The sequence below is a fragment of the Paraburkholderia phytofirmans PsJN genome (assembly GCF_000020125.1).
GTDB lineage: Bacteria > Pseudomonadota > Gammaproteobacteria > Burkholderiales > Burkholderiaceae > Paraburkholderia > Paraburkholderia phytofirmans.
The window spans coordinates 1-57,671 of record NC_010676.1 but is presented as its reverse complement, the minus strand read 5'-3'; the positions used below and the strand labels follow the sequence as shown (position 1 = coordinate 57,671).

General features: G+C 62.1%; 52 protein-coding genes and 1 pseudogene (1 of these 53 running past the window's edge). 26 read left to right on the top strand and 27 right to left on the bottom strand.

The window, feature by feature from the left end; genetic code table 11:
• From BPHYT_RS20120 to BPHYT_RS20095, 6 genes are all read right to left on the bottom strand, one after another.
• Positions 1-897, bottom strand: the 5' portion of a protein-coding gene (locus tag BPHYT_RS20120; protein WP_012425943.1) for a porin. It extends 228 nt beyond the left edge of the window; only the first 897 of its 1,125 coding nucleotides appear in the window; its start codon is at positions 895-897; the stop codon falls past the left edge of the window.
• Positions 898-1,079: 182 nt separating this feature from the next.
• Entirely contained in the window at positions 1,080-1,778 is a 699-nt protein-coding gene (locus BPHYT_RS20115; RefSeq protein ID WP_012425942.1) for a response regulator transcription factor, read from the bottom strand.
• A gap of 25 nt (positions 1,779-1,803) precedes the next feature.
• Positions 1,804-3,186, bottom strand: a complete 1,383-nt coding sequence (locus BPHYT_RS20110) for a sensor histidine kinase (RefSeq protein WP_012425941.1) — start codon at positions 3,184-3,186, stop codon at positions 1,804-1,806.
• A 66-nt stretch (positions 3,187-3,252) separates the two neighbouring features.
• Positions 3,253-4,293 (bottom strand): ABC transporter substrate-binding protein, encoded by a 1,041-nt coding sequence (locus BPHYT_RS20105; protein ID WP_041759424.1) that lies wholly within the window; start codon positions 4,291-4,293, stop codon positions 3,253-3,255.
• A gap of 155 nt (positions 4,294-4,448) precedes the next feature.
• Entirely contained in the window at positions 4,449-5,843 is a 1,395-nt protein-coding gene (locus tag BPHYT_RS20100; RefSeq protein WP_012425939.1) for a sensor histidine kinase, read from the bottom strand.
• Positions 5,833-6,510 carry a response regulator gene (locus BPHYT_RS20095; RefSeq protein WP_012425938.1) on the bottom strand — a complete coding sequence of 226 codons (678 nt, stop codon included), beginning with the start codon at positions 6,508-6,510 and terminating at the stop codon, positions 5,833-5,835. Before BPHYT_RS20095 ends, BPHYT_RS20100 begins: the two co-directional genes overlap by 11 nt.
• Positions 6,511-6,759: 249 nt before the next feature.
• Here BPHYT_RS20095 and BPHYT_RS20090 point away from each other — a divergent pair, with 249 nt between their 5' ends.
• The 8 genes from BPHYT_RS20090 (at position 6,760) to BPHYT_RS20055 (ending at position 13,787) form a co-directional block, all read left to right on the top strand.
• Entirely contained in the window at positions 6,760-7,779 is a 1,020-nt protein-coding gene (locus BPHYT_RS20090) for an ABC transporter substrate-binding protein (protein WP_012425937.1), read from the top strand.
• Positions 7,780-7,819: 40 nt separating this feature from the next.
• Complete coding sequence (locus BPHYT_RS20085) at positions 7,820-8,614, top strand: ABC transporter ATP-binding protein (RefSeq protein WP_012425936.1); 795 nt, start codon at positions 7,820-7,822, stop codon at positions 8,612-8,614.
• 16 nt (positions 8,615-8,630) lie between these two features.
• A complete protein-coding gene (locus tag BPHYT_RS20080; RefSeq protein ID WP_012425935.1) occupies positions 8,631-9,494 on the top strand; it encodes an ABC transporter permease in 864 nt (287 codons plus the stop codon).
• Between the two features lie 456 nt (positions 9,495-9,950).
• Positions 9,951-10,217, top strand: coding sequence for a hypothetical protein (locus tag BPHYT_RS20075; protein ID WP_012425934.1), 267 nt, complete (start codon positions 9,951-9,953; stop codon positions 10,215-10,217).
• 335 nt (positions 10,218-10,552) lie between these two features.
• A complete protein-coding gene (locus BPHYT_RS20070) occupies positions 10,553-11,986 on the top strand; it encodes a tetratricopeptide repeat protein (protein ID WP_012425933.1) in 1,434 nt (477 codons plus the stop codon).
• A gap of 81 nt (positions 11,987-12,067) precedes the next feature.
• Positions 12,068-12,550 (top strand): glycoside hydrolase family 108 protein, encoded by a 483-nt coding sequence (locus tag BPHYT_RS20065; protein WP_012425932.1) that lies wholly within the window; start codon positions 12,068-12,070, stop codon positions 12,548-12,550.
• The gene (locus BPHYT_RS20060) at positions 12,550-13,242 is read left to right on the top strand and encodes a hypothetical protein (RefSeq protein ID WP_012425931.1); all 693 of its coding nucleotides are present in this window, start codon (positions 12,550-12,552) and stop codon (positions 13,240-13,242) included. The genes BPHYT_RS20065 and BPHYT_RS20060 overlap by 1 nt, the downstream gene beginning before the upstream one ends.
• Positions 13,243-13,469: 227 nt before the next feature.
• Complete coding sequence (locus tag BPHYT_RS20055) at positions 13,470-13,787, top strand: DUF4148 domain-containing protein (RefSeq protein WP_012425930.1); 318 nt, start codon at positions 13,470-13,472, stop codon at positions 13,785-13,787.
• Positions 13,788-14,129: 342 nt separating this feature from the next.
• On the opposite strand, the gene BPHYT_RS20050 is transcribed toward BPHYT_RS20055, so the two are convergent.
• From BPHYT_RS20050 to BPHYT_RS20025, 6 genes are all read right to left on the bottom strand, one after another.
• Positions 14,130-14,378 (bottom strand): hypothetical protein, encoded by a 249-nt coding sequence (locus BPHYT_RS20050; protein WP_012425929.1) that lies wholly within the window; start codon positions 14,376-14,378, stop codon positions 14,130-14,132.
• Between the two features lie 117 nt (positions 14,379-14,495).
• Positions 14,496-15,542 (bottom strand): phytoene/squalene synthase family protein, encoded by a 1,047-nt coding sequence (locus tag BPHYT_RS20045; protein WP_041759073.1) that lies wholly within the window; start codon positions 15,540-15,542, stop codon positions 14,496-14,498.
• Between the two features lie 146 nt (positions 15,543-15,688).
• Positions 15,689-16,573, bottom strand: a complete 885-nt coding sequence (locus BPHYT_RS20040; protein WP_012425927.1) for a 4-hydroxyphenyl-beta-ketoacyl-CoA hydrolase — start codon at positions 16,571-16,573, stop codon at positions 15,689-15,691.
• Positions 16,574-16,612: 39 nt separating this feature from the next.
• The gene (locus BPHYT_RS20035) at positions 16,613-18,472 is read right to left on the bottom strand and encodes a feruloyl-CoA synthase (RefSeq protein WP_049869189.1); all 1,860 of its coding nucleotides are present in this window, start codon (positions 18,470-18,472) and stop codon (positions 16,613-16,615) included.
• A 78-nt stretch (positions 18,473-18,550) separates the two neighbouring features.
• Positions 18,551-20,002 (bottom strand): aldehyde dehydrogenase, encoded by a 1,452-nt coding sequence (locus BPHYT_RS20030; protein ID WP_012425925.1) that lies wholly within the window; start codon positions 20,000-20,002, stop codon positions 18,551-18,553.
• Positions 20,003-20,083: 81 nt separating this feature from the next.
• Entirely contained in the window at positions 20,084-20,911 is an 828-nt protein-coding gene (locus BPHYT_RS20025) for a p-hydroxycinnamoyl CoA hydratase/lyase (RefSeq protein WP_012425924.1), read from the bottom strand.
• A gap of 137 nt (positions 20,912-21,048) precedes the next feature.
• Between BPHYT_RS20025 and BPHYT_RS20020 the strand changes: the two genes are divergently transcribed.
• From BPHYT_RS20020 to BPHYT_RS19980, 9 genes are all read left to right on the top strand, one after another.
• Complete coding sequence (locus BPHYT_RS20020; RefSeq protein ID WP_012425923.1) at positions 21,049-21,549, top strand: MarR family winged helix-turn-helix transcriptional regulator; 501 nt, start codon at positions 21,049-21,051, stop codon at positions 21,547-21,549.
• A gap of 349 nt (positions 21,550-21,898) precedes the next feature.
• Positions 21,899-23,128, top strand: coding sequence for a 3-(3-hydroxy-phenyl)propionate transporter MhpT (gene mhpT / locus BPHYT_RS20015; RefSeq protein WP_049869432.1), 1,230 nt, complete (start codon positions 21,899-21,901; stop codon positions 23,126-23,128).
• A gap of 61 nt (positions 23,129-23,189) precedes the next feature.
• Complete coding sequence (locus tag BPHYT_RS20010) at positions 23,190-24,329, top strand: porin (RefSeq protein ID WP_012425921.1); 1,140 nt, start codon at positions 23,190-23,192, stop codon at positions 24,327-24,329.
• Between the two features lie 10 nt (positions 24,330-24,339).
• The gene (locus BPHYT_RS20005) at positions 24,340-26,073 is read left to right on the top strand and encodes a tannase/feruloyl esterase family alpha/beta hydrolase (protein WP_012425920.1); all 1,734 of its coding nucleotides are present in this window, start codon (positions 24,340-24,342) and stop codon (positions 26,071-26,073) included.
• Between the two features lie 353 nt (positions 26,074-26,426).
• Positions 26,427-27,902, top strand: coding sequence for an ATPase domain-containing protein (locus tag BPHYT_RS20000; RefSeq protein WP_012425919.1), 1,476 nt, complete (start codon positions 26,427-26,429; stop codon positions 27,900-27,902).
• A gap of 6 nt (positions 27,903-27,908) precedes the next feature.
• Positions 27,909-28,259, top strand: coding sequence for a response regulator (locus BPHYT_RS19995; RefSeq protein WP_012425918.1), 351 nt, complete (start codon positions 27,909-27,911; stop codon positions 28,257-28,259).
• Between the two features lie 205 nt (positions 28,260-28,464).
• On the top strand, positions 28,465-29,898 hold the full coding sequence (locus tag BPHYT_RS19990) for an MFS transporter (RefSeq protein WP_012425917.1): 1,434 nt from the start codon (positions 28,465-28,467) through the stop codon (positions 29,896-29,898).
• A gap of 41 nt (positions 29,899-29,939) precedes the next feature.
• Complete coding sequence (locus BPHYT_RS19985; RefSeq protein WP_012425916.1) at positions 29,940-31,139, top strand: CaiB/BaiF CoA transferase family protein; 1,200 nt, start codon at positions 29,940-29,942, stop codon at positions 31,137-31,139.
• A 2-nt stretch (positions 31,140-31,141) separates the two neighbouring features.
• Positions 31,142-31,966 carry a citryl-CoA lyase gene (locus BPHYT_RS19980; RefSeq protein ID WP_012425915.1) on the top strand — a complete coding sequence of 275 codons (825 nt, stop codon included), beginning with the start codon at positions 31,142-31,144 and terminating at the stop codon, positions 31,964-31,966.
• A gap of 29 nt (positions 31,967-31,995) precedes the next feature.
• Here the strand turns inward: BPHYT_RS19980 and BPHYT_RS19975 are convergent, their stop codons facing one another.
• Positions 31,996-32,760 carry an IclR family transcriptional regulator gene (locus BPHYT_RS19975; RefSeq protein ID WP_012425914.1) on the bottom strand — a complete coding sequence of 255 codons (765 nt, stop codon included), beginning with the start codon at positions 32,758-32,760 and terminating at the stop codon, positions 31,996-31,998.
• A gap of 280 nt (positions 32,761-33,040) precedes the next feature.
• Here BPHYT_RS19975 and tehA point away from each other — a divergent pair, with 280 nt between their 5' ends.
• Positions 33,041-34,057, top strand: coding sequence for a dicarboxylate transporter/tellurite-resistance protein TehA (gene tehA, locus BPHYT_RS19970; protein ID WP_012425913.1), 1,017 nt, complete (start codon positions 33,041-33,043; stop codon positions 34,055-34,057).
• A gap of 58 nt (positions 34,058-34,115) precedes the next feature.
• Here tehA and BPHYT_RS39140 read toward each other — a convergent pair whose 3' ends face one another.
• Positions 34,116-34,361, bottom strand: a complete 246-nt coding sequence (locus BPHYT_RS39140) for a hypothetical protein (RefSeq protein WP_012425912.1) — start codon at positions 34,359-34,361, stop codon at positions 34,116-34,118.
• Positions 34,362-34,406: 45 nt separating this feature from the next.
• Entirely contained in the window at positions 34,407-35,354 is a 948-nt protein-coding gene (gene bla, locus BPHYT_RS19960; RefSeq protein ID WP_012425911.1) for a class A beta-lactamase, read from the bottom strand.
• A gap of 100 nt (positions 35,355-35,454) precedes the next feature.
• Here bla and BPHYT_RS19955 point away from each other — a divergent pair, with 100 nt between their 5' ends.
• Positions 35,455-36,333, top strand: coding sequence for a LysR substrate-binding domain-containing protein (locus BPHYT_RS19955; RefSeq protein ID WP_012425910.1), 879 nt, complete (start codon positions 35,455-35,457; stop codon positions 36,331-36,333).
• Here the strand turns inward: BPHYT_RS19955 and BPHYT_RS19950 are convergent.
• Together BPHYT_RS19950 and BPHYT_RS19945 are read right to left on the bottom strand one after the other, a co-directional pair.
• Entirely contained in the window at positions 36,330-36,587 is a 258-nt protein-coding gene (locus tag BPHYT_RS19950) for a hypothetical protein (protein WP_012425909.1), read from the bottom strand. The two genes, BPHYT_RS19955 and BPHYT_RS19950, sit on opposite strands and share 4 nt — an antisense overlap.
• Positions 36,588-36,654: 67 nt before the next feature.
• Entirely contained in the window at positions 36,655-37,152 is a 498-nt protein-coding gene (locus BPHYT_RS19945; RefSeq protein WP_012425908.1) for a lecithin retinol acyltransferase family protein, read from the bottom strand.
• Between the two features lie 470 nt (positions 37,153-37,622).
• Between BPHYT_RS19945 and BPHYT_RS19940 the strand changes: the two genes are divergently transcribed.
• Positions 37,623-37,910 (top strand): hypothetical protein, encoded by a 288-nt coding sequence (locus tag BPHYT_RS19940; RefSeq protein ID WP_012425907.1) that lies wholly within the window; start codon positions 37,623-37,625, stop codon positions 37,908-37,910.
• A gap of 5 nt (positions 37,911-37,915) precedes the next feature.
• Entirely contained in the window at positions 37,916-38,686 is a 771-nt protein-coding gene (locus BPHYT_RS19935) for a PP2C family protein-serine/threonine phosphatase (RefSeq protein WP_012425906.1), read from the top strand.
• A 24-nt stretch (positions 38,687-38,710) separates the two neighbouring features.
• On the opposite strand, the gene BPHYT_RS19930 is transcribed toward BPHYT_RS19935, so the two are convergent.
• From BPHYT_RS19930 to BPHYT_RS19890, 9 genes are all read right to left on the bottom strand, one after another.
• Positions 38,711-40,066, bottom strand: a complete 1,356-nt coding sequence (locus BPHYT_RS19930; protein WP_012425905.1) for a sigma-54 interaction domain-containing protein — start codon at positions 40,064-40,066, stop codon at positions 38,711-38,713.
• Positions 40,066-43,122, bottom strand: a complete 3,057-nt coding sequence (locus BPHYT_RS19925; protein ID WP_012425904.1) for a peptidase domain-containing ABC transporter — start codon at positions 43,120-43,122, stop codon at positions 40,066-40,068. The genes BPHYT_RS19930 and BPHYT_RS19925 overlap by 1 nt, the downstream gene beginning before the upstream one ends.
• 66 nt (positions 43,123-43,188) lie before the next feature.
• Positions 43,189-43,941, bottom strand: a complete 753-nt coding sequence (locus BPHYT_RS19920) for a peptidylprolyl isomerase (RefSeq protein ID WP_012425903.1) — start codon at positions 43,939-43,941, stop codon at positions 43,189-43,191.
• Positions 43,942-43,978: 37 nt separating this feature from the next.
• Positions 43,979-45,352: an HlyD family efflux transporter periplasmic adaptor subunit gene (locus tag BPHYT_RS19915; protein WP_012425902.1), complete on the bottom strand. Its 1,374-nt coding sequence runs from the start codon at positions 45,350-45,352 to the stop codon at positions 43,979-43,981.
• Entirely contained in the window at positions 45,330-47,912 is a 2,583-nt protein-coding gene (locus BPHYT_RS19910; RefSeq protein WP_012425901.1) for an FHA domain-containing protein, read from the bottom strand. The genes BPHYT_RS19915 and BPHYT_RS19910 overlap by 23 nt, the downstream gene beginning before the upstream one ends.
• A gap of 229 nt (positions 47,913-48,141) precedes the next feature.
• Positions 48,142-49,596, bottom strand: a complete 1,455-nt coding sequence (locus BPHYT_RS19905; protein WP_012425900.1) for an efflux transporter outer membrane subunit — start codon at positions 49,594-49,596, stop codon at positions 48,142-48,144.
• 225 nt (positions 49,597-49,821) lie between these two features.
• Positions 49,822-50,103: a hypothetical protein gene (locus BPHYT_RS19900; RefSeq protein WP_012425899.1), complete on the bottom strand. Its 282-nt coding sequence runs from the start codon at positions 50,101-50,103 to the stop codon at positions 49,822-49,824.
• A gap of 303 nt (positions 50,104-50,406) precedes the next feature.
• Positions 50,407-50,841: a DUF4399 domain-containing protein gene (locus BPHYT_RS19895; RefSeq protein ID WP_012425898.1), complete on the bottom strand. Its 435-nt coding sequence runs from the start codon at positions 50,839-50,841 to the stop codon at positions 50,407-50,409.
• Between the two features lie 47 nt (positions 50,842-50,888).
• Positions 50,889-51,392: a DUF4399 domain-containing protein gene (locus tag BPHYT_RS19890; RefSeq protein ID WP_012425897.1), complete on the bottom strand. Its 504-nt coding sequence runs from the start codon at positions 51,390-51,392 to the stop codon at positions 50,889-50,891.
• A gap of 368 nt (positions 51,393-51,760) precedes the next feature.
• Between BPHYT_RS19890 and BPHYT_RS39670 the strand changes: the two are divergent.
• Positions 51,761-52,594, top strand: a pseudogene (locus BPHYT_RS39670) (caspase family protein); the annotation flags it as partial.
• 459 nt (positions 52,595-53,053) lie between these two features.
• Complete coding sequence (locus BPHYT_RS39665; RefSeq protein ID WP_407669306.1) at positions 53,054-53,734, top strand: formylglycine-generating enzyme family protein; 681 nt, start codon at positions 53,054-53,056, stop codon at positions 53,732-53,734.
• A 72-nt stretch (positions 53,735-53,806) separates the two neighbouring features.
• Here the strand turns inward: BPHYT_RS39665 and BPHYT_RS19880 are convergent, their stop codons facing one another.
• Positions 53,807-55,942: a serine/threonine protein kinase gene (locus BPHYT_RS19880; RefSeq protein ID WP_012425895.1), complete on the bottom strand. Its 2,136-nt coding sequence runs from the start codon at positions 55,940-55,942 to the stop codon at positions 53,807-53,809.
• Positions 55,943-56,357: 415 nt separating this feature from the next.
• Between BPHYT_RS19880 and BPHYT_RS19875 the strand changes: the two genes are divergently transcribed.
• The 3 genes from BPHYT_RS19875 to BPHYT_RS19865 all read left to right on the top strand — a co-directional run bounded on the left by BPHYT_RS19875 (position 56,358) and on the right by BPHYT_RS19865 (position 57,402).
• The gene (locus tag BPHYT_RS19875; RefSeq protein ID WP_012425894.1) at positions 56,358-56,636 is read left to right on the top strand and encodes a hypothetical protein; all 279 of its coding nucleotides are present in this window, start codon (positions 56,358-56,360) and stop codon (positions 56,634-56,636) included.
• A gap of 88 nt (positions 56,637-56,724) precedes the next feature.
• Entirely contained in the window at positions 56,725-57,009 is a 285-nt protein-coding gene (locus tag BPHYT_RS19870; protein WP_012425893.1) for a hypothetical protein, read from the top strand.
• A 183-nt stretch (positions 57,010-57,192) separates the two neighbouring features.
• Positions 57,193-57,402: a hypothetical protein gene (locus BPHYT_RS19865; protein WP_012425892.1), complete on the top strand. Its 210-nt coding sequence runs from the start codon at positions 57,193-57,195 to the stop codon at positions 57,400-57,402.
• The last annotated feature ends 269 nt before the right edge of the window (positions 57,403-57,671 follow it).

Genomic DNA, 57,671 nt, shown 5'->3' with positions numbered 1-57,671 from the left:
GTCGAATGCGGCGTTCGAGGCATGCATCTGCTGATAGCCGATTTCGTAGTCGAGCGGCCCCTTCGGCGCCAGCCTGAAAGAGACCGTCCACGCATTGTCACGGCGTTCGCCCAGCGCACCTTGATCGCCGGAGTAATGGAAATAGCCGGCGTTCACGCGAAAGATGCTGTACGTGTAGTTGCCGCCAATCGAGTACGCCTTGTTGGTGAAGCCGTTGTTGTTCACGTGGTTGTAGAACGCGGACACGTTGAACGGACCGCCGTTATAGCCCAGCGCGCCGGTGTAGGTCGCGTTGTTGCCAAAGCTCGTCTTGTTGCCGAACGCGTATCCGGCCGCTGCAAAAAGCCCGTTGTAGAAGAGCTTCTTCCAGACGAGGCCGTTTTCGTAACGCGTGCCGGTCGCACTGCCCGCGTAGAAAATCATTTGTTTGAAGTTGTTGGTATTGGTCCAACCGCCTTCTTCCGTGTTCAGCGAAGCGCTGGTGTACGGGTCACCGTAAATCGCCGCGGCGTCGCGCGCCACCGTGTTCTGGAACCCGGCCGTGAACTTGCCGAACGTGTCGCTCTCCACGCCCACCCAGGCATCGCGGTCGAAGAGCTGACCGGGATCTTCCATCGCGCCGTCGCTCACGCGATATTCCGCTTCGAGCTTGAAGATCGCCCGGAGGCCGCCGCCCAGATCTTCCGCGCCTTTCATACCGAACCGGCTCCCGCTGAACCACGGCTCGCCGTTGATACCCATAGAAACTACATGCTTGCCGTCTGCATTAGCATTGGTCTGATAGGACACCGCGCTCAGATCCATCAAGCCGTAAAGCTGAACGTTCGATTGCGCATGAGCGCTCCCCATTGCCAATGCGCCAGCGCTTGCCACCAGCAACAACCTGGACTTTTTCATCGATGTCTCCTCCGAACCTGCTGCGTTGAATTGATCTGATTTCCACTTGAGTAGCAGAACCGAGGATAGTCAGACCAACCCTTCACGCCTCTTTCGCGGGCACGCGGCAAACGTCGGTGAAAACACTAAACGCAATGGGATTGACAACGTACGGTCAGGCGATTCGATTCGCCCTTGAGCCACTACAATGCGGCAGCAAACGCTTCGCGAGGCTCTGCTTCACGCAGGATGTAGCCGAGTCCGCGCAACGTCATGATCTTCGCGCTCGACGCCGCGAGATGTTTGCGCAGACGGTGGATATAGATATCGATTGCGTCCGCGCTGGGTTCGTCGTCGAGCGTGAAGACTTTGTCCATCAGCGTCGACTTGGAGACTGTCTTGCCCTGTTTCAGCATCAGCGTCTCGAGAATGGCATGTTCGCGGCGGCGCAATGGCAAAGGCTCGCTTTGCAGCATGAATTCACGCGAGTCGAACAGATAACGCAAGTCGCCGCACTCGATCGACTGGCCTTTGTCGCCGGCTGCCTGTCGGCGGATCAACGCTTTGATGCGCGCTACGAGTTCGCGTGCGTCGAAGGGCTTGACGACGTAGTCGTCGGCGCCGGCGGAGAAGCAGGCCACCTTGTCGTCGGTCGAGCCATTCGCGGTGAGCATCAGCACCGGCACATTGTCGCGTTTGCGGCGCAATCGCGCGAGCACGTCCTTGCCGCCGATGCCGGGCAAGCGCAAATCGAGCAACACTGCGTCGTAGCATTGCAGGCCAAGCAGCGTCTCGGCCTGTTCGCCGTTCTGTGCCCAGTCGATCACAAAGTGCTCCACCTGCATCAGGTTCATCACCCACCGCGCAAGGTCCGCATCGTCTTCTACGAGCAGCAGTTTCATCGCTCTTCCTTTGTTTAGTCGCGCATCATGTCGCGGCGGTCCAGATTCGCATTCCCACCGTGGCGACGAACCCAATACCATCCTCGCCGGATTCGAGCGTGACGGTACCGCCCTGCCGATGAGCAATCTCGCGCACAATCGGCAGGCCGAGGCCAGTGCCGTCTGCATGACTCGACGCGCGATAGAAGCGTTCGAACACTCGCGCCCGCGCATCGGGCTTGATACCCGGTCCATTGTCGATCACACGCACGATGGCGATGTCATTAAGACGGGTGGTCTGCACGGTGACGCGACCGCCAGCCTGGGTATAACGCAGCGCGTTGTCGACAAGATTGGTGACGAGCGCCGCGGTCAACGCCTCGTCGCCGGTCACGACCATTCCGTCTTCCAGTTCGGCACCCAGATCGATTTCACGAGACTGCGCGAATGCGATCAACTCCTCCAGCACACCCGCGATCAATGCACTGAGATCGACGCGTTCGCAGGCACTGACGGGCGCGGCGGACTCCGCCTGCGCGAGCAGCAGAAGTTTGTCGGTCAAGGTGGTCAACTTGCGGCTGCTCTTGTGCATGCCTGCCAACGCTTCGGCGAGCGGTGCGTCGCGGTTTTCCCGTTGCCTCGCAAACTGGATTTGCGCGACCAGCAGCGTGAGCGGCGTGCGCATCTGATGCGCGGCATCGGAAATGAATTGCCGCTGAGTCGCTGCCTGCTGACCCATCCGCGCGATGCACTGGTTGATTGCATCGACGATCGGTCTCAGTTCGACATGCAAGCGCGCCACACGTATTGGCTGTAGCTGCGACGGATTACGATCGGCGACGTCGTCTTTCACTTTCATCAGGGGACGCAGCTCGAATGTCAATCCGAGGTACACGAACACCATCGCGAGCACGAGCGTGAGAACCTCGCCGAATAGTTGCGGACGCAGCAGGCGCCACACCATCGCATCTCGCGAGCCCTCGGTTTTCGCAACCGCGACGATGACTTCTTCCGTGCGTCCGGTGTCGTAAAGCTGCCGGACGTAGGCGACTGCGCGCACGGCGCGGCCGTCCTCAAGACGGGTCATGTAGAGCGTTGGTTTGTCACCGGTTTGCGGCGGCAATGGCAACTCCAGACTGCCCTCCACAAGGCGGTGGCCGCTTGCCTCAACGCGATAGAACACGCTGTCCTGTTCCGGCGATTCGAACAGTTCAAGCGCAGCCGGCGGAATCTGGATCGAGACATTGCCGTTATCCCAATCGATATCCTCGCCGATGATGCGCATCGACGAGAGCAACGCATTGTCCTGCACGAGGTCCGCCGTGGTCTGCGCGTTGCGATACGAAATCACGCCGGAAATGGAAACGAACGCCGCCAGTGGCAGCAGTAGCCACCACAGCAAGCGTCCGCGCAAGCTGCCTGAGAACACGATGCGTCGTCCCTCTCTAAAAGATGCCGGCGTGCCTCGTCGAAAGAGAAGCGGCCGGCTTCCGTACTACGGTTTCACTTCATTGACGAACTGATTGGTGAAGGTTCTCGACAGATCGATATGACGACCCTTCACCGAAGGGTTGAAACCCGCCAGCACCTTGAGCACCGTTTCCGGCCCGTCGGCGGGCATCTTGCCGTCGGCGGTGAACATCGGCAGCGAGGCCTTCAACGCGCTCACATAAAGCGCCTCGTCATTGCCGATGTAGTCTTTCGGCATCTGCGCGGCGATCTCTTCGGCGCTATGTGTATTCAGATATCGCAACGTCTTCACCAATGCGCGCGCCAGTTTGGCCGCCTCTTGCGGGTGCGTGTCGAGCCACGCGCTCTGCACATACAGGCTTGAGGCCGGATAAGTTCCACCGAGCGCGGCGCGTGTACCTTCGACATTACGCATGTCCACCAGTACCCTGGCGTCGCCGGATTTCAGCAGTTGCGAGACAGTCGGCTCGGTAGTCATGCCCGCATCGATACGCCCTTGCCGGATCGCCGCGATAAAGCTGTTGTCCGCGCCCACCGGCAGCACCGTGTACTGTGAACGCGGCACGCCTTTGAGGCTGGCGAGGTACTGCGTGAGAAAGTTGGTCGAAGAACCGAGCCCCGTCACGCCGAGCGTTTTACCCTTCACGTCGGCCATGCTTCTGATCGAACCGGCCGCCCTGGCCGCGACCATCTCCACTTCGCCGGGCACCTGGCCAAACACGACGATCGCCTTGATTTCCTTACCCTTGGCTTGCAGATCGATCGCGTGATCGTAGAAGCCGACTACGGCCTGCACGCCGCCCGCGAGCAGTTCGTTTTCCGCATCGACGCCCGCCGGCTGCGATTGCAGTTCGACGTCGAGTCCTTCCGCCTTGAAGTACCCAAGCTGTTCGGTCAGGCGTGCGGGCAGATAGATGAGCTTGGTAATACCGCCCACCATGATGACGATTTTTTCGGGCGAGTCGGCCCGCGCGGGGGCAGCCGGCTGCGCGAGCAGGAAGATCGTGAGCGACGCCGCGACGGCGGCATGGAGGGCGCGCGCAACGCGCGTCACAGCATGAGGCATGGTGACGATGTCTCCGTTGTTTTTCCGCATTCGCGGTCGGCGCCTGAAGGATCGCCTGCAAAAATTCTAGGCGCGCGAATCCTTCTCAAAGCTTTCGCCAACGCCTTTGCGGTCCTGATCGCGGGTTTGTCCTGAGTCGCGATGAAACAGCGGCTTCAACCGGCCTTAAAACGCTCTGCCGCGGCTCGCGGAAACACCACGCTGATGTGGACGCCCTTGCCGCCATCGCCCGGCTTGAGCGCGATCTCGCCGTGATGGGCGTCCGCGATTTCACGCACGATGGCGAGGCCCAAGCCGGTGCCCTCCGTATCCGCCGACGCCCGGAAGAACGGCTCGAACACGCGGCCGCGCGACTCGGCCGGGATGCCGGGACCATCGTCCAGCACGCTCACGGTGACCGTATCGGCGTCGGCGCTCACGCCCACGGTGACGTGACCGCCGCTGCCCGTATAGCGGATCGCGTTCTCAGCGAGATTGGCAATCAACGCCTGCAATAGCCCGCGGTGCCCCGCCACCGGCGCGGCACCGTTCAGCTCGGCGCCGAGATCGATGTCTCTGGCCTGCGCGAGCAACGCGAGGTCCTCCACGACTTCCAATGCGAGCGGCACCAGGTCCACCGTTTCCACGGCGAGTTGTTTGTTGTCGGCGGCCTCGGCTTGCGCGAGCAGAAGCAGCTTGTTCGTGAGACCCACCATAGAGCGATTACTGCGATGCATGGCGGCCAGTGCTTCGTCGAGCGCCGGGTTCAAGCCGTCCTGTTGCCGCGCGAACTGCAATTGCGTGCCGAGCAAAGTGAGCGGCGTGCGCAACTGATGCGCGGCGTCGGCGATAAAGCGGCGTTGCGCTGCCACCTGCACGCCGAGCCGTGCGATGCATTGATTGATGGCTTCCACGATCGGCCGCAACTCGGTATGCAGACGCTCGACACGAATCGGCTCCAATTGCATCGGGTCGCGATCCGCGACCTCCTCTTTCACTTTCATCAGCGGCCGTAACTCGAACGTGAGGCCGATACACACCAACGCGACCGCCAACACGATCATCTCGATCTGCCGCACGAGTTGCGGTTGCCACAACTGCTGCGCCATGGCGTCACGCGAACGCACGGTTTTGCCGACCGTCACGCGCACGCGGCGCGTCGCACCGTTGTCGTACATGAGACGCACGAGGCCGACCGCCCGCACATCGTGGCCTTGCAAACGGGTGTCGTAGTGATCCGGCGTATCGGGTGTCTGCACCGGACGCGCCGGGAAATCGGGTATTCCGGCGAGCAGGCGTCCGTCGTCGACCTGCACGCTATAGAACACCTGATCGCGATAAGGCGACACGAATACTTCGAGCGCGGCGGGCGGCACATCCACGCGCAGGAAGCCGTCCACCCATTCCACTTCGCCCGCGATCATGCGCGCCGACGAAATCAACTGATTGTCCTGCACCAGATCCGCCGTGCGCCGCGCATTGTCGTATTCGGCCTTGCCGGTCACGAATACGTACAACGCGAGCGGCACCAGCAGCCACCACAACAGGCGCATGCGCAGACTATTGGTCATCTTCTTTCTTGCGCAGCAGATAACCGAGCCCGCGCAGCGTCACGATCGCCGCCGAACTGCCGTCGAGTTTCTTGCGCAGACGCGAAATGTAGATTTCGACGGCGTCTTCACTCGGCTCGTCGGCGAGCGTGAAGATCGCGTCGACCAGCGCCGGCTTCGTCACGGTTTTGCCCAGACGCAGGATCAACGTTTCGAGTACCGAGCGCTCGCGCGGCGTGACGTTCAGCGGCGCGCCCTTCAGCGTGAACTGCCGCGTGTCGATGTCGAACGTGAGATCGCCGCATACCACTTCACTCGCCTTGGAGGGCGACTGCCTGCGGATCGCCACCTTGATCCGCGCGATCAACTCGCGCACTTCGAACGGCTTGACCAGGTAATCGTCCGCGCCGGCGCCGAGCAACTCCACTTTTTCGTCGATCGAACCGCTCGCCGTCAGAATCAGCACCGGCGTCGCGTCGCCACGCTGACGCAGTCGCCGCAGCACGTTCTTGCCCGACAGCTTGGGCAGATTCAGGTCGAGCAGGATCACGTCGTAGTGATTGGTGCGCAGCAGCTGGTCGGCGGCGTCGCCGTCCTGCACGGTGTCGAGCGCGAACGCCTCCTGCTCCAGCATCTTCGCGAGCCAGTGCGCCAGCGTGGGGTTGTCTTCGATGAGCAGCAGCTTCATGGCGGGAACGGCAAAAGTCAGGCCGTCGATTGTGCCGTAAAACAAGGGCTTTGCGCGCGTGCCGTGTGGTGTGCGGGATACGTCGTGACGTTTTCGGCGGGGTCGCGGGAGCGTTGCGGGTTAACACCCATGATTTGGCCATCCCCCCGAAAGCTGCCAGAAGGTTTCCGATTTCTATAATCGCCGTCATTCACCCAGAAAGCGCCGCATGAAACACCCAGCGGCGACCAAACCTAAGGAGACTGCTTCATGCGTACCTTGCGCCAGATTGCCGCTGTGTCAGGTGTTGCGTTTACCCTTGCCGCCGCTTCGGCCGCCGCTCACGCGGAAAAGCTCACGATCATGGTGGGCGGCGCCACCAAGATCATCTATTTGCCCGCCAAGCTGACGGAGCAACTCGGCTACTTCAAGGACGAAGGCCTCGACGTCGAAATCCTCTCGCAGCCGGCCGGCGTCGATGCGGAAAACGAACTGCTCGCGGGAGCGGTGCAAGGCGTGGTGGGCTTCTACGACCACACCATCGACCTGCAAAGCAAGGGCAAGGAAGTCCAGGCGCTGGTGATCTTCGGCCAGGTGCCGGGTGAGGTCGAAATGGTCTCCACCAAGGCCGCGGATAGCTTCAAGAGCATGGCCGACTCGAAGGGCAAAACGCTCGGCGTGACCGGGCTCGGTTCGTCGACCAGCTTCCTCACGCAGTACCTCGCGCAACGTGCGGGCGTGCCGTCCACGCAATACACGCTGCTGCCGGTTGGCGCGGACAACAGCTTTATCGCGGCCATCAAGCAGAGCCGTATCGACGCGGGCATGACCACCGAGCCGACCGTCTCGCAGTTGCTGAAGACCGGCGACGCCAAGGTGCTGGTCGACATGCGCACGCTGGAAGGCACGCGCGCCGCGCTCGGCGGCACCTATCCGGCTTCGAGCTTCTACGTTCAGCGCGCGTGGGCGGAATCGCACAAGGACGACGCCGCGAAGCTCTCGCACGCTTTCGCAAAGACGCTGAACTTCATCGCGACGCATAGCGCCGAAGAGATCGCCGCGAAGATGCCGAAGGACTACTACGGCAACAACAAAGACCTGTACGTCGGCGCGCTGAAGGCGTCGCTGCCCATGTTCACGAAGGACGGCAAGATGCCCGCCGACGGCCCGGATACCGTGCTGAAAGTGCTGTCGGCGTTCAATCCTTCGGTGAAGGGTAAGCATATCGACCTCGCCAAGACGTACACCAACGACTACGTGTCGGCACCGGTCAAAACGGCCGCGAAGTAACGCCCTTATCACTATCACGAGAACAGCGAGGCCCCAGCCGATGAATCAACCTTTGTCACGCGATACGCCAGCGATCGAAATGCGCAACGTCTCGTGCCGTTTCATTTCTCCTGATGGCAAGGCGACCATTGCGTTACGCGACTTCAGCATGTCGGTGGCGCGCGGCGAATTCGTCGCAGTGGTCGGGCCCACGGGTTGCGGCAAATCCACCACGCTCAGCATGATTACCGGCTTGCTGAAGCCCACCACGGGCGAAGTGCGCGTGATGGGCGCGCCGGTAGACGGCATCGATCCGCGTATCGGTTTCGTATTTCAGGCCGACGCCGTGTTCCCGTGGCGTTCGGTGCTCGACAACGTGGCGGCGGGTCCGCTGTATCGCGGACGTTCCAAATCCGCCGCGTACGACGAGGCCAACGAATGGCTGCGCCGTGTGGGCCTCGACAAATTCGGCAAGCACTATCCGCATCAACTGTCCGGCGGCATGAGAAAGCGCGTGGCGCTCGCGCAGACCTTCATCAACAAGCCGGAAATCCTGCTGATGGACGAGCCGTTCTCGGCGCTCGACATGCAAACCCGCACGCTGATGCAGGACGAACTGCTGCAACTGTGGGGCGGCGCGGGCTCGGTGGTATTCGTCACGCACGATCTCGAAGAAGCGATTGCGCTCGCCGACCGTGTATTCGTGCTGACCGCACGCCCGGCGACGCTGAAGAAAGTGTACGAAATCGATCTGCCGCGTCCGCGGGTCACCTCGGAGATTCGCTACGAGCCGCGTTTCATCGAAATTTCGCGCGACATCTGGCACGACCTGCGCGAAGAAGTGCAGATCGGTTAATCAAGGAACGGCAAATATGTCTACTACCCCTCAACAGATGATGCCCTCGGGCATCGACGCCGCATCGCTCGCCCATGTCGAACGTGTAGCGCAAAAACGCATCCGGCAGCGTCACGCGCTAGTGATCTCGCTGCGTATCGTCGTGCTGGTGGTCGTACTCGGCGGGTGGGAACTGTCCGCGCGCCTGAAGTGGATCGACCCGTTCTTCTTCTCGATGCCGAGCGCGATTTTCGACCAGATCATCGACTGGTTCGTGAACGGCACCTCGCAAGGTCCGCTGCTGACGCAAGTGTGGGTCACGCTCGAAGAAACCGGGCTCGGCTTCATTATCGGTTCGGTCGCCGGTGTGTTCTGCGGCATCGTGCTCGGGCGCAACAAGCTGCTCTCCGACGTCTTCAGTCTCTACATCAAAATCGCCAACTCGATTCCGCGTGTGGTGCTCGGTTCGGTGTTCGTGATTGCGCTGGGTTTGGGCATGGCGTCGAAGGTGGCGCTGGCGGTGGTGATGGTGTTCTTCGTCGTGTTCGCTAACGCTTTCCAGGGCGTGCGTGAAGCCGATCGCTTCATGATCGCGAATGCGCAGATTCTCGGCGCGTCGCGCCGTCAGGTGACAACCTCGGTGGTGATCCCGTCGGCATTGAGCTGGATTCTCGCGAGCTTGCACGTGAGCTTCGGATTCGCGCTGGTCGGTGCGGTGGTGGGCGAGTTCCTCGGCTCAAAGCAAGGTATCGGACTGTTGATCTCGACTGCGCAAGGCGCGTTTAACGCAAGCGGGGTGTTCGCCGCGATGATTGTGTTGGCCGTCGTCGCACTGGCAGCGGACTATCTGTTGACCGCGGTCGAACAGCGGCTGTTGAAGTGGCGGCCGACTGCGGTTTGAGCAAGCTCCATTAGCCGCGTAGCAGGTCACGTTGAAAAGAATGCCGTTCAGTCACAGACTGAACGGCATTTTCTTTTTCGGCCAAATGAAAGACACCAGTAAGGCCAAATTAACCCGGTTGGATTTTTTTAAACAACGAGCCCTCCGCGCATTCAGGATGGCTGATTAACACTTGAATTTGAATGCGACCCGTCCGTCTCCTTGACATGGTGGAGGCAAGTCCGACTCTCTGAATCGTCGCCGAACAATAAAGCCTCAGCGCGCACCTTTCCTTGCAATACGAAGTATTTCGATAACGCACCTCTCTGGTGCGCTGCGCGGAATTCGACAAGGAAGCCGGTGATTGTCTCCGCCCTGTGTCCCGCCTGATTGTCCGCATTTCTCGCGTGCAATCCTGGCGGAACTTCCGCAATGTGGTGCCGCGAGGGCGGCGCCAGGAGTTTGAAGGAGAGGGACATGAAGAAGGCTCTGATCATCGCAGGCGGATTGCTTTGCGCGTTCACATGGCAAGCGCACGCTCAGGACGCTGCCACGGAGAGTACGGCGCAAGCTCAGCCGGCAGCGGCCGACGCGGTGGGCGGCCAACCCTCCACAACATCGATGTCCGGCGGCCCGTTAAAAGCACAAGGACTCACGCGCGCGGACGTCTACCAGCAGCTCGTCCAATCGCAGAAAAGCGGCGAATCAGCGCGCTTGCAAGAGCTATTCAAGGGAGGCAACTGAACTGCGCCGTGGCACGGAAGCCGGCGCGTAGTCGAATAATTCTCTGCCGGTTTTTGTTGCATGCATGACGCCGTATTTGTCCCGTCGCCCGACAGGACAGATACGGTGTCCGATCGAAACACCTCATTTCCCGCCTTCTCCCCGCCGCCTGTCTCCCGCCGGCAAACTCACGCGCAACATTCGTTGGCCTCCACGCAACACAATTGCGCACTTGCCTGTACCGCAGTTCCCTACACGCCCGTCGTATAAGGCACTGTGCGCAATGGCACGGTCGATGCGTAATAGACGTCACCCAGTCGTGCTCTTACCAACATCCGTTGAAATCGAGGTGCGTCATGTCGAGTGTGCAGAGCCAACGTCGGCCAGTGAATTGGCAAAGCCGGCCTTTTTGCGCGGATGCCCGTTCAAAGCGTCGTATGGCAAAGCGCGACTTCCCGGCGGGATTCGTGCCGTTCGGGTTGCAGACCGCCGGCTTCATCGTACGAGGCCCGAAACAATTGTGGCCGTATGTTTTGCCGTGGGTGTTCGCGGTGCTCACCATAGGTTTTTTCTGCCTCGTCGTGCGCGGCGTACTCACGCGGCAATTGCTGGTGCCGCCCGTCGAAACGCCGCAGTCGCTGGTGGAACGCGGTTATACATCGAATTTTCTCGCGGAACGCATCATGTCTTCTATGCGAGCGATCGGTCAGGACGCCGAGTCGATTCCGCACGACACCCTGACGGACAACGACGCACAACCGGACATTCAGATCCCCGGTCAGGAGATGTCGTATGCAACCACCGTGCGCTTCATTAAAGGCGTCATCAAACGCACGGACGTGGCCGTTCATGTCGGCATCACGAAGGTTAACGACAGCGCGGACTCCTATGTGGCGCATGTGCAGATTGAAGGCGGTCCGTTTAATTCCCGCGAAAGCACGGTGTCGTTCGAAGGACGCGATCTGGAAAAGTTCGTGCACGACATTGCAGTCAAAGCCATGCGTCTTGCGGAGCCGAATATTCTCGCCAGTCATCTCTACTCGCAAGTGCAGAAAACCAAGTGTTCCCTCGCGCACTGCGACTACGGCGAGATCGTCGCGATCTACGACGAAGTGCTCGCACTGCCCGCCTCTGAGCAAGGCGAATGGGCGCTCGCCGGCAAAGCGTGGCTGCTTGCCAATCAGGGGCTGTCCAAAGAGGCCGAGCAGCAGACTCGCGAAGCGTTGACCGTGTACCAGCATTCAGCGGTGCTGCACGCAAGCCTTGGCATTGCACTCGAACAGCAGCATCGCATCGACGACGCACTCGATGCCTTGCGAGCCGGCGCACGCGAGAAATCGAAGACGGCGGAAAATCTGCGTCTTCTCGGCGACGTGCTATTGCATGCGAATCGCTATTCCGAAGCGCTCGATGCATTCAAGCAGGCCGACAAGATGAAGCCCGACTCGGTCGACAACCTGCACGATTGGGGCGAAGCGCTCGTCACCGTCGGCCGCTATGACGAAGCAATCGAAAAGCTCTCGCGCGCCGTCGCGCTACGCCCGGATCTCGCGCCCTCTTACGCGGAATGGGGCCGGGCACTGGATCGCAAAGGCGATCGGTCCGGCGCCTCGCGCAAATTCGCTCAGGCGTTGCAACTCGATGCGGGGACTTTGTCGGTGCGCGAGAGTCATCTGGCGCGGCTTGCCAGAGCGGCGCAGGGAGGCAACCGCCCAGACGCGTCGAAGCCCGATGACGGAGTCAGGCCCGTTTCGAATCCACCCGCCCCGCTTGCGTTGCAAACCGCGTAACGAATACCGGCCGTGCAGATAGCTTAGTCCCGCAGCACTTACCCGTTGCAGTAATACACCTGGTTGAAGAGGAGATGTTCGATGGACAATTTCGAAGATGCGTTCAGAGCTCTGATTGGCAGTGAAGGCGGTTACTCCTTCAATCCGCACGACCCTGGCGGTGAAACCATGTGGGGAGTCACGGCGCGCGTGGCACGCAGCGCGGGCTATGCCGGCGCCATGAAAGACCTGCCGCTGGATACCGCCAGACAGATCGCCAAACAGAAGTACTGGGACCCGCTGCATCTGGACGAACTCGACCCGCGCGTTGCCTTCCAGATCTTTGACGCCAATTACAACGGCGGCCTGGTGGTGTTGTGGATGCAAAAAGCTTCCGGTGCGAAAGAAGACGGCAAGTTCGGCCCGGACACACTCGATGCGGTGAAAAATGCGGACGCGCTGAAGTTTGTCATGCGCTTCGCCGCCTATCGCTTGCGTTACCTGCGCAACCTGCACGCATGGCCCAATTTCAGCCGTGGATGGACCGAAAGAATGGCCGCTAATCTTCTCCTGGGAGCAGCATGATGGACTGGTCTAAAGTAGCCTCGAACATCGGCAGCAGCGCACCGCTTCTCGCCGGCCTCGTGGGTGGTCCGATCGGCGTGGGCGTGACCGCCGCCGCCGCGATCATTTCGCATGCGCTCGGCACGCCGAGCGATCCGGGCGTCGTGGAACTTGCGTTGAACGATCCCAGCGCACTCGAGAAGGTGCGGCAAGCCGAGAGTGCGAACTCGTTGCAGTTGCAACAGTTGATGGTCACGGCCGCCCAGGCGAGCCTCGCGCATGAAAGCGATATGGCGCGCATCCAGGCCGCCGATCGGGCCGACGCGCGCGCAATGGGAATCAGCAATAAGGACTGGGTGCCCAAAGTCCTTGCGATGGCGGTCACCGCCGGCTTCTTCGGCATTCTGCTGCTCATGGCCTTCCAGCCGCTGCCGGGCACGAACAAGGATCTCGTCAACGTGATCGTCGGTGCTTTGGGTACGGCGTGGATCAGCATCATCGGCTATTACTTCGGCACGTCGGTGGGATCGATGCGAAAGACCGAACTGCTCGCCAAGCCCAGCGTGCCCATCACCCCGGACAGCGCGCTCACGCTACGCGAGCCAGCCACCGCTTCAGCGGCGCGGCCACAAGCGGCGCAGGCTCCGTCGCACAGCGAGGCATTCCAGCAATTTACACCGGGTGGACAAGGTCCGATTTTCTCGGGCAGTTGATGACGATTCGTTCACTGACGAGACGCAACACGCGACGAGACAACGGCTCGACGCGTGCTGCGCCGCGCGTATCTCGCCTCCGGAATCCGTTGTTTGTCTCAAATTCGGCAACAAACATTACCTTAAACGGTGGTTACTCTCTCCAGGTCGCAAAACTACAATGCAATCACTGAATACGAACAACAACGTTCGTAGCAAGATAAAAACCGAATTGGAGGTAGTTCATCATGAAATCGCTCATTCAAGCTGTTGTTATCGCTGCTGTGCTGGCCGCTCCTGTTGCTTCGTTTGCGCAGTCCAACCAGCCCGTGACCCGCGCCCAAGTGCGCGCCGAACTGATTCAACTCGAAAAAGCAGGCTATCAACCCGGCCTCGCCGATCCGTACTACCCAGCTGACATTCAGGCCGCACAAGCTCGCGTCGCTCGTGAAAACGGCACCGCACAGGCAGCGGAAAGTGGTTACGGTGGCACGGTGAGCGGCGCTTCTCAAGCAGGCCGCCCGGTTCCTGCGAATGGTCCGCAGTCGGTTTATTTCGGTCACTAAGCACTAGCCGCGCGGTAATCAGCGCGTAACCGGACCGTAACTAGTTGTCCGGCGAGTTGAGCAAGCACGAATTCTTCTTGTGCGACGATCAACCGCCTGCGCATCAGTAACCGGTGCGCGATGATTCAAAGCAAACTGGCCCGCGACCGGTATCTCTCCGATCGCGGGCCAGTTGTCCATTGGTTACCTCCGTCATCGGGCTCCCGATGGCTTCGCCTGGACCCTCAACGGTCCGGGCGCTTTTTATTGGCGCCGCCGTTCTGCAACGCCTTTGTCAGCATCGGAACGGGGCCCGCATTGGCAGACCAAGGCCGATTTCAGATAATGGGCCGGCGACGCGCGTCAGTCTCGCGCGATGAGATCGCCCACTTGACCGCGCCCGGTGACGAGACAGCTCGATAGAAAATTCTCGCCTTGGCTGCTTGCCCCGATGTCTCCGAAGCCTTTTTTCAGCGCGTTCGATTTGACCATCTCCGCGCCCTGGTGACACGTTATTGTCCCCATCTCGCCCGCTTGCGCGCGCATCAGCGCTCTATCTGCCATCAGATAGCCGAGCAACAGCACTACGGCAATATTGAACGCTTGTCTCATGGTTCGCCTCCTCTTTGGAAGAGACTAACGCGAACCAGGAATACACGGTCCTAGGGGTTTCCCGATCGATGGCTATTCCATGATGCAGATTAAATCAGCTCTGCTTGCTCGTGACGCTCAAAGGCGGGCTTCGATTTGCCTGATTCGCTGTTCAATGGCGTTGCGCACCAGTCCATTCGAAGGCACCAGCAACAGCGACGACGCGATGATCTGATACACCCTATTACGCCGCACTTTCGACACTTTCTGCGGATCGAGCCAGGCAGCGTTGTCCACGAGCAGGAGCAGCGTCTCCAGACCAATCAGAATCGGCCACAAACAGGCGAGCCGCAAACGCACGGAGAACGCAGGAATCGCCAACGTGTAATCGAGGGCGTCACGGAAATGATCGAGGGTCGTGCGCAAAAGCTCGAGCATCAGCGGCCGGGCACGCACCGAATTAGCCGGCACCAACAAATCCTGCACGCTTAGACCATATCGGTCGAGCAAGGTCTGCGGCAGATAACAGCGGCCGATCCGCAGATCCTTGCCGCAATCGCGCAGCACGTTGGTCATCTGCAGCGCCTTGCCGAAGCGCACGCCGCGCCGTGCCATCGTCTCGGGCCGCTCCTTCAGCGTGCCGGGCATGTGCGCGTAGGTCATCGTGGTCCAGAATTCGCCGACGCAGCCCGCCACGAGGTACGTGTAGCGGTCGAGTTCGTCGTATTCGCGTAGCGCCGCGATCTGACCGGAACGTTCGTCGGGGAAGGTGCGAAGATCGAACTCCATGCCTTCGGTCAGCGTCGAAACGATCTCGCGGACAGCCTTACGATCCGATTCGCTCAGTTGCGACAACACATCGAGCGCGGGGCCGAGCGATTCGAGCAGCACTTTCTCGTCCGACTGGTCCTGCTGCCCCGCCACTTCCGCGGCCATGCGCTGGAATAGCGCCACGTCGTCTGTTGCGCCGTTCACCTGAGCGCGCAGTGACAGCAGCAAGGCAAGGCGTTGTTCCGGCGAGATCAGCGAGGTGTCGGCGATCGTGTCGGCCGCGCGCGCCAGCAGGTAAGCGAGTCCGATCGGATCGCGCATCCCGACGGGCAGCACGCGCAGGGTGAGATAGAAGGAGCGTGAAACGCCTTTCAGGAGCGGGCCGAGAAGGAAGGCCCGGGTCGGATTCGGCATGGATGGGATCAGGTCGGAGTTGTGCAGGAAGCGGGCAAAAAACGGGCAAAAAATCAGGCGCTGCCGAATTGTATACGGCGAAGCGCCTCTGCCGTGCGCGGCGGACCTGTCCCGCCCCATCAGCCCTACCACCACTCCCGCGCCGCTCAAGCAGCTTGTTGAAGTCCCAGCAGGCCGATGGCGTTCTGCTTGAGAATCAATGGCTGCACCTCTTCCCTGAAACCAACTTGCGCGAAATCCTCCAGCCAGCGGTCCGGTTGAATCAGCGGAAAATCCGAACCGAACAGCATCTTGCGCTTCAGCACCGTGTTGGCGTAGCGAATCAACTCGGGCGAGAAATACTTCGGCGACCAGCCGGACAAGTCGATATAGACATTGGGCTTATGCAAGGCGATCGATAACGCCTGCTCCTGCCACGGCCACGACGGATGCGCGATCACGATGTTCATGTCGGGGAAATCCGCCGCGACGTCGTCGAGATGAATCGGCTCCGAGTACTTCAGGCGCAGCCCGCCGCCGCCTCGCATGCCCGATCCCATGCCGGAATGGCCGCTATGAAAAACCGCCGTGAGCCGATGTTCGGCGATCAGCTCGTACAGCGGATACGCCAGCCGGTCGTTGGCAAAAAAGGCCTGCATCGTGGGATGAAACTTGAAACCACGCACACCGTATTCTTCGATCAGCTTACGCGCTTCGCGCACCCCCATCTTGCCCTTGTGCGGATCGATGCTGGCAAAAGCGATCATGATGTCGCTGTTTTTCTGCGCGAATTCGGCAATCTCCTCGTTCGGAATGCGGCGCCGCCCGAGGTTCGCTTCGCAATCCACGGTGAACATCACAAAGCCGATCTTGCGCACGCGGTAGTGTTCGATGGTTTCGGGAATCGTCGGCCGCCGGCCGAGTTTCAGCACGGTGCCGAAGTACTTGTCGGCGGCATCGTCGAATTCCTTGCCAAACAGATCCGGCGGCTGGCAGCACGAAACCTCCGCGTGCACGTGAGTGTCGATTGCGACGAGTTGATCGAGATTCATCTACCGTTCCGTGTTTGATTCCGCGGCGCGCACATCACGTCACGTCGCGCCGCATGCGCTCGCGACAATCACCGCGGGATCGCGCTGCGCCACGTCATACATCGCCTCGACGAGCGCCGCACGATGCATCAACACAGCGCGTTGATTGATCGAGCCTTTGTCGGTGATCTCGCCGAGATCGAGCGACGGCGCAACGTCCATGAGCCGCAGACGCGCGATGGTCGTCGCGCCGCCCGTGGCGCTGCGATTGAGCGTGTCGAGCAATGCAGTGAAGTGCGCGCGCACGGCGGGTGCTGCGACGACTTCTCGCGCGCTCGCCGAGGCGGGCAAGCGAGCTAGCCGCCTGCAATCGTCGATGCGCGGAAAGACCAGCAGGCCCACATCGTCGCGATTCATACCGGCGACTACCACGTCCTGCACATACGGCGCCCCTTCAGAGATTACGCGCGCCCGCATCGGACCGACGCTCACGAACGTGCCCGAACTCAGCTTGAAGTCCTCCGCGATACGCCCGTCGAACAGCAATCCGAGTTCCGGTCGCGTCGCATCGACAAAGCGCAAGGCGTCGCCGCTGCGGAAGTAGCCTTCTTCGTCGAACGCGTTGTGCAACTCCGCTGTGTCGGCGCGCCAGTATCCGGCCATGACGTGTGGCCCGCGATAACGCGCCTCGAGCTTGTCGCCGACCGGCGCGAGCTTGACTTCGCAGCCGGGCGCGGGCAAGCCCACATAGCCCGCGCGCATGATCGGACCCGTGGTGAACAGACACGAAGGCGACGTCTCCGTCATGCCGAGTCCGGCCATGATGCGTATGCGCTCGCCGCAATATGTTTCAGTGACGCGTTCGAGCCGGTCCCACGCTGCTTGCGACAAGCCGGCGCCTGCGAAGAAATACACCTTCACCCGCGAGAAGAATGTCTCGCGCAATTGCTCGTCACGTTCCAGCGCAATCGCCAGTTCCTCCCAACCCTTCGGCACGTTGAAGTAGATGGTGGGCGCGATTTCACGCAGATTGCGCAGTGTTTCCTCGAATTTGCCGTTGACCGGTTTGCCGTCGTCGATATAGAGCGTGCCGCCGTTGTAGAGCGCGATACCCACGTTATGGCTGCCGCCGAACGTGTGGTTCCAGGGCAGCCAGTCGACCAGCACCGGCGGTTCCTTTGCGAACTCGGGAAACGTTTCGAGCAGCATCTGCTGGTTGCTGCACAGCATGCGGTGCGTGGTAGGCACTGCCTTCGGCAACTTGGTCGAGCCGGAGGTGAAAAGAAATTTGGCGATTGCGTCCGGGCTCACCGTGGCGTGAACGGTGTCGACGGTGGTGGGCGTTGTGTTCAGCAGTTCGTCGAACGCAGTCACGTTGCGTGCCGCCGGCTGTTCTCGCGGCAATTTCGCGGCCACCACTTCGACATCGAAGGATACGGTTGCGTCGATCGCCTTGGCGAACGAATCGTAAACGCTTGCAAACACGAGACCAGGTGTCAGCAAATCGATCGTATGACGCAGCTTGCCGAAGTCGCCGGAAGCAAGCGCATAGGCGGGCGAAATCGCGGCATAAGGAACGCCCGCCCACATCGCGCCGAGCGCGAGTTGCAGATGTTCGAGATCGTTGCCCGACAGAATCGCCAAGGGCCGTTCAGCGGACAGACCGCGTGCGAGCAGCGCCTGGCCGATTGCGCGCGCGCTTTGCAACGCCTTCGCGTAGCTCAGGCCGATCCATTGACCATCGCTGCCGCGACGCGCCGCCAGCCATCGCTCGGGATGCGCCCGCGCGCCGCTCACGAGCCGGTCGGTCATACGCTGCGGATGCGCGCCGAGCGGTTCGGCCGCGCGCAAATACCACGTGTCGCCTTGCCGTTGCGTGCGCAACGATGAAGCGCCGATCGTCGTCGCCCGGTAGCGCATTGGCGCATCGGGGGTGTTCGGTTGTATCGGCTCGGAATGCAAAGCCTGTCTCCTGTATGAAAAGCGCGATCGCAACGCTCAGATCGGATAATGCCGGGGTCCGGTTTGAATCGTGATCCAACGCAGATCCGTGAACTCTGCAATCGACGCCTTACTGCCGAATCGCCCGTAACCGCTTTTCTTCACACCGCCGAACGGCATCTGCGCCTCGTCGTGCACGGTCGGACCGTTGATATGGCAGATACCCGATTCGATACGCTTCGCCACGTTCAACGCTCGCGACACGTCGCGGCTGAATACCGCCGCCGAGAGTCCGTACTCGCTGTCGTTGGCGATTCGAATCGCTTCTTCGTCGCCGTCCACGCGCTGCACCGTGACCACCGGCCCGAACGATTCTTCCGCATACAGCTTCATGGCAGGCGTGATGCCGTCGACGATCACCGGCTGCATCGCGGCGCCTTCGGCCGTACAGCCGACCGGCAATTTGGCGCCCTTCTCGTACGCATCTTCGATCAACGCCTTGATGCGTTGCGCCGCAGCTGCGCTTTCAAGCACGCCGAGCACGGAATCCGCCGCGGCAGGGTCGCCCGCTTTCAAAGTGCGCGCCTTTGCCGCGAGCTTTTCCACCAAGGCATCGGCGATCTTCCGGTCGACGATCACGCGCTCCGTCGACATGCAAATCTGCCCCTGGTTGAAAAACGCGCCGAACGCGATGCCTGCAACCGCCGCCTCCAGATCGGCGTCGTCGAGCACGACCACCGGCGCCTTGCCGCCGAGTTCCAGCAGCGCCGGCTTCAGATGCGACGCCGCATGTTGCGCGACAATGCGCCCCACTCGCGTCGAACCCGTGAAATTCACGCGACGTACCGCCGGATGCGCGATCAGCCGCTCGACGATCGCCGGCGCATCTTCAGCGGAATGCGTGATCACGTTGACGACGCCGTCGCCGAGACCGGCTTCCTGCAGCACGCTGCCGATCAACCGATGCACGCCCGGACAACCTTCGGATGCCTTGAGCACCACCGTGTTGCCGCACGCGAGCGGCATGGCAATGGCCCGCGTGCCGAGGATCACCGGCGCGTTCCACGGCGCCATGCCGAGCACTACGCCGCATGGCTGACGCACCGCCATCGCGAGACTGCCCGGCACGTCGGACGGAATCACATCGCCGTCGATCTGCGTGGTCATGGCCGCGGCTTCGCGCAGCATGTTGGCGGCCAGCATGACGTTGAAGCCGTACCAGTTCGGCATCGCGCCGGTTTCGGCGACGCCGGTTTCGATGAACTGCGCGGTGCGGGCGTCCATCAGATCCGCTGCCGCCAGCAGCCGCTTGCGGCGCCTGGTCGGCGCCAGCGCCGACCAGGCGGGAAAGGCCCGCGACGCCGCTTCGACCGCGGCGTCGGCGTCGGCCAGCGTGGCCGCTGCCGCACGCGATGCAGCCTGACCGCTCGCGGGATTGATCCGCTCGAAGGTCTTGCCGTCCGCTGCACCTCGGCTTTCGCCGCCAATCAATAGAGTCACTTCATGCATGTCTGTCGTCTCCTCGCTGTCTGTCTCGCTGCATCGCTCGCCGTAGTCTGCGCGAATTGAAATTCACGCCGATGCGGCCGGTCAGCGCTTATACGTTTGCAGACCCGGCTTGATCGCCTTGTCGTCGAGGAACTGCTTGAGGCCCTGTTCGCGGCCGCCTTCCGGATCGCGCAGTTGCGCCTGATCGAGCTTGGCGTACAGGTAGTCTTCGTTCTGATCCCACGTCAGTTCGCGGCAACGCTTGAATCCATGTTTGGCGGCGCGCAACACCACCGGATTCTTCTCGAGCAGTTTGCCGGCGAGCGCGCGCGTCGCCTCGCGCAGTTCGGCACGCGGCACGCTCTTGTTGACGAGGCCCATCTGCGCCGCTTCCTGACCGGTGAAGGTCTCGCCCGTCATGATGTAATACAGCGCCTGACGATGCCCGACGGTATCGGCCATTGCCTTGCTCACCAGATTGCCCGGCGGAATGCCCCAGTTGATTTCGGACAGGCCGAAGGTGGCTTCGTCGGCGGCGATCGCCAGGTCGCATGCCACCAGCGGCGAGAAGCCGCCGCCGAAGCACCAGCCGTTGACCATTGCGATGGTCGGCTTCGAGTACATGCGCAGCAGTTGCCATTGCCAGCGGCACGCGTCGCGGCGAATCTTTTCCTGCAGGATCTCGGGGCCGGCGTCGACTTCGCGGAAGTATTCCTTCAGGTCCATGCCGGCAGTCCACGCATCGCCTTCGCCCGTGAGCACCAGAACCTGCGCTTCGGCGTCGAGTTCGACGGCTTCGAGCACCTCGATCATTTCCTTGTTCAGCGTCGGGCTCATGGCATTGCGCTTCTCGGGCCGATTGAACGAAACCCATGCGATTCCTTCCGCGACATCGACCTTGACGGTTTTCCAACGGCCTTCATAACTCATCTGTTTTCTCCGTGAACGTTGGCCGCGACGGCGGCCTGATGAACACATTTAATATCAGGCTGCCTGATATGTAAAGTGAAAATTCACGCGCTCGGTGCAAACCCCTAGCGGCGGAAATCGCGTCGAGGCGCGCTAAGATGCGGGATAGACCGAACCTCCTGTCCATGATGAGCAAAAATCAAAATACGCCTGCCGAGCCCGCCGCCACGCGCACTCGCCGTTCGAGCCTGCGCCTGACCTATGTGATCGGCAGTCTCGACCGCATCCTGCGGCGCCGCATGACCGAAGCGCTCGCGCCGCTCGGCCTGACGCTCGCCCAATTCACCGCGCTTTCCGTGCTCGAAGCCAAAGGACAGGCGTCCAATGCGCAGGTCGCCGAGCGTTCGTTCATCACGCCGCAATCGGCCAATGAAGTGATGAACGCGATGGCCGCCCGCAACTGGGTGAGCCGCGAACCGGATCCGAGGCACGGCCGCATCGTGCTGCTGCAACTCACGGATGAAGGGCGCGCCGTGTTGCGCGATTGCGAGCAGGCCGTCAAGACCATCGAAAAGCAAATGATGGAAGGCATCGAGCTCGACGCCGCCGGCGCAGTCCAAACCCACCTCGAAACTTTCGTTCGTAATCTGCGCGGCTAGATCCGCTCGCGTCGCGCCGCAGGATTGCTAGGTGTTTTCACCGAACAATTTGCGCTTGTGTTATCAGCCTACCTGATATTAAATCCAGTCCACGATGCAGCGTGTGGAGACGCGCCGCATCGCCTCGAAGCAAATGCACCGTCGTCTGGCCATCGAAACGATGCGTCGCGCGCGGCGGTGTTCGCTGCGCTGCTGCCGGGCATTCCATCGCGGCCTCGACGATGATCTGACGCCCGCTTGCCGAATCCGTCCGTCGCGCAGGACGGCGGCTTGGCATCTGCTGCCTTTCAGCGAAACCGGAAAACCACGCCATTTAATAAGGATCACTAACGTGAAAAGAGCCGGAACATTGAACTCGACCGAAGCCACCACGGTCCCGGCAGCGTCGAGCCGGACAGGCGCCTTCGTCACCCTCGGATTGTGCTTTGCCATCGCTCTGCTCGAAGGACTCGACCTGCAGTCGGTCGGCGTCGCCGCACCGCGCATGGCGCGCGAGTTTGGTCTTTCGGTCGCGCAAATGGGACTCGCGTTCAGCGCCGGCACTTTCGGCTTGCTGCCCGGCGCGATGTTCGGCGGACGGCTCGCCGACCGCATCGGCCGCAAGCGCGTGCTGGTGATATCCGCTTGCCTGTTCGGCCTGCTGTCGATCATGACCGCGCTGGTGAGCGACTTTCACACGCTCGTGATCGTGCGCGTGCTGACAGGTATCGGACTCGGCGGTGCATTGCCGAATCTGATCGCGTTGTCGTCGGAAGCGGTGGAACCGCGCTCGCGTGGCACCGCGGTGAGCGTGATGTATTGCGGCATTCCGTTCGGCGGCGTGATTGCGTCGGTGATCGGCGTGTTGAGTGCGGGCGACACCGAGTGGCGTCACATTTTCTATGTCGGCGGTGCGGGACCGCTCGTGCTGGTGCCGCTGCTGCTCGTATTCCTCGCGGATTCGAAGGCGTTCACCAAAGCATCGCGCGATGGACAAGTCAAGCCCGCGCCCGTCGGCGAAATCCTGTTCGGCGGCACGCGTGGTCTCTCCACCGTGCAGATCTGGGTCAGCTACTTCTGCACGCTGATCGTCCTCTACTTTCTGCTCAACTGGCTGCCCTCGTTGATGGCCGCGAGCGGGCTGACGCGCGCGCAAGTCGGCTACGTGCAGATCTTTTTCAACATTGGTGGCGGCATCGGCGCGTTGTGCATTGGCATGTTGATGGATCGCATGCGCTCGGGCGTGGTGGTGGCCGGCATGTATGTCGGGATCATCGCTTCGCTCGCGACGCTTTCGACGGCGCACGGCTTCGGCGCGCTCGCGGCTTCTGCTTTCTTCGCGGGGATGTTCGTGATCGGCGGCCAATCGGTGCTGTACGCGCTTTCCGCAGCGTTCTATCCGACCGCCATGCGCGGCACTGGTGTCGGCGCGGCGGTGGCGGTGGGCCGTATCGGCTCGGTAGTCGGGCCGCTCGCCGCAGGTCAATTGCTGGCGATGGGGCGCAGTTCGTCGACCGTGATCGGCGCGAGCATTCCCGTCACGCTGATCGCGGCAGCCGCCGCGCTGCTCCTGCTGCGCCGCCCGCGCGCCGACGACTGAACGTCCGCACAAAACCCAACAACAACACACAGATTCATTCAACGGTTCGGAGACACCCTTCATGCAAGCATCCGCACGTCTATTACTCTGCGGCGCATTGTGCGCGGTCAGCGGCGCCGCAGCGGCCCAATCGAGCGTGACGCTCTACGGCATTATCGATACCGGCATCGAATACGTTTCGCACGCGAACGCCGCGGGCAAGAGCGTGTTCCGCATGCCGTCGGTCACGGGCGAACTGCCTTCGCGCTGGGGACTGCGCGGCAATGAAGACCTGGGCGGAGGCTATAGCGCGGTCTTCACGCTGGAAAGCGGCTTCAACGTGCGCGCCGGCGATCTCGGCCAGGGCGGCCGGCTGTTCGGGCGTCAGGCGTTCGTTGGCATCAAGAGTCCGTACGGTACGGTCTCGTTCGGCCGCCAATACACGATGACGTACCTCGCGCTGATGGGCGCGGATCTGATCGGCCCAGACATCTACGGTCTGGGCTCGCTCGACGCTTACGTGCCGAATGCCCGCGCCGACAACTCGGTGGTCTACCTCGGCAGCTATGCGGGCGTCACGCTCGGCGCGAACTACTCGTTCGGCCGCGACTCGGCCGGCACCGGCAATTCGCCGGGCCAAGGCACGTGTACGGGATCGGTCGCCGGACAGGCCACTCAATGCCGCGAATGGTCCGTCATGCTGAAGTACGACGCGCCGCTCTTCGGCGTCGCGGCATCGTATGAAGAGCAGCGCGGCGGCAGCACCGCGGCGGCGAATTTCTTCGACGGCATCGCGCCGACTCCGCTCACCCGCGCCGCCGACAAGGACATCCGCACGCATGTGAGCGCCTACGCGAACCTCGGCAAGGCCAAGCTCGGCCTGGGATGGCTCAACCGTCGCGTCGAACCGGGCGCGGACACGATTGCCAGCGTGCGCTCCAATCTGTTCTTCGTGGCCGCGTCGTACAACGTGACGCCCGCTTTCATCGTCGACGGCGAGGTGTATCACATCACCAATAGCGAGCACGACACGCGCGCCACGATGGGCACGCTGCGCACCACCTATCTGCTTTCGAAGCGCACCGCTGTCTACGCCCAAGGCTCGTACCTTGCCAATAGCGCGAAGGCGCACTACTCGGTCAGCGGCGGCGGCGGCGGCACGACGCCCACGGCAGGCACCGGCCAGACCGGCGCGATGGTCGGCATTCGTCATTCGTTCTAGGAGACATGGCATGAAGTGCACCTCTATCGCGCTCGCGGCGGCTGCTACGCTCACACTCGCCGCGTGCGGCGGCAACGATCTCGGCAGCGCCGCCAACACCGGCGCCAATTCATCCGCCTTGCCGCAACTGAGTGCGGCCACGCCCGGCACGCTGGCGGGCAATTGCGCGGCACTCGCTGCGAAGCTCTCATTCGCCAACACCGTCTTCACCACGGTGACGGACGTCGCGGCAGGCACGCTGAAAGTCGCCGGAAAATCCATCGCCGAACATTGCCTGATTCAAGGCAGCATGAATCAGCGGGTCAGCAGCGTGGACGGCAAGACCTACGCGATCGGCTTCGAAATGCGCCTGCCGATTGCATGGAATGGGCGTTTCTTCTATCAGCCCAACGGCGGACTCGACGGCAATGTGGTCACGGCCACCGGCGAGATCGGCGGCGGCGGTCCCACCAGCGACGCGCTCAACATGGGCTTCGCGGTCATCAGCTCGGACGCGGGGCACAGCTCGGCGCAAAATCCCCTGTTCGGTCTCGATCCGCAGGCACGGATCGACTACGGCTACAACGCAGTCGCCACGCTCACGCCGATGGCCAAGCAGGTCATCAAGCTCGCGTACGGCAAGGCGCCGGATCGCAGCTACTTCGACGGCTGCTCCAACGGTGGACGTCATGCGCTGGTCGCGGCGGCACGCTCATCGGCGGAGTATGACGGCATCATTGCGGGCGACCCGGGCTTTCATCTGCCGAAGGCGGCCGTCGGCGAAATGTGGAGCGCGCAGCAGCTCGCGAAAGTGGCGACCGCGACGACCTCGAACGGCCTGCCCGATATCACGACCGGCTTCACCGCGACGGAACGTCAAATGGTGGCGTCGAAAATACTGTCAAAGTGCGATGCACTCGACGGTGCGACAGACGGCCTCATTCAGGATATCAAGGCATGCCAGGCAAACTTCAGCCTTGCTACCGACGTGCCGACCTGCACGAACAACGTCCGCGACGGCACGTGTCTGACGAGCGCGCAGAAAGACGCCGTCGGCAATGTGTTCTCCGGCGCGCGCAACAGCGCGGGCACGGCCCTCTATGCAAGCTTCCCCTACGACGCCGGACTCGGCCCGGGCTGGTCCGCATGGAAGCAGGCCAACTCGATCACGCTCGACCCGGCCGCCGCTGCCTTCACGTTCACCACGCCGCCGCAAACCGCTGCCGTGCTGAGCCAGTTGTCCGCGTACGCGCTGAACTTCAGCATGGACACCGACGCGCCGAAGATCTTCGCGACCAGCGGCGCGTACAGCGAGTCTGCCTGGTCATTCATGACGCCGCCCGACGAAACCAATCTGAGCGCGTTGAAGCAGCGCGGGGCAAAGCTGATGGTCTATCACGGCACGAGCGACCCGGTGTTTTCATCGAACGACACGACCGACTGGTATCAGCGGCTCACGGCAGCCAATAGCGGCGACGCGTCGAACTTCGCGCGCCTTTACACGATTGCCGGCATGAACCACTGCAGCGGCGGGCCGAGCACCGACCAGTTCGACATGCTCACGCCGCTCGTCGCATGGGTCGAACAGGGCAAGGCGCCGGACAGCGTGGTCGCCACTGCGCGCGACGCGAGCAATGTCACACCGAACTCCGACGTGCCCACAGGCTGGGGCGCGGGACGCACGCGGCCGCTTTGCCCGTATCCGAAGGTGGCGCGCTATCAGGGCGGCGACGTCAGCGCCGCGAGTAGTTTCGCTTGTAGCTGAGTCAAGGGCGGGCTCCCGGCCCGCTTTGCCGTACCCGCCTCGCGCATGCAATGTACCTTTGTACTATCGCGTGCACGAGGCGCGGCCCCGTTCTTTCCTCTCCCTTCCTTGCATTGCGTTGAAAATTGACCGCCATCCGGCGGTCGGCAACGCTCTGCCCGCGCGTCTCGCACCGCATGTCCAATTTGCGGTTCGCCAAGCGCCTCGCCCCCCGGTAGAATCCCCTGCATCTCATGCCGACGCGCAGCGTCGCCGCCCGGAGCGGGAACACGAATTGCTGCAATGATAGTTTGAGCAATAGACGGCTCCTGTGCGAGCCATCGCTTCTGCGCACTTTGAACGACTCTTCGACAATGACTAACCACGAATCTCAGACGTCTTCCCGATCCAACGTGGAAACGGGTGTCCCCGGTCTCGACGAGATCCTGGGCGGAGGTTTGGTCCGCGGCGGCGTGTATCTGCTGGAGGGCATGGCCGGCGCCGGCAAGACGATCCTGTCGAGCCAGATTGGTTTTCATCGTGTAAGCCAGGGCGAGAAGGTGTTGTACATGACCTTGATCGCCGAATCGCACGACAAGCTGCTAGGCCATCTCAAGGGTCTGAGTTTCTTCGATGAGAAGGCGGTCGCCCAGCAGATGCTGTTCGTGTCCGGCTATCACGAGCTGATGAAGGACGGCCTGGATGGCTTCCTCAAGCTGATTGCCTCGAGCATTTACGATTACCGTCCGAGCCTGATGATCATCGACGGCTTTCGGAGCGCGCGTGAATTCAGCGAGACCGAGCTGTCGCTGTCCAAGTTCATCCACGAGTTGAATGCGCTGGTCGCGGCCATGGATTGCACGACCTTGCTGCTCGCGCCGCTGTCCGGCAACGAACCGCATCCGGAACATACGCTCGTCGACGGCCTGATCGAACTGAACCGCTACAGCGACGGCATGCGCCGCGCGCGCGAAATCGAAGTCCACAAGATGCGCGCGCGCAATCATCTGATGGGCAAGCATTTCTTCCGCATCGCCGAAAGCGGGCTCTTGATGTTCCCGCGCCTCGAGGCGCAATGTGCCGCGCAAGCCGGTCCAGTGGATCTGAAAACGCGGCTCGGCTTCGCCCTGCCGCATCTGGACGGCCTGCTGGGCGGCGGCTTTGCGCAAGGCTCCACGACTACGCTGGTCGGGCCGTCGGGCGTCGGCAAGACTCTCCTGTGTCTGCAGTTTCTCGCGGCCGGCGTCGCGCGCGGCGAACGCTGCCTGTACCTCGGCTTTTACGAAGGACCGCAACGTCTGATCGGCAAAGCCGAGGCCGTGTCGATCGGACTCGCAAACGCGTATCAGGACGGCCGGCTCGTGATTCAATGGCAACCGGCCATCGAACTGGCCGTCGACGAGCTGGCGGCCACCGCGCTCGCCACGGTCAAGAAGATCGGCGCGTCGCGCATTGTCATCGACGGCGTGGAAGGGTTTCGCGATTCCGCGTTGCGTACCGAACGCTTCGGCTTGTTCCTGAATGCGCTGCTGCACCAGCTTCGCGAAGCCTGCATCACCACGTTGCTGACCGAAGAGCTGCCGCTTTACGCCGATCCGGGCCACGCGCGGAGCGTGCGCGTTTCGGCGCTGACGGAAAACCTGGTGCTGCTGCGTTACGCCGAAACGGACACGGGTCTGCGGCGCATGATTTCCGTGGTCAAGCAGCGTGAAAGCGCCCACGACACTTCCTTGCGCGAGCTCGTGATTTCGTCTCAAGGCCTCGATGTCATCGAAAATCCGGCGAGTGCTGCCAGCCTGCATGCGCCGGCCGGCCTGTCGGCCACACTTCAGCCGCGACGAAATACCTAGCCGACCATGAAAACCATTCTGGTCGTGGACGATGAGTTCGACATCCTGACAGTCTGGCGGCTGCTGCTGGAGCGGCACGGCTATACCGTGCTGACGGCGTCGAACGGGGCCGCCGCGCTCGAACAGATACGCAATACCCGGCCCGACATCATCGTGTCGGACTGCATGATGCCGGTCATGTCGGGGCTGCAATTGTGCGCGGAGCTGAATGCCGATTCAGATCTGCGCGCCATTCCAATCATCCTGTGCAGCGCAGCCGCGGATATCCCCGTGCAGCCGAATCCCCGCATTGAATATGCGCGTAAGCCGCTTTCATTCGATGCCTTGCTGACCATGCTTCAACGTATGGGCGCGTAAAAAGATAAAGCGAAGTAGGAGCGCCGGAACGCCCGTGCGGTGGACCGGCGCGAACGCCCATCCGCAAACGCTCATTCCTCTTTCTAGGTAAAACCCCGAATTCCTGGTAGTTGCCACACCGACTACTCTCGGCACACCCATTAAACAGAACGTCGTTCTATTCAACAGAACGACGTTGGCGAGAGACACTCGAAGGAGGAATTCCATGGCAAGCCTGCCGATCGACGCGTCCGGCGCGTCGCCCCACTCAAGCGCCGGCGCGCCGGCGCTCACGCCCGGCGTCAACGCGCGCATCGACCGCCTGCCCGCGACGCGCGCGGTGTGGATGCTGGTGCTCCTGCTGTCGATCGGCGGCTGGTTCGAGTTCTACGATCTGTTCTTCACGGCGTACGTCGGCCCGGGCCTCGTCAAAAGCGGGGTTTACTCGACGACCACCGCGTCGTTCTTCGGCGTGTCCGGACTCGGCGCATTCGTGGCGGCGTCGTTTGCCGGGCTCTTCATCGGCACGTTCTTTCTGGCGGGCATGGCCGACCGCTACGGCCGCAAGACCGTGTTCACCGTGTCGCTGCTGTGGTACTCCGCCGCGACGCTCATCATGGCGCTGCAAAGCACGGCGCCCGCCATCAATCTGTGGCGCCTGATCGCCGGCATCGGCGTGGGCGTCGAACTGGTGACGATCGATACCTACGTCAGCGAACTCGTGCCTAAACATCTGCGCGGCCGTGCTTTTGCGTTCGTGCATCTGGTGCAGTACACCGCTGTGCCGTCGGTTGCGTTTCTCGCGTGGTGGCTGGTGCCGCGCACGCCGTTCGGACTCGACGGCTGGCGCTGGGTCGTGATCATCGGCGCGTTGGGCGCGGTGGTGGTGTGGGCGATTCGCCGGCGCTTGCCGGAAAGCCCGCGCTGGCTCGCTCAACAAGGCCGCGCCGCCGAAGCCGAGCAGGTGCTGCAGGCGTTGGAAGCGAAAGTCGCCGCACAATACGGCAAGCCTCTGCCGCCCGCGGTACCGACTGTCGAACCGGCGACCACCAAGGCTGCCTTCCGTGAAATCTGGCAGCCGCCGTATCGCAAACGCGCGATCACGATGCTCGTCTTCAATCTGTTCCAGGCGATCGGCTTTTACGGCTTCGCCTCATGGGTGCCGACGCTCCTCGTCTCCAAAGGCGTGACGATCACGCACAGTCTGCTGTACTCGTTCGTGATCGCTGCTTCGAATCCGTTCGGGCCGCTGATCGGCATGGCGATCGCGGACCGCATCGAACGGAAGACGTTGATCGTGCTGTCGGCGCTCGGCATCGCCGTGTTCGGCAGCCTGTTCGCGATGCAAACCTCGCCCGCCATGCTGATGACGCTTGGCGTGCTGATCACGCTGAGCGGCACGCTGCTTTCGGTCGGCTATCACGCGTATCAAACCGAACTCTTCCCCACGCGTTTGCGGGCGCGCGCCGTCGGCTTCGTCTACTCGATGTCGCGTCTCTCCGCGATGTTCTCCGGCTTCATGATCGCGTTCGCGCTGCGTCACTTCGGCGTGAGCGGCGTGTTCGCGTTGATCAGTGCGTCGATGGTGATGGTGATGGGCGCGATCGGCATCTTCGGGCCACGGACCAACCATCGCAATCTCGACGAGATTTCGCACTGAAGAACTGCATTGAATCGCATTTTGAACAAGAGGTTTTGAACATGACGCTGCCGTTGGCTGGAGTCCGCGTACTGGACTTATCGAATGTATTGGCCGGGCCGTTTTGCGCGTATCAACTCGCGCTGCTCGGCGCCGAAGTGATCAAGGTCGAGCATCCGGAAGGCGGCGATCTGGCGCGGCGTCTTGGCGCCGACAAGGACGCGTCGGCGCGCAACATGGGCGCCTCGTTCGTCGCCGTGAACGCGGGTAAGCAGTCGGTCACGCTCAATCTGAAAGACCCGCGCGGCAAGGCGATTCTGCGCGAGCTCGTCAAAACCGCGGACGTGCTGGTCGAAAACTTCCGGCCCGGTGTGATGACACGGCTCGGCCTCGATTTCGAGGCGCTGCGCGAGGTCAATCCGAAGCTCGTGTATTGCGCGATCTCCGGCTTCGGCATGGACGGCGAGTTTTCAAAGCGGCCTGCCTACGATCAGATCATTCAGGGCATCTCCGGCGTGATGAGCGTGACCGGCGACGCCGACAGCGCACCGTTGCGCGTCGGCTATCCGGTGTCGGACACGGTGGGCGGTCTCACGGCGGCGTTCGGTATTTGCGCCGCGTTACTCGATGCGCGCGCCACGGGACATGGCCGCATGCTCGATGTGTCGATGCTCGAAGCCACGCTCGCGACCATGGGCTGGGTCGTTTCGAACTTCCTGAACGCAGGCGTTACGCCAACGCCGATGGGCAACGAAAACTTCACGGCCGCGCCGTCGGGCACTTTCAAAACCGGCGACGGCCCGCTCAATATCGCCGCTAACGAAAACAAACAGTTCGTGAGCTTGTGTCAGTTGATCGGCCGAGCGGATCTGCTCGACGATCCGCGTTTTTCCGAGCGCAACGCGCGCAAGATGAATCGCGCCGCGTTGAAAGCGGAAATCGAAGCGGCACTCGCGCGCGACAGCGCTGCGAACTGGGAAGCGCGTTTCTTTGAAGCCGGCGTACCGGCCGGCCGCGTGATGTCGGTGCCGGAGATTCTCGCGCATCCGCATCTGGAGTCGCGCGGCTTCATTCGCGAATTCGCCGCGGATGCCACCACGGAACGCCAGCGCGTGACCCGCGCCGGTTTTCGTCTGCACGACGCGGACACGGCACCGGGCACGCCCGCACCGGTTCTCTCGGCCCACACACGCGAACAACTCGCCGCGCTCGGTTACGACGACGCACACATCGATCAACTACGCGCCGAAGGAGTGGTCTGAACATGACGCAAGCATTCGATGCAGCAAAGCTCGCTGCCGACTACTGGAGCACCTCGATCATCGACATTCATCCGGGCTCGATCAACGTGCGCGGTTTCCCGATTCAGGAGTTGATCGGCAACATCAGCTTTCCTCAGATGATCTGGCTGATGCTGCGCGGCGAATTGCCCGACACCGAGCAGGCGCGGCTGTTCGAAGCGGCGTTGGTGTCGTCGGTGGATCATGGGCCGCATGCGCCGTCGATTGCCATCTCGCGGATGGCGACCAGTTGCGGCTTGCCGCTGAACGGCGCGATGGCCTCGGCAATCAACGCGTTAGACGACGTGCACGGCGGCGCGGGCCAGCAGGCGGTCGAACTGTATGACGCGATCGACGTCCGCATGCAAGCGGGCGCCACGTTGGAACACGCCGTCGAACAAGGGGTGGATGCGTTCATCGCGGCGCACGGCAAATATCTGCCGGGCTTCGGGCATCGGTTTCATCCGGTCGATCCGCGTGCGCCGCGGCTCCTGGCGCTGGTGGACGAGAACGTGCGTGCGGAGCGTATAAGCGGACGCTATGCCGTGATCGCGCGCGGCATAGAAGCGCTGCTGATGAGCCGCAAGAGCAAGCCCGTGCCGATGAATATCGACGGGGCCACCGCCGTGATCTACGCCGAACTCGGTTTTGCGCCCGAGCTGGCGCGCGGCGTGTTCTGCCTGTCGCGCGCGGTCGGCATTCTGTCGCATGCATGGGAACAACGCGGACGCAAGGAGCGCAACAAAGGTCCGATGCCGCGCCAGATGGCCTACACGTACACCGGCAAACCCGAGCGGCATTTGCCTTAAGCCGCTTGCGCTGAACGGCAGGCCCTGAACTACTTGTCCTGAACTTCGGCCGCACGCCGCTGCGCGTTGCGCATGGCGCGCGAATCGCCACCCAAGGCGTCGGTGGCGCGTGCCGCGCAATCGAATAGCGCGCCGAGATTGCGTTCGAGAAACGCCTGGTCGATACGCGAGCTCGGGCCGGCCAGCGTCAGCACGCCACGCAGGCTCTGCCGCACGCCGAATACCGGCATGGAAATACCCGCCGTCTCCCGGTCGCGTTCGCCGATCGACACACAGTAGAAGTCCTCGCGAATCTTCTCGTACGGCGCGCCCGGCATGCCGCCGAACGCGAGCAATGCAAGGCCGCCCGAGCCGCTTTCCAGCGGCAGCACGTCGCCTTCGCGCACGTGAAAACGCACCGCATGCCTCGAATCCACCCGATGCAGACACACCCGCACCGCCTCGTCACGCACGTAGAACGACACGCTTTCGCCGCTGGTTTCCGCGAGCTCGCGCATGAGCGGCACGACAATATCGCCGAGGTTCAGGCTGCGTTGGTACAACGCGCCCAGCATGAAGGTGGCGGAGCCGAGCTGATAGCGGCCGTCGTCGAGACGCAGCAGCAGGCGATGCTGGATCAACGAGCCCGCGAGCCGCAACAACGTGCTCTTGTAAAGCCCCGTGCGCGCCGCCAGTTCGGCGAGCGTGAGCGCGTAATCGTCCGGCCGGAAGGCGAACAGGATGGCGCAAGCACGATCGATGACGGCAACACCTTCGCTTTCCTTCGTGTTCGATTTGTCCGCGGGCGTTGGCATGGATGGCGTTACTTCATAGGGAAGCGGAAATTTTACGCCATGACGCCGGGCTGTCATACCCGCCGCGGGCGCTTTACCGCTGATTCCGCGCGGAATCCGAAACTCGCGTGACAACCCCGGCGCACACGCCCGCCGAACGCGGCACACCGCATCTTGAGACGATCGCGCGATTTGTTGAGCGCGCCCAGCATTCAGCGTTTAGCCGCCGCCTTTTAAAGTAGGTCATCGATCGCGCGGAGCCGGAACAACGGAGCGCGACGCAACTTTCGGAGGGTCGGTGATGAACAGCAATCGTGGCACGATTCCAGTTGCTTTCTTCGGGATCGCGGTGGGCGCGCTGGCGTTCGCCAATTTGTGGCGCGTGGCGATCAGGCTCTGGCATTTGCCCGCCCTGGCAGGCGACGCGATAACGGTAGCCGCGCTCGCCGTGTGGCTCGTGATTCTAGTGGCCTACGGGCAAAAATGGCTGACACGTGCCGACGAAGCCCGCGCGGAAATACAGCATCCGGTGCAATCGTCGTTCGCGGCGCTGGCTCCTATTTCGAGCCTGCTCGCTGCCCAGCTTCTGCAACCTTACGCACACACCTTGGCGCTCGCGCTGTACGGCGTCGCCGTGGTCGCGCAACTCGCTCTTGGCATGTATTTGCATGGACGGCTCTGGCAAGGCGGCCGCAAGCCCGAACTGGTGACGCCCGCCATCTATCTGCCGACGGTGGGCGCGAGCTTCGTGGCGGGCACCGCTTCGGCCGCCTTCGGCTTTCACCAACTGGGCGAACTCTTTTTCGGCGTAGGTTTGCTGTCCTGGCTCGCGATTGAATCGTTGGTCCTGCACCGCGCCGCCGTGCATGAACCGCTGCCCGACGCATTGCGCCCGGTGCTGGGCATCCAGCTTGCACCGCCGGTGGTGGGCGGGGTGACTTATCTCAGTCTGAGCAGCGGCACGCCTGACCTGTTCGCCATGATTCTGCTTGGTTATGGCTTGTACCAGGCTCTGCTGCTCCTGCGTTTGCTGCCGTGGATTCGCCAACAGGCCTTCACGCCGGCTTACTGGGCCTTCAGCTTTGGCGTCGCCGCCCTGCCGACGATGGCGCTCCGGATGGTCGAACGAGGCGCGACGGGTCCGGTTGAATACGCCGCGCCGGTTCTGTTCATCGCGGCGAACGTGATCATCGCGATTCTGGCGGTGAAGACGTTGAGCTTGCTGATGCGCGGCAAGCTGATTCCCGCCACTCCGGTTACAGGTGCGCTGTCCGCACCGCAGACGCCCGCCGGTTCGCGCATCGCACGGGCTAGCTAAGCCGGTCGAACTGCTTCGCTTCAGTGAGACGGGACGCAACGAGATGAGATGCGTCCCGTCACATCTTTCTGAAATACATCAACGCAACGCCATGACGATCGGCACCGCGCCGACGCGTCACCCCTGAAGCCGCCAAGCACGAGACGCGCGCCGAGTTGCATCGGCACGGTATGGCTAGGGGTTTGGGCAACTGATCGGCGATCAGTTCGACGATGGCCAGCACCGTAAAGATATGCGGCGTGGCGGTGAAGCCGAGAAATGCCAGCGGTGTGTCGTCGCGTACTTCGATCGGCGCATCGGTCATCGCATCACATCGCGTCGCGTCGCATGCCCCCTGTCCGCGCCGCAATCAGATAGACGCCACCACCAATGCGCCCACGTCCGCGATAGCCGTATTGCTGCGCGCCGCGTCGCCATCCGTTTCGGTCAGATATACGGTCACCAGCACTGGACCGCGTCCGGGCGGCCACAGAATCGCCACGTCGTTGGCCGTGCCGTGATCGCCGGTGCCGGTCTTGTCGCCCACGCCCCAATCCTTCGGCAGCTTCGCGCGAATCCGCGCGCCGCCGGTCTCGTTGGCGGCGAGCCACGCCAGCAGCTGCGCCCGCGACGATGACGACAACCGCTCGCCGAGCAGCAACTCGCGCAGATTGCCGAGCATGGCGTTCGGCGTGGTGGTGTCGCGCAGGTCGCCGGGCGTGCCCTCGTTCAGCGCCGGCTCGATGCGATCCAGACGCGTGACGCGGTCGCCGAGAGAGCGAGCGAACGCGGTCAGTCCCGCCGGGCCGCCGAAGGTCGACAACAACAGATTCGCCGCCGTGTTGTCGCTGAGCGTGATCGCCGCCTTGCACAACTCGGCGACACTCATGCCCGCATTGCCGATCAGTTCGCGCGTGTGCTTGCTCGTGGCCGGCGAATTCGACACCACGTCGCTCAGTGAGAACACCACGCGCCGTTGCAAGCTTTCCTCGCCACGATCCGTGCGCGCGAGTACGGCGCCGGCGACCAGTATCTTGAAGGTGCTGCACATAGGAAAGCGCTCGTCGGTCCGCAAGCCGGCGTGCACGCCCGACATCGTATCGACAATCGACACACCCAGCCGGCCGCCGCTCGCCGCTTCGATTTCAGCAAGCCGCCGACGGATCGCATCCGCCTTCGCCAACTCGCGCCCTTGCGCCGCCGCACCCGTTTTCACCGTCTTGCCGGATGCCTTGCCGAACGCGCCAACACTGCCAACCGCAACCCCAGCTATCGAAACGCCCAGCATCGCACCCGCGAACTTCCGTCTTGTGATCATCGCCGCTCCTTTGTGTGAAGCCGCAACTATCGGTTTTCCGCCCGCCGCTGACAAACGATGATAAGTTAGCCAACTCACAAGAAAATCTTATGCCTTCGCCATGAGACCGTACCTTCCATTGAACGCCTTGCGCGCCTTTGAATCGTCCGCCCGGCATCTGAGCTTCACGCGCGCGGCATTCGAACTGAACGTCACGCAGGCCGCCGTCAGCCAGCAGGTCAGAACGCTAGAAGAACGACTGGGCACCGCGCTTTTCAAGCGTCTACCACGCGGTCTCGCCATGACCGACGAGGGCCTCGCACTGCGTCCGGTGCTGACCGACGCATTCGATCGCATTGAAGCCGTGCTTAAACAATTTGAAGGCGGCCACTTTCACGAGGTGCTGACGGTGGGCGTGGTCGGTACGTTTGCGGTTGGCTGGCTGATGCCGCGCCTCAAGTCGTTTCGCGACGCGCATCCGTTCGTGGAATTGCGGCTACTGACGAACAACAACCTGGTCGATCTCGCCACCGAAGGCCTCGATTTCGCGATCCGTTTCGGCGACGGCACGTGGCCCGGTTCGCTCGCGACCCGCCTGCTCGACGCGCCACTCGCGCTGCTCTGCACACCGGAGATTGCCGAGCGCCTAACGAAACCGGAGGATCTCGCCGGCGAAACCTTGCTGCGCTCCTATCGCACCGACGACTGGATGAGCTGGTTCAGCGCCGCGGGCATTCCGCCGCGGCCGATTCGCGGGCCGGTGTTCGATTCGTCTCGGCTGATGGTGGAAGCGGCGATGCAGGGTGCGGGTATCGCGCTCGCGCCCGCGCTGATGTTCGATCACGAGATCAATACAGGCAGGCTGGTGCGCCCGTTCGATGTGGAGGTTCACGCCGGCAGTTACTGGCTGACATGGCTGAAGGGCAAACCCATGACGCCGGCGATGCTGCTGTTCAATCAATGGATCATCAAGGAAGCGTCGGCACAGACGCAGAACTAGGCAGCCAGCAATGCACGGCGATGTCCGTTCATGGCGGGCCGTTCGGCTTGCGGCGGAAACACGTTCCACGAGCCGTCGTCGTGACGGAAGAAGAAGATCGATAGCATGCCGCCCGGGCGCAAGGCTTCCACGCATACATAGCGCTGATGTTGCGACGCGCGGTGGCAGAACTGCACGACGCGTGCGGGCATCGACGGGGTCGGGGCAAGCCATTTGTCTACGGCCCAATGCAAGGTCTTTTCCGCGGCAGCCATGATGTTCTCCTTGAGTCCTTGAACGGTGAAACACTGAAATGAGTCACTGAAATTCGGCGGCAATGGTTCATGCAAACTGCGCGGACCCGTGAGCGCCCTTCGCGCTGCTTTCCACAAAAGCCTTTACGAGGCACACCAGCGCATGCATGCCGGTGCGCGGATGGCGCAGGCAGCAATGCACTTGTTCGCTACGGCTTTCGCCGAGCAGGCACCATGCGCAGAAGTGCTCGCAGTTGTTCGTGAGCAGCCGATAATGGTTTTCGCCGAGACGGGAGCGAGCGCGGCGCACGGCTTCGTCGCCGACGTAACGGGCGGCCGGGGTCGGCCGGATCGACAGCGGATGGCCGGCGGCGAAGCGTTCCAGTTCCACCTCTTCAACGGGGCCGCGATGCGTTGAACCTGCAAAGCCCGAGTAATGAACCACGCGTCCGTTGCCCACATAAATGCCGTGGTGTTCGTAACCGCGACGTTGCGTGACGAGATGCGCGCCGATCGGCAGGTCGATGGTGGACGCGGCGTCGCAGCGGTCTGCGCTGTGTTCGCTGCTGGTTTGGTTCGTGTTCATGGCTGTCTCGCTTCGATTTCCAACACTGTTGCGAGATCTTTTGCATCATCCGGGCCATGTGCGCAACAGCCTTTATTTAAAGGGCTTCGCGGGAAATTGCGGAATTTCGGAGGCCATGAGTGTGTGTTGCGAGCCGACAGAAATTCCGCCGAAGTGTCGGCGAGCGGCGCTCATTTTTAGCTGCCGTGAAGAGGGAAGTATTTGGATTGAAGAGATGCGGCGAGCTGCAGGAATCTGTTGGGTCGCGCACCGATTCGAGTCAGGGCATGTTGGCTGCCAGCCGACCGATGAATTCATGTACGCCCGTGCGCCGCATCCGCAAACGCGCGGAATCGCCCGGCAATCAAGGCGCTAAGACAGACTGTGCAAATCACCCGCAAATTGGCATAGCACTTGCAATATAACCGCCACATACTTCTTAACCGCGCGTCACCGCGCGCGTTACACACGCGGCCAACCGGAGAAACGACATGGCTTCTATTACAGTAAGCGACCTCTCGCTGAACCTCGCGCTAGACCGTAAAGCGATGACAGCGATCCGCGGCGGCGGCGGCGCCCCGTGGGTGTACGGCTGGATTCAGCCCTACGTACGCGATACGCCGAGCATTGGGCCCGTCGTGAACCTGTACGACGTGACCAACAACTTCTATGCTAACCAGATGATCAACACGTTCCAGTCGGTCGATGTACGCAACACCGGCGCGAACTCGAACATCAGTGTCTCTCCCGACGCACGCAGCAGAAACGATATGGTGTAACCGTTGTGACCTGTGCGAGCCAATTTCGCTGGACGTCGTCCGCGCGTTCCGACGCCGGGCGTGTCCGCGAAATCAACGAAGATTCCTGTCTCGACCAGTCCGCGCTCGGACGCTGGGCCGTCGCCGACGGCATGGGCGGGCACGCGGTCGGCGATCTGGCGAGCCGTCTGGTAATCGACGCGCTCAGCCGGCTCACGCCGCCCGTCAGCATGAAGTCCTTCGTCGCCGATGCGCGCGCGCGTCTGCAGACCGCCAATCGTCAGCTAAGGGAAGAAGCCGCGCGCCGCCAGGTACAGCGTATCGGCAGCACGGTCGTCGCGCTGCTCGCCTGCGATCGCTTTTGCGGCTACATCTGGGCCGGCGACAGCCGCCTCTACCTGCTGCGCGAAGGCAGCCTGCGGCAACTCACGCGCGACCACAGTCAGGTGGAAGCGTTGAAGTCGCTCGGCGTGCTTACTGAAGAAGAGGCGCGGCATCATCCAGCGCAACACATGATCACGCGCGCCGTGGGCGCCACCGACCTGCTCGAACTGGACGACGATGTGATCGAGGTCGCGGATGGCGACGTCTTCCTTCTCTGCAGCGACGGCCTGAGCAACGAAGTCAGCGAAGACGACATGCTCGCTGTGATGAGCAATGCGGCATGCGCGAACGCGTGTGAGGAACTCGTCGATATGGCGCTCGCTCGCGGCGGCCGCGACAACATCACCGCCGTGGTCGTGCGCGCTGAAGACCCTAATGCCGCGGACAAAACGCTGCTGAATCCGTCGCCTTGAGCCTATTGCGTTAGCGACGCGGCCTCACGTGTCGTTGTCTTCGTCGTCGCGATCCTCAGCGCCGTTCTTGTTCGCGGCAGGCTGATTGCGATTGCGGAAATCCTTCGAGTGCAGGCCGTGTTTCTTCAGAAGCATCTGCAGATGCGAACGGTTCATGTCGATACGACGCGCCAGTTCCGCGACCGTGCCGCTCACTTCGCGAAGGCCGCGCTCGAGGAAGGCTTTTTCGGCGTCGTCACTGGCGGCGCGCTTTGCGTCGCTCAGCGACATCAGGTTGGCTACACTGATCGGCTCCTGCCCCGTTGCGGTCGCGGCGTTGGAAGCCGCCGCGGTTCCTGGCGCCGCCGGCCGCATGTCCACCGGTAAATGATCGACATCGGCCATATCGCCGGCCAGACACGACACGCGATACATCACGTTGCGCAACTCGCGGATATTGCCTGGATACGCATAGTTCAGCAGAAAGTCCCGCAAACGCGGCGTCAATCGCACCGGCCTGCGCTTTAACGTGCCGGCGGCTTCGTCGCCGAACCACGAAATCAGCAGAGGAATTTCGTCGCGACGCTCGCGCAGCGGCGGCAACGTCACATGAATGACGCTAAGCCGGTAGAACAGATCCTCGCGGAATTTGCCCTCTTCGCTGAGCCGCCGCAGATTGCGATTGGTCGCCGCGACGATGCGCGTGTCCACCGCAATCGTTTCATCGGACCCGACGCGTTGAATCTCATGCGCTTCCAGCACGCGCAACAGCTTCACCTGGCCGGCGAGCGGCAACTCGCCGATTTCGTCGAGAAAGATCGTACCTGTATGCGCGCTTTCGAATTTGCCCTTGCGGTCGTTCGAAGCCCCCGTGAACGCGCCCTTGCGATGCCCGAACAATTCCGACTCCAGCAGATTGTCGGGAATCGCACCGCAGTTCACGGAAATGAACGGCTTGTCGGCTCGCGAGCCGTTGGCGTGAATCACCTTCGCCATCAACTCCTTGCCGGTGCCGCTTTCGCCGTCGATCAACACGGGCAAATCGGTCGGCGCGGCTTTCTCGGCGATTTCGAGCGATTCGAGCAGGCGCGGATTGTCGCCGAACGTGCCTTCGAAAATGAAACTGCGTTCGAGCAACGCCTTGCGACGCGCGCCGCGCGACAGATCGGCGCGCTCCTGCGGCTCAGCGGCCACCGCAGCTTGCACGAAACGCTCCTTGTGCGAGAGCTGCATCACCTCGTCGCGCAGCGAGGTGGCTTGCCGGAGCAGTTTGTCGATGTCCGCGCGCTCCAGCCGCGACGACCAGCGCAACGTGGAGCGCAGAATCTCGATCCGCTCGATCAGCCCCGCGTATGAAATCGCGGGACTGGCCTCTTCAATCTGGTCGAGTATTTTCATCATCATGCACTCAACTGTTTCTGGACCAGCTGGTAATACATGCCGCCGCGCTGGATCAGCTCATCGTGACGGCCCTGTTCGACAATCGCCCCTTCATACAGCACGAGAATCTTGTCCGCACGCATGATCGTGCTGAGCCGGTGCGCGATGATCACCGCCGTGCGGCCCTTCAGAATGTCATGCATATTGCCGAGAATATTGCTCTCCGATTGCGAGTCCAATGCCGAAGTCGCTTCGTCGAATACGAGCAGACGCGGATCGTGATACAGCGCCCGCGCGATGCACAGCCGCTGGATCTGCCCGCCCGACAAGCCAATTCCGCGCTCGCCGACAATCTGCTCGTAGCCAAGCGGCATCTTGCTGATAAATCCGTGCGCGTCGGCCATCTTCGCGACTTCCTCGATGCGGCGCCGATCGGGCGCATCGTCGCCACTCGCGATGTTCTCCGAAATCGTGCCGGAGAACAGCAAATTGCTCTGCATCACATAGCCGATCTGCGCACGGTAATAGGCTTTGTCGACCACGCCGAGATCGTAGCCGTCGATCGTCATCTTGCCCTCGGTCGGCGTGTAGAAGCCGACCAGCAATTTGGCGAGCGTCGTCTTGCCCGACCCGCTGCGTCCGACAATCGCCACCAGTTCGCCGGGCTTGATATCGAAGCTGATGTTTTCGAGCACATATGCCGAGTCGTTTTCGCCATAGCGGAAATACACGCCGCTCAAGCTGATCTCGCCTTGCAGTTCGGGCAACATCACGCGCGAAGGCAAATCCTGGGGTTTCTGCTCGGGTTCGATATCGAGCACATCGCCGAGGCGTTCCATCGCCACGCCCGCGTCGTTCAACATGCTCCACAAACCGACCAGGCCCATGAGCGGACCCAGTACGCTCCCCATGAACGCATTGAACGCGATCAACTGACCAATCGTCATTTCGCGCGCCAGCACGAGATTCGCGCCGACCCACAGAATCGCAATCGTCGTCGCCGAGTTCAGCAACTGGCTGCCGAGTCCCACGAGAATATTGAACGCGTGCGCGCGATACTGCACTTCGAGCGCCTTGGCGTACTTCTTCTCCCAGCGCAAGCGCACCGGCCGCTCGATGCCCATGCCCTTGATGGTCTCCACACCAGCGAGCGCTTCCATCAGAAACGACTTCGACTCGGTCGATGCGGTGAACACTTCGCGCGCATAGCCTTTGATCTTGGGCGTGGCGATCGCGGTCAGCGCCATGATCGGAATGACGAACGCGATCAGCACCAGCGTCATCTTCACGTTGTAGACGAACATGATCGTGAAGTAGATGAAGACCATCAGCAGGTTCAACGCCGTGGTAACGGTGGATTCGGTGAGGAACGCGCGGATCGTCTGGTTCTCCTGGAAGCGCGCGAAAATGTCGCCGGTCTTGCGCTTGGCAAAGAACGAAAACGGCAGCGACATGGTGTGCTTGAAGAACTGCGACATCATCGCGAAGTCCATGTTTCGCACCATGAAATTCGCCAGATACGCACGAATCGACGACATCAATTGCGAAAAGACATTGGAAATGATCAGGCCGCCAATCAGCAGATGCAGCAGGCTGACATTCTGATGAACGATCACGCCGTCCAGAATGTTTTGGATAATCAGCGGCGGAATTACGCCCAGTACCTGAATCACGAAGGTGGCGAGGAACAGGTGGCCGAGAATCTTTTTGTACGGCTTGAGGTAGCCGACAAAGCGTATCCATGGCGAACGCGCGGCGGACATTTGCAGCAGATGCGGCCCACCGGTAAACAGCAGACAGGTGCCGCTCCAACCGCGCTCGAAATCTTCCACCGTCATTTTCTTGAAGCCAACCGCCGGATCCGCAACCCATACGTACTCTTTGGAGAGCCCGTACACCACGACGTAGTGATAGCCCTCCCAATGCACGATGAACGGCAGATCGAAACCGCGCAACGAATCGAACGTGCATTGCACGCCGCGCGCTGTAAAGCCGAGCGATTCGCCGGCGCGCGCGAGACTGTCGAGCGTCGCGCCCTGGGTTGTGACGTTGGCGAGTTCGCGCAATTTTCCGAGCGTCATTGGAATGCTGTAGTGGCGGCATACCATGGCAAGGCACGCCGCACCGCAATCCATTTCTTCGGCCTGCTCGACCAGCGCGAAGCGTTTGATGACTTTCTCGCCGAACTCGGGCTTGCTTTGCAAATCGAGCATCAGCGGCAGCTTGCGGCGCTGTTCGACCCGCTTTTGCCGCTGCAATTCGCGGTCGCCGTAGCGAATGCGCTCGTCGAGCACTTCGCGCAACTTCGGATTGCGTTCGAGAATGAAGTGAACGGTGCGCTCCGGAATCACCAGCAGGCGCGTGTCGGTCGTCGCAACCACCGACGCCATCTGTTCCTGGCGCATCAAACACGCCTTTTCGCCGAATATTTCGCCTTCTCCGAGCGTGGCGAGCGTGTAGTCGTGCCCCTCCTCGTGCCGCACGATACGCACTTCACCATGGCGCACCACGTAAAGGCGCCGGTCCTCGCGTCCGTCCTGCTTGAGGATTTCCTTGCCCGCGGCCACCCGTTTCACGCCGACGCTGCGCACATACTCTTCGAGTTCGGCCTTGTTCAGTTTGCCGCGCAGATCGAATAACTGCGCGACAAAGCCACCCGCCGAATTGATCGCCACATAGCTGGCAACGAACGCCAACGCGGCCTGATTGCCCGCGATCACAGGCTCGATCGCGGCGCGCGGAATAAACAGCAACTCGGTTTTTGCCGACGACCGCACCGAGGCTTCGTGGACATAGGTCCGCAACATCGCAATATCGGCGAAGATCTCACCCGACTTGCGCACGCCCAAGCTGGTTTCCTTGCCGTGCTCCTCCGAGAATATCCGTACGGAACCCGAACGAATCACGTACAGACCGTCAGCCGTCTCGCCCGCCGAGCAAACCGTTTCTCCGAACGAATAGAAGCGCGCTTGCGCATATTCGGCAAGACGCTCGATCTCGTCGCGCGAAAACGGCGAAAAAATTTCCACCGAGGTGAGAAACTCGGCTGCGGAGGGCGCGGTCTGGGGTGCATCCATGTGCTTACGGACCTCGAATCGGCGTGTGGTTGCGTTGTTTCAATACGGCGTGCGGCTTCGAACCGGTTAGCGCGCTTCGATCACGTGCTCCTGGGCGCGTGAGATCAACCAGCCTTCGCGAAGCAGGCGCCGGACTTCGGACGCCACGTCGGCGTCGAGCGTCGCGGGATATTTGGCCGTCACGGCGAAAATCTCGAAGCACGAGCGGTCCGCCGACGGAAACGGTCCCAGCAGATCGCCCACCGCCGCGTTGAAAATCTTCGCTTCGATATCCGGTTTCAACGAGCCGCGCAGCACCTTGCCGATTACGCCGCCTGCCTCGCGCGTATCGGCGATGGAATGCTCGCGCGCCATGTCGGCGAAACTGTCGGGATCGTCGTGCAGGTACGAGATCATCTCCTTCGCCTTGCCCTCGCTGTCCAGCACGATATGGCTCACTTCTATGGCGTCGAACTTCGGCGAATTCAGCGCGAAGTAATCCTTGATCGCGGCCTCGTTGCCGATCTCGTCGAGCATCTTCTCCTGATACAGCCCGTCGGTAATGAAGGCTTCGAACTCGTCGAGACTGACATTGAGCGCATCGAGATACTGATTCATATCCGTCGCGCGATGCAGGCCGCGCACGCGGCGGAACTGATCGGCGCGTTGCTGGATTTCATCGGCGGTGACGGTAATGCCCTGCTTCTTCGCCGCGTGAACCGTGAGCTTGTCGCGCACAATCTGTTCGATCAGGCTCTCGAACTGGCCGGTCAGTTTCAGAAGACGAATGAACTCGGCCACGTCCACGACTTCGTCATCGATTCGCACTATCGCGGTCATTTGTTCCGCTCCTTTAATTGACGTGTGATCCGTGCGGTCAACCCGCCACCTGCCTGAACGGATCGAGACCCAGATCGATCAGGCGCCGCTCGCGCACCACGATCTCAGCGCTTGCCGTCATGCCGTAGCGCAACGGATAACGCGTGTCGGCAATCTGGTAGTAATTTTTGTCGAGCGTGACGCGGCCTTCGTAGACCGGCTGCTTGTCCGTCAACGACGGTTTAGTGGCCGGTGAAATATAGGCCAGCGTGCCGCTGATCAGCCCATAGCGTTGATACGGAAAAGCGTTGAATTTCAGTTTGACCGGCAGACCCTCGTGCAGAAACGCACGATCGTGTTCGGCGATTTCAATCTTCAGCACGGGCCGCGCGTCTTTGGGCGCAATGCCGCCGAGCGGCGCGTTTGCCTGAATCTTGTCGCCGCGCTGAGTTGACGTCACGTCGGTGATGACGCCCGAAACCGGCGCGAGAATCAGCAGGAAATTATCTTTGTCGATGTTCTCGAAGCGAATCCGCGCAGCCGCTTCAGACACCAAGCGCGCACTTTGCAGTTGCAGGCGCAACTTGTCTTCCGCGTCGGTAATGTCGCGCACCGCCGAATCGTATTGAAGCTGCAGGTCTGTAGTCTGCTGGCCGCTGGTTTCCAGTTGCGCATTCGCCTGCGTATATTCGTGGCTCAAGCGGAAATCCAGTTCCGCGAGTTTCGATTGGGCGACACGGTAAGCGTTATCCGCCTCCATTGCCGCCGTGCGTTTTTGCTCCACCTGCAATTCGGCGATGCCACCGCCACCCGGCTGCGCGAAGAGCCGCGAGTAGCGGTCCAGTTCCTGACGCGCCGCTTCGCGCGTGCGCCGGGCGTTGTCGAGGATACTGCGCGCTTCGTCGAGTTCGGCCTTCTGCCCTTCCGCGAGTTTGGTCGTGCCTTCGGAGACGCGATTTTCGTGCTGGCGCGCTTCCACTTCCATCTGCGTCTTGAGCGCTGCGGCCTTTCGCTCCATGAGCGCTTTCTTCTCGGGAAACTGCTTCCAGTCGCGCTCGGCGTCTTCCAGTTTGAGCTGCGCTTGCAACGCGTTGCTAGCGGCCTCGATCGCGCCGCGCGCATTCAGGCGCGCCAGCACATCGCCTTTCTGCACCGGTTGCCCTTCGGCGATATACAGATCGGCGAGTTCGCCGTCGATCGGTGCATAGATCCGGCGCACCTCGGACTCCGGCGACAAGGTGCCCTGCGCGCTGACGATCACGTCGGCACGCCCCACGAACGACCACAACAGCCCGACCACGACCAGTGCGACCATCGCCCAGATCAGCGCGCGCGCGAGCCGCACCGGCTCCGCCATCAGGATCGCGATGCCCTCGACGCTGTGATCTTCCAGTGCCTCCGACAACGGCCTAGGGTGACTGTCGCGTTTCACTCTGCTCGCCTCCGATCAATGCCAGCTTCGCTTTTAGAAGTCCCGGATCCAGCACCATGCGCAACTCCGTTAGCGAGCGGCGCTGCAAATTGGCTTCGGCTTCGATGTCTGCCAGCAGACGGTCGAAGTCGGCCGGATGATCGGCCTTCAGTTGCGTGTAGATGCGCATGCCCTGTTGCGCCGACGTTTTCGCATCCGAAAGCAGACGCGCCTCACTGCGAAATCCCGGTGAAATGCCGGCTTCGAGACGCTGCGTACCGCCGATCGATCCGCCCGCGCGGTACTGTTTCCACAGACTCTGAGCGCGCAGCAGCAGGTCTTGCGCACGCGCCAGCGCTTTGTCGTGCAACGCGGCGACGTCTTTCTGGATCGACTGCAGGAACCACACGTCCGTTGCCGGATCGAGGCTTGCGTAAAACGACAGGAGACGCTGGTCGTAGTCCTTGTCGCCGCGCGTTTTCTGCAGTTGCGCGTATTGGTCGAGCAGCGTTTTCTTGTGGGCGAGTTCCGCCGCGAGCACGTCGGACCAAGGCCCCGCGGGCATGGCCTGTAGACCGGCGAGCGCCTGTTGCGCGTCGCCGTGCTGCCATGCCGCCGTCACCGCATCGTGGCGCGCAATCACGTCTGGCGAAGGCAAACGGCTCGCGGCCAATTGTTGAAACTGCGCCTGAAAAGGCGGCGTGCTGAAGCGCGCCGTTTTCAGCATCGCGAGCAACGGCACCAGTTGCCGGCTCAGCGCGGCGTTCAGCAAATCGGTGTATTGGCGCAGATCCTGACGCACCCGGTCAATGCCCGCGAGACGCGGATAACGCTGCGTGTAATCGTCGAGCACCGGCGGCAGCGCGTCGGGTTTATCGCGCGCCAGTTCGGTGCGGATCGTCCCGTTCAGACGGTCGATGGCGGCGAGGTACACCGAATCGTCGCTTTCCAGTTTGCGCAGATGACTCAGCGCCTGTGCATAGGGATCGGCGAACACGGGCACATAGGAGGCAATGCGGTCGAGCGCGCGCTGATGGCTCCTCGCGTCGTCTTCCCAGCGTTGCAGCAGATTGTTGATCGTGCCTTCGTCCGCGTACATGCGAATAGGCGCGTCCATGCCGCCGCGCGCCGCGACGAAACGCTCCAGATCGCCTACCCATTGCAATTCGTTGACCAGCGACGCCGCGTCCGCGTTGTTCGCGCTCAACGAACGCATCTCCTTGAGCAACGCGTCGGCTTGATCGAACTGCGCCTTTTGCAGCGCATTCAGCCAACTAGGGAGCTTTGCCTTCAACAACGCTTCGCTAGCGAGTGCCTTGACTTTCGTGTCCGCGGGATGGCTCGCCAGATAGCCCGATGCCGCCGTGACCGCGCTCGTGTAATCGCCGTTCGCCAGCAGATTCTTCAACTCGCGTTCCGAAGAACCGCGCATATATAGCGTCGTTGCTATCGCCGCCAACACCACGACGCCCACGCCGCCCCATGTCGCCATGCGCCGCACGCTCGCGCGGTCGTCGATCGCAAACGCCTTGCCGAGTTCGCCCGCGACCAACCGCCAACGGCGCGGCCGGCTTTTCGCGGCAGCCGCGTTGGCAGCGCCATTCGCACCGTTGGCGCCGTTCGTGCCACTCGCCGCTTTTGCCGTGCCCGTCGGCGCATCGCGCTTCGCATGCGCGGACGCGGCCTGTGCCGCCTCGTTGACCTCGTCTTCACGCTGAAGGCCGGGGTCGACGCAAAAGATATCGAGGAATGAATGCGCGGCGCCGACGAAGGTGGTCTTGTCGGGATCCACCGCTTCGTTGGCGGCCGGATTGACGAATAGTTGTGTCACGGTGGGCTCGACTTCAGGGGGTTTCTGCAGCGACACCCTGTAGACGAAGTGGTCTCCGCCAAATGCAACGAGGTCTCCCTCTACCAGCGGCAGCGCGGATTCATCCAACCGCTTTCCACCGACGAATGTGCCGTTGGTGCTGCCGAGATCCTCGACATAGAGTTCGCCGCCCTTCAGAAAGATGTGCGCGTGACGGCGCGAAATGTAGTTGACCTGATGCGGATAGCGGTCTTTGTAGCGCGAGAAGACTTCATCGGCTTTGCTGACCAGAAACGGAAATGCCTGCACCTCGATAGGTTGCAGGCCGAGGTCGTCGCGCTGCGGCACCAGCAGCAATCCCGGCGCGGCGGACGGACTGGCGGCCGCCACGATACGCGCGCGCGGTTCGATGCTGACGCGGTAGCAGAGCTCGCCGCCAAAGCACAATTCGTCGCCGGCGCGCACACGGGCCGGCGTCTGCCGCACCGCCACGCCGTTCACTGTCGTGCCGTTCTTGCTGCCCAGGTCGGCAACGTAGACCGCGCCGTGTTCCGTGAAAACCCGCGCATGACGGCGCGACAGGCGGGCAATCCGCTCGGCGGGATAGTCGGTAAAAGGTGCTTCGCTGCGCCCGATTGCAAACAGGTTGTCGACGATACGGATCGCGTCGAGCGCCGGACGTTGCGCGGACGCAATCGGCGACAACACCACGTCGAACGCGGCGTCTTCTGTCGCGCGCATCTCAGCAATCGGAGCTTCGCCGGCGGCCATTTTATCTGGATCACTAAGCGTTTACCCGTTGCGGCGAGATCGCAACGGAAACGGGACGAAGGACTACGGCGAAAAGATATTGTTCGTGTGAGTCGTGCAAAAGCCGACTCCTTAATGATTGTAAGTCACACATGGCGAGTGTCAATTTTCCGATCGTCGGTTATGAGGGAAACGAGCGCGTCGAATACAGACGAAATACCCCACGCTGCGCGCCACATTGCGGATTAGCTCAGTGTTCCTTTACTTGTGCCTGCACGTCCCCGCTCGGCCAGCCGCCGCCCAGCGCTTTATAAAGCAACACCGTGTCGGACAGAATCTGTTGATGGTTGGCGAGCAGTCCCTGCTGCGCCTCCAGCAAGGTCCGTTCGGTTTCGAATACCTCCAGCTGCGACACCACGCCGAGGCGCAGTTGCGACTGAATCTGGTCCGCCACGATCTGCAGCCGCGATACCTCCTGCTGCAACTCCACGCGCTGTTCCTTGTGCGAATTTACGTTGACCAGCGCGTTTTCCACTTCCTCGAACGCGCCCATTACCGCCACGCGATACTGCTGTTCGGCCACTGTCGATTGCGCTTGCGTGACTTTCACATGCGCCCGCACGCCGGGATCGAGCAGCGGAATGTTGATGCTAGGCATGAAGCCGTACGTGAACGATTTCAGCAGATCGGTCAACGCGAAACTCGCAGTGCCGCCGTGCCCGGTCAGGCTGATGGTCGGCAGTTGCGCAAGCTTGGCCTGGCCGACGAGGTCGTACGCTTCCAGCACTCTGAACTCGGCGGCCACCACGTCGGGACGGCGTGCGAGCAGTTGCGCGGGCAAGCCGTCCGGCACCGGCGGCAGTTGCACGCGCTGCTGCAAATGCCCCTTGGGCATCTGGAATTCGCCGGCCGGCACGCCGATCAGCGTGCACAGCGCGTTGTTGGCCAGCGCGCGCGAACGGCGCAGGTCGAGCAACTGATTGGTCAGGCGGTTGATCTCCGCCTGCTGGCGCAACACCTGAGTCTGCGGGATAAGTCCGTTGCGGCGCTGACCGTCGTAAATCGCGAGAATCTGCCGGTTTGTTTCGAGCGTTTTCTGTTGCTGTTCGATCTGGTCGTCGAATTGCAGAATCTGGAAGTAGGTGCTGGATACGTTCGACACCAGTTCGAGATACCCGGCTCGCCAGTCGGCCTCGCTCGCGTGAAATTCCGCCTTCTGCGCCTGCACGCCTTTTTCGACTTTGCCCCAGATATCGATGTCCCAGTTCACCTGCGTCGCGAGGTTGTACTGCCTGGAGAAGGTCTGATGCGTGGTCTTTTCGAAATCGGCGCCGGCGCCGAGATCCATGGTCGGCAAAGCGCCGGCTTTGGCTTCGCCGATCTGCGTGCCGGCCACGTCGATACGCGCGGCCAGCACCTTGATATCGAAGTTGCCGGCAATCGCCTTTGCGATCAGCGTGTCGAGATAGGGATCCTGGAAGCCTTTCCACCAGTCGGGTTCGATCGTCGCGGCGGCCGAGACGGGCGAGCCTTTCTGATCCGACCACGAGGCTTTGGCGGGCGTGTCGGGACGCTTGTAGTCCGGCATGCTGACATCGATACAGGCCGACAGCGAGAGCGCGCATACCGTCGCCGCGCAAACGCAGCGCAGTGCGGATGTGCCGCGGAAAAAGCGCTGACGAGCTGATGAAAGCAACGCTGACACGATGGTCTCCGATAGCGCCCGCTTCGTTGCACGAGAAGCACGCGCTCTTTAAGTAAAGCACCTCCAGCGCAGCTTCACCATCGAAGCGATGCAGGAAGATCGGCGCGGGAATCGGGCGGTGAAACGGGAATGGCGTGAAAAGAACGATTGGCTGCGAAATCTTTTTGAGGAGCGGCCGGTAAGAGTCCGCGGAGGCTGTAGCGCCTCCGCGGCGGCCTGCGCCGTTTAGTGCACGTTGATGTTGTTGCTCGCGGTCACGTGCGGATCGATCGTGCTCGAGATGCCGGCAACGAACGCTGCGTTGTTGCCGTTGGCGTTCTGGATGTTCATCGTCGTGTTGATCAGTTGGGTGGCGTCGACGGTCTTGCTGTTGTTCGGCGCGTACACCGGCATGAAGTTGAAGTACGACGAGGACGGATAGTATCCGGTACCGCCGCGCACGGCGCTCATGGCACGGCTGTCGAGTTGTTCGGTGATGGACAGGTCTTTGATCATCAGCGTGTTCATGGTAAATCTCCTGGAAGGGATACAGCACAGTTTGCGGTTGGGTTCGAGCAACTTGTCTGCTCGAGTGTCACTAACGCATGGGCTGTGCCAGGATTGATTTCCTATCCTAAGAAATGTGCCGGAATGCCGTGGATAAAGGGTTGCGGGGCTGGCTGAACAGAGAACGCGGAATGGGGCGATGATGCGACGCACGGAGGATGGTGGATCGCGGCCAACAACCCATGCGAAACTGTTGGTTGCGGCGTGACACTGAGGCTCTGGCCCGCGCGTGCCGCGTCACGCCGCGCAATGCATAAACGTGCGTCACCGCGCGATGACGGTGATCTTCTTTGAATACACCGGCGGATTGTGCGGCACATGCATGTCGTCGCCCATCAGCAACTGCAACGTGTGCTTGCCTGGCGGGAGTTGAATCATGGTCTCCGTTTCACCCGCGCCGAAGTGCAGATGATTGCGATCCGACGGAATCTCCTGATCCATAGGCGGCAAGTCCGTATCGATCAGCAGATGATGGTGGCCGGTATTCGGATACTTGACGCCCTTCGGCGCCACGCCCATGTAGCGCAGGCCGAACCACACCTTGAACGGTTTGTTGGCGGGAACCACCTGGCCGTCGTTGGGATAGCCGATATACTCGTGCGCGCCGGCCGGCGCGGGTGTCGTACCTGCAATGGCGGCATTCGGCGAAGCCAATGCCGCCGACATGACGAGCGCCGCGACCGCAATGATCTTGTACATGAAGGTCTCTCCGTCCTGACCGATTCGCTTTGAACGAACGGATCGCGCTAGTCTTTTAGCACGGTGATGGTGATCTTTTTCGAATACACCGGCGGCACATGCGGCACGTGGTTGTGGTCGCCGAGAATGAGCTGCAACGTGTGCTTGCCCGGCGGCAACTCGATACGCGCGTCCGTCTCACCCGCGCCGAAGTGCAGGTGGTTGCGATCCGACGGGATCTCCTGATCGAGCGGCGGCAGGTCGGTGTCGATCAGCAAATGGTGATGGCCGGTGTTCGGGAACACGACGCCCTTCGGACACACACCCATGTTCCGCAGTCCCATGCGCACCCACAACTTGCCGCCGTGAATCACCGTGCCGTCAGATGGCCAGATGATGTATTCCTCGGCACCCGGCGGCGACGGCGTTTGCTCGGCCGCCGCGAAAACGCTCGGCACCATGTTGCCGAACATAAGAAGGAGCGTCGCGCGCAACGTTCGGCGCAATACCTCGCGACGCGCATGCGATCCATGAGGCACGTCGAGAACAACGGGGGTAACGGTTCTTCGCATAGCGCACTCTCCCGAAGAGGGGTCATGGCCAACTCGGCTGCGCGAGGCAGACCGGGCGTTCCGGCTGGATGTCGCGGGCGTACGCGCGATTGGACGGCCACCTGGTTAAAACGAGCTTGCCGCCCTACTTTGTGAAATTAGCTTAGGACGTAACTTGCCAAAAAGATACGCCACACTCGTTAACCGTATGACGCATTCGGGGCACGCGGACAGTTGTGGCGCGCAAAGCGCGTGCTATCGTTATTAAGAGGTTGCAGATGGATGGTCGATAGCGGCGTCGATGTTTCGCGCGATTCACGCCGGCGGCGGCTGCGAGTTGTGCGGTCCTCGATTGCCTATGTTCTGTCCGGAACAAACAGGATGTGAAGATGTGGCGAATATTCATGCTGGTGTGCATGGCCGGGGCAATGCAGGCGCATTGGGGCGATGCTTTTGCGGCGCCGCAAAGCGAGGGCGCCGAGCGCGGTGCGAGTGAGGCGAGCTTGCCGCTCACGCAGGTTGCTCCGTTCGCGCCACAACGTGGCAACGCGCTTGCTCCGCGCATTGCGCTTGTGATCGGTAACGGCGCGTATGGTGCGGAAGGTGTGGGCGGTACGGGTCACGACGGCCCGCAAGTGGATGCTCTGCGAGAGAACGCGCCCCGCGACGCCACAGCCATGCGCGACAAGCTCCAGACGCTCGGCTTCGACGTCATCCTGCGCACAAATGCGACGCCGCAGCAAATGCGCGAGGCCATCGGCGAATTTCATCAGCGCTTGCGGGCGGGTGGTGTCGGTCTGTTCTATTTCGCGGGACACGGCATGCGGATCGGCCCGCAAACACTGCTCATTCCCGCAGGACTCGATGCCCGCTCGCCGGCTGCAGTCGTGCGCAACGGTGTCGATCTGCACACCGTTTTGCAGGCGATGGACGGGCCGCGTGACGCCCGGCTCAATCTCGTGATCCTCGATACGTGTCTGAACGATCCGTTCTCGACGACCTCCACGGACGATACATCCGCGCTTCCCCACAATACAGTGGTTGCCTACGCAACCGCGCCCGGCGGTTTTGCGGCAGACGGCACGCGGCACGGCGTCTATACGAATGCATGGCTGCACGCGCTCGATAGCGCTCCATCGCTAACGCTGGCGGATCTGTTGCAACGCGTCGCAGCGCAGGTTCGCGACGCCACCGGCGGCGAGCAAACGCCGTGGGTTGCCGCTTCGCTTCCTCGGCCCTGGCTGACGGCGGATGCCGCATTCACGGCGCGGGACAATCCCGTCGTCACGCTGCACAGCAGAGGCATCCTGCCGAAAGACAGCAGCGAACAATACGAAATCACGTTCTGGAATTCGATCAAGGACAGCAACTACCCGGGCGACTACGAGGCCTATTTGAAGGCCTATCCGAACGGCCGCTTCGCCACGCTCGCTCATGCGCGCATCGAGCGCTTGCGTGCCGCGGCGACGTCGAATGGGCCGTCCGCAACCACGCCCGCTGCGCCTTCAATAGCACCCACGCCGCAGGTTGCGCGACCAACGCCACCGGCTAGCACCCCGCCGCCCAAGCCCGCTCCGAGTGCCGCCCCGGCCGCTGCGCCACCCGCGGCAGCGGTCGCGCAAAAGCCCGTCACGCATGCACCGGTTGCCGGCGAAAGCCGCGATTGCGCAACCTGTCCGATCATGATCACCGTACCCGCCGGTTCGTTCTCGATGGGCAGCAGTACCGACGACCCGTCCGAAAAACCCGTTCATCACGTGACCATCGGCGCGCCGTTCGCGATCGGCAAGTACGAGGTGACCGTCGACCAGTGGAACGCATGCGTCGCCGCCAATGCGTGCCAGAAACTCACGCCGGAGAGCAACACAAACAAAGCCGCACCCGCGCGCGACCTCAGTTGGGACGACGCGCAGCAGTACGTGAAATGGCTGAGCAAGACCACCGGCAAACCGTACCGTCTGCCCACCGAAGCGGAATGGGAATACGCGGATCGCGGCGGCACCACCAGTGCCTACTGGTGGGGCGACCAGATGCGCAAGGGCAACGCCAATTGCAAGGACTGCGGCGACCCGTGGCACAAGGAAGGGCCTGAGGCCGCGGGCTCGTTCGCACCGAATCCGCTCGGCCTGTACGACATGAACGGCAGCGTTTGGGAATGGACCGCCGACTGCTGGCACAACACCTACCAGGCCGCGCCCGCCGATGGTCATGCATGGGACACCCCTGGCTGCGACATGCGCGTGATTCGTGGCGGCTCGTGGCGCGAAGGCGGCAGCTACATGCTCAGCGCGACCCGCTTCAAGTACAGCGCGGGCGTGCGTCAGTCGCAGGATGGCTTCCGGGTCGTCAAAGATCTGAAGTGACTTGGCGGGGCCGCGTTCGAGTGTCGATCGGACTCACAGCCCATCACGAGAGAAACCGCGCTCCCGCTCCGCTCAGGGCGAGCGCGGTTTCGTCGTGATCGGCGCGAAATCGGCGACGATATGATCGCGGCTGTATTTGCCGCCGATCTGCGCGAGGCGTGCATCGAGCGCACGCAGATAGTCGGCGCGTGATTCGCTCTCCGGGCGCGGCTTGTCGAATAGCGGCGCCGGCGTGATCAGCAGCACCACCATCTCCGATCCGAACGGCTTCGAAATGATCCAGTCACCGGCGCTGCCGACCGTGGCGGCGTAGTGCGGCGGCGCTTGATTGTCCTTTGCGCGGGGGCTCGGCACCATGTGCACGACGCTGCCGTCGAGTTGGTAGTAGTCGAGGTTCACATATGAGTCGTAGCCCGGCGTGGTGACGTCGACCACCAGCGGGTCGCCGTCGCTCAACTGACCACCTGGCGGCCGCACATGCAAGGCCGCGACGTGGCCGGCCTGCATGTTGTGAATCCAGTAGGGCGCGAATGCCTTGATGGTGTCGCATTTGTCGTCGGCAAGCGGCTCGACCTGGAGCGTCAGCGTATCGACGCCCGGCAACGCCGCCAGCGTGTCCTTCAGATGCGCCGCGCCATAGCGTTGCGAAACGTAACCCCGCACCGTCAACGAGTGATCCTGGACTGAGGCGGATAGCGCCGAACAAGGCACTTGCGTCAGCGCCGGGGTGACGGCGGCGAGAGTCAGTGCCGGCTTCGGCGCGGGCTTTGCTGCGGACACCGCCGGCGGCGTAGCGGGCGCTGCCGCGACCGGACTTGCCGGCGGCGCAGCAGGCGGTGCGGTCACCGCCCCTTCCGAAATCGACGAAGCCGCCTGCCCGGTCAAAGCCTGCGATGCGCCTGCCTGCGTCTGTGCTCCGTTATGCCGGTTCGCGCCCGAGCGGAACGCGAACACGCCGACGGCCGCGGCGCAAACCACCGCGAAACTCGCGAGCCCCACCTTCGCCAGCGTGCCCGATTTTTCCGCGCGCGCTTCATTATCGAACTCCGCGATGAAGCGCGCCACGCTCGGCATGCGCGTATTGCGATCGAACGACAGCGCGGCGCGCAGCGCCCGCCATTGTTTTGAATCGAGATTAGCCGGCCGCTGCGGTTTGAAATCGGAGTTGCGCGCTTGTGTGGCGGACAAGCGGTCGAACGGATGGTGGCCGGTCAGCAACTCATACGTGATGCAACCGAGCGCGTAAATGTCGTCGCGCGGATCCGGCTCGCGGTGTTCGATCATTTCCGGACTGGCATACGCGGGCGTCAACGCGCCGAGGCTCCCCGGATCGAAGACGGTGGCATCGCTCTCTTCTTCCGGACGCTGGAAAACGCGGGCAATGCCGAAGTCGATCACTTTCACTTCGGCGTTCGTCGTGAGAAACACGTTGGCGGGTTTGAAGTCGCAATGCACGAAGCCGCGTTCGTGCGCATAGGCGAGCGCGCTGCACATGCCGCGCACGATCGGCAGTGCCGCGCGCACCGGCATGCCCTGATAGCCCGGCGTGCGCAGCAACTGGCTGAGCGGTTTGCCGGACAGATACTCCATCGTCAGATAAACGATCGGTCCGTCGCGATCGAAGTCGTACACCGTGATGATGTTGCGATGCGCGAGCACTTGCGCCTTGCGCGCCTCGCGCTGCAGCGCGACGAGCGAATTCGGATTGCCGCGGAACTGGACGTTGAGCACCTTGATCGCGAGATACGGTTTGCGATCCGAAGCCTCGAGCTTGCGCAGATCGAGCGCCTTGTACACCGTGCCCATGCCGCCGACGCCGAGGCATTCCTCCAGCACGAAACGGTTGTTGAGCGTGTCGCCGGTGCCTTTGATCTGGTCGTGGTCCGTGGTGCTGCCAGCGCCCGCTGCGTTGGCTGCACTGCCGGCGCTTGCCGACCGTATCGACGGAATCTCGACGGTGGTCTGGATGCCGGTTTCGTCGCCGCCCGCCGCCACATTCGAGACGCGCAACTGCTCGATGCGCCGCCGCACTTCCACGTAAAGATCGTCGGGGAGCGGCGCTTTGCGATGTGCCGCGCCAAGCATGTCCAGCAGCTGTGTGGGGCCGAGCCCTTCGGTCGTCAGCGTGCTGTCGAGTTGAGCCACGAACTCGTCACGGGACAGCTCGCCGTTCTGAAAGTCGTGAATCACACGCGCAAGGCTAGCCATATGTGCGAAGCGCCGCCGCTGCCGTTGGGCCGGGTCGCGTACGATCCAAGCCTGTCGGGCTGATAGAGAACCTTTCGTAACCAGTTACATGTGCCGCTTCGATACTAGCTCCCGCTCCGTCCTTTCGCAAACCAGGATTGCCCCGCTGCCTGCGCGGGGCGTCTGTGTCGTTCTTGATCCAACAGCATGCGATGGTCTGTCGGGCGTGCACCGTCAGTCGTGCATCGCTTTCACGCGGCAATGCGCCGGCGCGTGTCCGCCACGGCAGCGCGAAACCCTTGCACCACAGGCCTTCCCCAACTTTCTTAGGAGCCTTGAATAAAACTGGCACAGCCTGTGCATTAGTGATACCCGAGCAGACAAGTTGCTCGCACCCGACCGCAACACCCCGACCTTTACCTTCCGGAGACTCACCATGAACGCACTGATGATCAAAGACCTGTCCATCACCGAACAACTCGACAGCCGCGCCATGAGCGCCGTGCGCGGCGGCACCGGCTACTATCCGTCGTCCTCGTACTTCAACTTCAGCCCCGTCTTTGCCCCGAACGACAGCAAGAAGGTCGACGCCACCCAGCTGATCAACAACCAGCTGAACCTGCAGAACGCCAACGGCAACAACGTCGCGTTCGCCACCGGCATCAGCTCGACGGTCAACCCGTACGTCACGACGAGCAACAACATCCACGTGTAATACGCGGCGAGGCGAGGCGCCCGGCTCGCCCGCGCGCTTCGCCTGCCGACGGTTACCCCCGTCTTCCGCGCACCTTTGGAGAAGCACCATGTCATCCCTCATGATTCGCGATCTGTCCGGCACCCGCGAGCTCGACCGCCGCGCCATGTCGGCGGTGGCCGGCGGCACCGGCAGCAGCGTGCCCGGCCTGCCCTCGGTCGCCGGCCTTGGCGGCATTGCCAACGTCAACGTCTCGATCAACCAGAACCTCAACCAGATGCAGTACGTCAACGTCGCCGCACTCAACAACGTCGGCGTGATCGGCGCGGGCTTCGTGCCGCTGCACCTGAACGTCAGCCCGTCGCTGTGGGGCGCCAACAACGCCACCGTGTGACGGCTTGCCGTCGCGAGGGCCGGGGGGCCTCGCGAATGCCGGCATGTCGTCGCCGGCCGGCGAGTTGCAGCGAGATTTCCTATACTGATTGTGCGGGGAGACCTCAGCACATTTCACGACACACCCGAGCGGCGGCCGGCGCATTGCACCGGCGCGCCGCTCGATTTCATTTCCGGAGCCACCATGACCAGGCTGATCATCAGGGACCTCACCGATAGCGTCGAACTCGACCGTCAGGCCATGACGGCCATCGTCGGTGGTGCGCGTATTGGCGCGCGGCTGAACGCGGCCGTGCCGCTGGTGCCGGCTTCGGCACGCGTGGTCGAATATCCGCCGGGCTTCCCCGCCGCGCATCAGACGATTGCCAAAGCCGCCATGCAGCGCAAACCGTAGCGCGCCCCGCTTCGGCGTCGCACAGTCATAGCAACGGCACGCGTCGCACACGCGTGCCGTTTGCTTTTGTTGTCGACAGAGCGCCATGAGCCGACATCCCACCGTCGATTGGTGGGAACTCGTCGAACAGTTCTGTCGAATTTCAAGCTCACTGAACGCCATAGTTGAAGAACGCATATCGTCTATTGCCTGCTGGTCTTGCGTTGCCGCCTCGCATTCCATTCCTCGTTCATTGCTCATAAATTGGCATACGACTTGCAGAACCATGG

Coding starts and splice junctions, on each gene's coding strand:
- BPHYT_RS20115 (WP_012425942.1), bottom strand. CDS start 1,778: ATGAAACTGCTGCTCGTAGAAGACGATGCGGACCTTGCGCGGTGGGTG.
- BPHYT_RS20105 (WP_041759424.1), bottom strand. CDS start 4,293: ATGCCTCATGCTGTGACGCGCGTTGCGCGCGCCCTCCATGCCGCCGTC.
- BPHYT_RS20100 (WP_012425939.1), bottom strand. CDS start 5,843: ATGACCAATAGTCTGCGCATGCGCCTGTTGTGGTGGCTGCTGGTGCCG.
- BPHYT_RS20095 (WP_012425938.1), bottom strand. CDS start 6,510: ATGAAGCTGCTGCTCATCGAAGACAACCCCACGCTGGCGCACTGGCTC.
- BPHYT_RS20090 (WP_012425937.1), top strand. CDS start 6,760: ATGCGTACCTTGCGCCAGATTGCCGCTGTGTCAGGTGTTGCGTTTACC.
- BPHYT_RS20085 (WP_012425936.1), top strand. CDS start 7,820: ATGAATCAACCTTTGTCACGCGATACGCCAGCGATCGAAATGCGCAAC.
- BPHYT_RS20080 (WP_012425935.1), top strand. CDS start 8,631: ATGTCTACTACCCCTCAACAGATGATGCCCTCGGGCATCGACGCCGCA.
- BPHYT_RS20075 (WP_012425934.1), top strand. CDS start 9,951: ATGAAGAAGGCTCTGATCATCGCAGGCGGATTGCTTTGCGCGTTCACA.
- BPHYT_RS20070 (WP_012425933.1), top strand. CDS start 10,553: ATGTCGAGTGTGCAGAGCCAACGTCGGCCAGTGAATTGGCAAAGCCGG.
- BPHYT_RS20065 (WP_012425932.1), top strand. CDS start 12,068: ATGGACAATTTCGAAGATGCGTTCAGAGCTCTGATTGGCAGTGAAGGC.
- BPHYT_RS20060 (WP_012425931.1), top strand. CDS start 12,550: ATGGACTGGTCTAAAGTAGCCTCGAACATCGGCAGCAGCGCACCGCTT.
- BPHYT_RS20055 (WP_012425930.1), top strand. CDS start 13,470: ATGAAATCGCTCATTCAAGCTGTTGTTATCGCTGCTGTGCTGGCCGCT.
- BPHYT_RS20050 (WP_012425929.1), bottom strand. CDS start 14,378: ATGAGACAAGCGTTCAATATTGCCGTAGTGCTGTTGCTCGGCTATCTG.
- BPHYT_RS20045 (WP_041759073.1), bottom strand. CDS start 15,542: ATGCCGAATCCGACCCGGGCCTTCCTTCTCGGCCCGCTCCTGAAAGGC.
- BPHYT_RS20040 (WP_012425927.1), bottom strand. CDS start 16,573: ATGAATCTCGATCAACTCGTCGCAATCGACACTCACGTGCACGCGGAG.
- BPHYT_RS20035 (WP_049869189.1), bottom strand. CDS start 18,472: ATGCGCTACCGGGCGACGACGATCGGCGCTTCATCGTTGCGCACGCAA.
- BPHYT_RS20030 (WP_012425925.1), bottom strand. CDS start 20,002: ATGCATGAAGTGACTCTATTGATTGGCGGCGAAAGCCGAGGTGCAGCG.
- BPHYT_RS20025 (WP_012425924.1), bottom strand. CDS start 20,911: ATGAGTTATGAAGGCCGTTGGAAAACCGTCAAGGTCGATGTCGCGGAA.
- BPHYT_RS20020 (WP_012425923.1), top strand. CDS start 21,049: ATGCGGGATAGACCGAACCTCCTGTCCATGATGAGCAAAAATCAAAAT.
- BPHYT_RS20010 (WP_012425921.1), top strand. CDS start 23,190: ATGCAAGCATCCGCACGTCTATTACTCTGCGGCGCATTGTGCGCGGTC.
- BPHYT_RS20005 (WP_012425920.1), top strand. CDS start 24,340: ATGAAGTGCACCTCTATCGCGCTCGCGGCGGCTGCTACGCTCACACTC.
- BPHYT_RS20000 (WP_012425919.1), top strand. CDS start 26,427: ATGACTAACCACGAATCTCAGACGTCTTCCCGATCCAACGTGGAAACG.
- BPHYT_RS19995 (WP_012425918.1), top strand. CDS start 27,909: ATGAAAACCATTCTGGTCGTGGACGATGAGTTCGACATCCTGACAGTC.
- BPHYT_RS19990 (WP_012425917.1), top strand. CDS start 28,465: ATGGCAAGCCTGCCGATCGACGCGTCCGGCGCGTCGCCCCACTCAAGC.
- BPHYT_RS19985 (WP_012425916.1), top strand. CDS start 29,940: ATGACGCTGCCGTTGGCTGGAGTCCGCGTACTGGACTTATCGAATGTA.
- BPHYT_RS19980 (WP_012425915.1), top strand. CDS start 31,142: ATGACGCAAGCATTCGATGCAGCAAAGCTCGCTGCCGACTACTGGAGC.
- BPHYT_RS19975 (WP_012425914.1), bottom strand. CDS start 32,760: ATGCCAACGCCCGCGGACAAATCGAACACGAAGGAAAGCGAAGGTGTT.
- tehA (WP_012425913.1), top strand. CDS start 33,041: ATGAACAGCAATCGTGGCACGATTCCAGTTGCTTTCTTCGGGATCGCG.
- BPHYT_RS39140 (WP_012425912.1), bottom strand. CDS start 34,361: ATGACCGATGCGCCGATCGAAGTACGCGACGACACACCGCTGGCATTT.
- bla (WP_012425911.1), bottom strand. CDS start 35,354: ATGATCACAAGACGGAAGTTCGCGGGTGCGATGCTGGGCGTTTCGATA.
- BPHYT_RS19955 (WP_012425910.1), top strand. CDS start 35,455: ATGAGACCGTACCTTCCATTGAACGCCTTGCGCGCCTTTGAATCGTCC.
- BPHYT_RS19950 (WP_012425909.1), bottom strand. CDS start 36,587: ATGGCTGCCGCGGAAAAGACCTTGCATTGGGCCGTAGACAAATGGCTT.
- BPHYT_RS19945 (WP_012425908.1), bottom strand. CDS start 37,152: ATGAACACGAACCAAACCAGCAGCGAACACAGCGCAGACCGCTGCGAC.
- BPHYT_RS19940 (WP_012425907.1), top strand. CDS start 37,623: ATGGCTTCTATTACAGTAAGCGACCTCTCGCTGAACCTCGCGCTAGAC.
- BPHYT_RS19930 (WP_012425905.1), bottom strand. CDS start 40,066: ATGATGAAAATACTCGACCAGATTGAAGAGGCCAGTCCCGCGATTTCA.
- BPHYT_RS19925 (WP_012425904.1), bottom strand. CDS start 43,122: ATGGATGCACCCCAGACCGCGCCCTCCGCAGCCGAGTTTCTCACCTCG.
- BPHYT_RS19920 (WP_012425903.1), bottom strand. CDS start 43,941: ATGACCGCGATAGTGCGAATCGATGACGAAGTCGTGGACGTGGCCGAG.
- BPHYT_RS19910 (WP_012425901.1), bottom strand. CDS start 47,912: ATGGCCGCCGGCGAAGCTCCGATTGCTGAGATGCGCGCGACAGAAGAC.
- BPHYT_RS19900 (WP_012425899.1), bottom strand. CDS start 50,103: ATGAACACGCTGATGATCAAAGACCTGTCCATCACCGAACAACTCGAC.
- BPHYT_RS19895 (WP_012425898.1), bottom strand. CDS start 50,841: ATGTACAAGATCATTGCGGTCGCGGCGCTCGTCATGTCGGCGGCATTG.
- BPHYT_RS19890 (WP_012425897.1), bottom strand. CDS start 51,392: ATGCGAAGAACCGTTACCCCCGTTGTTCTCGACGTGCCTCATGGATCG.
- BPHYT_RS39665 (WP_407669306.1), top strand. CDS start 53,054: ATGATCACCGTACCCGCCGGTTCGTTCTCGATGGGCAGCAGTACCGAC.
- BPHYT_RS19880 (WP_012425895.1), bottom strand. CDS start 55,942: ATGGCTAGCCTTGCGCGTGTGATTCACGACTTTCAGAACGGCGAGCTG.
- BPHYT_RS19875 (WP_012425894.1), top strand. CDS start 56,358: ATGAACGCACTGATGATCAAAGACCTGTCCATCACCGAACAACTCGAC.
- BPHYT_RS19870 (WP_012425893.1), top strand. CDS start 56,725: ATGTCATCCCTCATGATTCGCGATCTGTCCGGCACCCGCGAGCTCGAC.
- BPHYT_RS19865 (WP_012425892.1), top strand. CDS start 57,193: ATGACCAGGCTGATCATCAGGGACCTCACCGATAGCGTCGAACTCGAC.